Origin of the sequence: Mycobacterium sp. 141 (assembly GCF_000382405.1) — a bacterium.
In the GTDB taxonomy this organism is placed as follows: Bacteria; Actinomycetota; Actinomycetes; order Mycobacteriales; family Mycobacteriaceae; genus Mycobacterium.
This window is the reverse complement of the sequence record NZ_KB908259.1, coordinates 111,395-167,270: the sequence shown is the minus strand read 5'-3', so window position 1 is coordinate 167,270 and position 55,876 is coordinate 111,395. Positions and strand designations below refer to the sequence as shown.

Here is a 55,876-nt window from a genome sequence, read left to right as displayed (position 1 = left end):
TCTCGGTCGGTTCGTCGAGCAGTACCACCGGGAAACTGGAGATCAGCGCGCGGGCCAGTAACAACCGCCTGCGCTGGCCGGCCGACACCGCAGCGGCTCCGCCCGCGAGGACGCTGGACAGCCCGTCGGGAAGCGCCGCGAACCATGTTCCGAGACCCACGCGGTACAGAGCTGCCAGCAGTTCGTCGTCAGTGGCGTCGCCCCTGGCCACCAGCAGGTTATCGCGCACCGTGGTGTCGAACAGGTGCGCGTCCTCCGCGAAAAATGCTGCGCGTTGCGGCTTCTCGGAGTAGCGGTCGGCGATCGCCATCAACAGCGTCGTCTTGCCCGAACCGCTAGGACCGATGACCGCCAGCCGCGCTCCCGGTTCCAGATCCACCGATCGGGCGGGGGGACGTCGACGGGTGTCCTCCCCGGGCTCGGTCAGTTCCTGCAGCCGGCGCGCAGCGATCCGCGACCGACTCAACTGCAAGGCGGCTTCCGGAAGTGCGGTGGTCGCCTCGAATGCCGAGAGCGGCAGCAGCATCAGGATCGCCAAGGTGGTCGGCGCGACTGTCGGTGCCAGCGCGATTGCCGCGATCACAGCGCCCAGCACGCTCACACCGATCGCGGCACCGGGCATGGCGGCGGCCACGGCGGCAGGGGCCGCGGCCCGGTCGACGGCGCGGCCCAACGAGCGGTGCTGCCGTTCGGACTCGTCGATCACTGCGTCCAGGCGTCCACTGACCCGCAGCTCGGGGGCATATTCGAGGGCCAACATCGTTGCCGTGTCGCGCTGTGAGCGATGTTGTGCGGCAACAGCTTCGGCGGTGGCTGCGGAGCGGGCCGCCACAGCCGGAGCCACCGCACCCGCGATCAGCAGGCAGACGGCGAGCACTGTTGCAGCGGAAGGGGAAATCACGGCGATGACGCCGACCGCGGCACCCGACAGCACCACGGCCACCACGATCGGCAGCAGTGCGCGCACGAGTACCTCGGCCAGGTCGTCGACCGATCCACCGATTCGGGCCACCAGTTCACCACTGGGCATGCGCATCACGTCATCTGCGGCGGCGTCTGCGAGTTGGCGATACAGCCCGGTGCGGGCGCTGGCCGCGGCCCGCAGTGCAGTGTCGTGTGACGCCAGCCGCTGGCAGTAGCCGAGTACCCCCCGAGAAATACCCAAAGCGCGGACTGCGACGACGGCCACCGACAGGTCGAGCACGGGGGGCATCTGCCAGGCCCGCGTGATGAGCCAGGCCGAGATCCCGGCCAACGCCAGCGCACTGCCGAGGGAAAAGACACCGAGCATGCTCGCCAGCGCCAGCCGACCGAACCGGGGACGGAGCAGTCGTGCGGAATACCGCAGCAGCGGGTCAGGACCGAACACGTGAATCACTCACCGTGAGAACGGTATCGCCGATGGCCAGAACCGGATCTCGGTGTCCGACCACGACCACCGTCGCGCCGGTCCGGGCCCTGGCCGCGATCGTTGCCAGGACCCGGGCCTCGAGCTCGGCGTCGAGATGCGCGGTGGGCTCGTCCAGTAGCAGTACCGGCGCCGGGGATCCGAGCACGCGGGCCAGCCCGAGCCGTTGCCGCTGTCCCAGGGACAGGCCGACCCCGTCGCGGCCGATGACTGTGTCCAACCCGTCTGGCAGGCTCTCGTAGACCTCGTCGAATCCTGCTGCACGGCAGGCACCCTCAAGGTCCGGGAGCGGGCCAAGCAACTCCAGGTTGGCGCGAACCGTGCCGGGGATCAGCACCGGGCGGTGCGGCAGCCACGCGATCTGCCGCCACCAGGCGCTCAGATCGAGTTCGGTGGCCGCGATGCCGTCCACCAGCACTCTCGGCGTGTCGGTGAGGCCGAGAATCGCCTGCAGTGCCGTGGTTTTCCCGGCGCCGTTGGGTCCGGTCAGGACGGTGACGCGCCCCGGTTCGATCGTGCGGTCGAGTCCGTCGACCTCGATCGTGGGTGTTGCCGTCGCCGGGACCCGGCTACCGTTCGGCTGGGCGGCCGGTGTACACAGCTCGAAGGCCGCCTCTGCGGCAGTCTTACCGTCTTGCGCGGCATGGAATGCGGCACCCACCCGCCGCAGCGGCCAGAACACCTCGGGGGCGAGCAGTAACGCGGTCAGGGCGGCTGCGAGTGTCACATCGCCGAATACCAGCCGTAGACCGACGCTGACCGCCACCAGAGCCACCCCGAGAGTGGCCAGAAGTTCCAAGACCAATGCCGACAGGAAGGAGATCCGCAGTGTCGCCATCGTCGAACGCCGATGTGCGGCAGACAGTTCGGCGATGCGTTGGACCGATCCTCCGGCCCTGCCGAGGGCACGCAGAGTGGGGATTCCGGCCACCAGATCCAGCAGCCGGCTCTGCAAGGTGGTCAACGCACTCAGCGCAGCCGCCGACCTTTCCGCCGTGAGCAGCCCGATCAAAACCATGAACACGGGGATGAGCGGGAGCGCGATCATCACGATCGCCGCGGCCTGGAGGTCGTAGCATGCCATCACCACCAGAGCCGCCGGAGTAAGGATAGCGGCGAGCACCACGGCCGGCAGATAGCCACTGAAATACGGTCGCAGGCCGTCGAGGCCGCGCGTCACCACCGCGGCGGCCGCATCCCGCTCGGCCGTCAGTCGCCGTGGTGACTGCGCCGTCACCGAACGTAGGACCTGGCTGGACAATTCGCCGATGACCGCGGTGGCACCGCGCTGCGACAGCCTGCCCTGCAACCATTGCGCCACGGTCCGGACGGTCCAGACCACCCCCAGTGCCACCAGCGACGAGCCCCACCGCGCACCGGAGTTCGGGGCGACGACAATTCCGGCGACCAGGTGCGCCAGCACCACCGCCGACGCGATGGTGCTGCCGGCGATCACCGCACCACACGCCACCGCGGCCACGAGGTAGCGGCGCAGCGCTGTGACGGATCCCGTACCGCCGCGGATGCCGAGGGCGCGCCAGAGATTCAGTCCGGCCTCCGGGAGAGTCCGATTGGCTCGGGAATCCGATCAGCCGAGATCCGCTTGCGGAACACCCAATACGTCCACGCCTGGTACAGCATTACAAGCGGTGTGAACGCGAGCGCCGCCCATGTCATGATTTTCAGCGTGTACGGCGACGACGAGGCGTTGTAGATGGTCAGGCTCCACTGCGGGTTGAGCGTGGACGGGACCAGGTTCGGGTATAGCGCACCGAACAGCAGAACCACTACGGCGGCAACGACAATCGTGGTGTAGAGGAACGCCCAACCCTCGCCGCTGCGGCTGAACACCCGGATGACGGCGGCGAGCTGTGCAACGACCGCGACGGCCAGCACGAGCCAGGTCCAGTTCTTTCCGTGGCTGAGCTGGGTCCACAGTCCGAAGCCGGCGACCAGTACCGTCGCCGGAATCGCCAGTTTGGCGGCGAAACCGAAAGCGTCGGTGCGAACGGCTCCACTCGACTTCAGCGCTACGAACACTGCACCGTGCAGGGCGAACAGTGCGCCGGTGGCCAGCCCGCCCAACAGGGTGTACGGGTTGACGACGTCAGTGATTCCGGCGTGCATCTGTCCGTGGGCGTCGACGGGCAGGCCGTGCACGAGCCCGGCGAACGCGACACCCCACAAAATCGCGGGCACCCACGACCCGATGGCGATCGCTATGTCCGCCCATCGGCGCCAGCCGGGATCATCGATCTTGCCGCGCCATTCGATGGCCACGACGCGCACGATCATCGAGCACAGGATCGCCAACAGCGGCAGATACAGACCGGAGAACACGGTGGCGTACATCTCGGGGAACGCCGCGAACATGGCACCGCCCGCGGTGATGAGCCACACCTCGTTGCCGTCCCACACCGGGCCGATCGTGTTGAGCACCGCACGGCGGTGCTGTTCGGCGTCGGTTCCGGTGCGGCCGTCCGCGGGGTCTGATGTGCTCCTCGCGTGCGCGGGGTCTGATGTGCTCCTCGCGTGCGCCAGGCCCGATGTGCTCCTCACGTCCGCGGCACGCCCGAAGAAGCTCATCAGCATGCCGACGCCGAAGTCGAATCCCTCGAGTACAAAGAACCCGAGGAACAGTGCGGCCAGCAGAATGAACCAGAGTTCCTGTAATCCCATCGAATCGCTCCTCGACTCGTGCGTTGGGCTCAGTAGGCGAACGACAATGGTGCGACGTCGTCGGCGCCCGGTGGTACCGGCGGCGCCGGTTCGGAGTCGTGTTCCAGCGGCCCGGCAACGATGTAGCGGCGCAGCAGGAAGAACCAGATGACCGCAAGCACCGCATAGAGCAACGTGAAGGTCACCAGGGACAGCACGACGATGGTCATCGAGTTGTGCGACACGCCTTGGGCCACGGTCAGCCGGATGTCCTGATCACCGGTCGGGTTGGGCGCCACGACCCATGGCTGGCGGCCCATCTCGGTGAACACCCAGCCCGCGCTGTTGGCCAAAAACGGTGTGGGGATGGTCAGCAGCGCGAACCAGGAGAACCAGCGCTGATTCGGAATCCGGCCGCCGCGGGTCAGCCACAGTGCGACAAGCGCGAAAAGACCGGGTGCTGCGAGGAATCCGATCATCGCCCTAAACGACCAATAGGTGACGAACAGGTTGGGCCGGTAGTCACCGGGCCCGAACTTCTGTTCATACTGCTGCTGCAGATCCTGCACGCCGTCCAGGTGCACCCCGCTGAACTTGCCCTCGGCCAAAAACGGCAGGACGAAGGGTACCTCGATGGCGTGCACGACACTGTCGCAGTTGTTGTGGGTCCCGACGGTGAGTACCGAGAAATCCGGGTCGGTTTGGCTGTGACACAACGATTCTGCAGAGGCCATCTTCATCGGCTGTTGGGCGAACATCAGTTTGCCCTGGGCATCGCCGGTGAAGAAGAGCCCGATGGCGGCGACGAGTGTGACCAGGCAGCCGAGGATGGTGGCGGGCCGGTACATGCTGACCGCGTCTTCGGCGGGGGTGCTGCGGCTGTGGTGACCGGCAGTGTCGCCAGCGTGCTCAGCGGCGCCCGCCCGGTGTGATCGCACCATCCACCAGGCCGACACGCACGCTACGAACACCCCGGCGGTCAGGAATGCTCCGGCGACAGCATGTGAAAACGCGGCGATCGCAGTGTTGTTCGTGAACAGTGCGACGATGCTGGTCAGCTCGGCGCGGCCCTTTTCGGCGTTGAACACGGCCCCGACCGGATGCTGCATGAACGAATTGGCCGAGATAATGAAGAACGCTGACATGTTCACCGCGATGGCGACGATCCAGATGCAGGCGAGGTGCACCAGGCGGGGCAGTCGCGCCCAGCCGAAGATCCACAGGCCGATGAACGTGGATTCGAAGAAGAACGCGGCCAACCCCTCCATGGCTAGTGGAGCGCCGAAGATATCGCCCACGAATCGTGAGTACTCGCTCCAGTTCATGCCGAACTGGAATTCCTGCACGATTCCGGTGGCCACCCCGATCGCGAAGTTGATCAGGAAGAGCTTGCCGAAGAATCGGGTGAGTCGGTACCAGCTGTCATTGCCCGTGATCACCCATACGGTCTGCATGATCGCGATCAGCGGTGCCAACCCGATGGTCAGCGGAACAAAAATGAAGTGGTAGACGGTGGTGATTCCGAACTGCCACCGAGACACATCCAAGGCATCCATCTGACCCTACTTCCGAGGTCGCTCGGGCGAGCTACTACGAATTGTAGTAGAGATTGTTCTCGGCGACCGCGTCCTGGCATGGCCAGGACAGTGTGTTACGTCACCGGGGAGGTTCTGGGGTGAAGGCGGCCCTCAGTCTATTGGCCTCGCTGCGGATGCCGAAGGCGGAAACGACGTCGAGCACGCCGAGCACGATCAGGATGATGCCGGTGACCTGGGTGAGGGCGACGAGGCCATTGAGCGGCGTGACGAACATGATGATGCCGGCGATGACGCTGAGGATGCCGACGATGATCTCCCAAATACGGCCGGGCAGAGACTGATCACCGATCGCCGACATCGCCGTCGCCACACCGCGGAAGATGAAGCCGACGCCGATCCAGATGGCCAGCAGCTGAATCGAGTTGTCCAGGTTTACGAAACACAGCACGGCCAAAACGAGCGATGCGGCACCACTGATGAACAGCAGCACCCGGCTACCGGCCGTGGAACGCAGGCTGAAGGCGAGTACGACCTGCCAGATACCGGTAACCAGGAGGTACGCGCCGAAGAAGATCGCGGTCACGATGATCGCCGCGCCGGGGCGGACAAACACGAGAACACCCAAGATGACCGCGAGGACACCGGTCGCCAGAGTCGCCTTCCACAGATGAGGCAAGAGGCTTGGGGCAGTAGTGGTTTCCATGCCGGCAGTTTGACACAACAAATAGCGCCTGAGCCGGATTTTACAGTACGGCTGTGGTGTCGTACTGCGGTCGTTAATGTTCCGTTACCGGCACCGCATGCTGGGTTCACGGCCCGTTGATGTCGCCGGTTTGGAACAACAGACACAAAACGGCCCTAGGCAGAGAGAAGAGGCAACTGTGAAAGCTGGATGTCACGTCCGTCGGGGGAAAATGTGGCGTGTCGCAGGTGTGATCGCGGCAAGTGGCGCCCTGATGCTCTCGGGGTGCGCGAACAACAGTGACAGCGGTACGTCGGGCACCGCGACGACTGCGGCAACGGCTGAGAAGGTCGACTCCATCGCCGATACGGTGCCGGACCCGATCAAGTCGAGCGGCAAGCTCATCGTCGGCACCGACCCGACCTACGCGCCGAACGAGTTCAAGGATCCCAACGGCAAGATCATCGGGTTCGATGTCGACCTGATGAACGCCGTCGCCGCCACCCTGGGACTGACCCCGGAGTACCGACCGTCGGCGTTCGACAAGATCATTCCGTCGGTTCAGGGCGGCAGTTACAACGTCGGCATGTCGTCGTTCACCGACTCGAAAGAACGTGAACAGCAGGTCGACTTCGTCACCTACTTCCAGGCGGGCTCGGCTTGGGCGCAGAAGGTCGGCGCGGGCATCAACCCCGACGATGCGTGCGGCAAGCGGGTCGCGGTGCAGACGGCGACGGTGCAGGACACCAACGAGATGCCTGCCCGCAATGCGAAGTGCGCCAAGGAGGGCAAGCCCGCCATCGCCGTGCTCAAGTTCGACGACCAGTCGGCAGCCACCAATGCGGTCATGCTCGGCCAGGCCGATGCCATGTCGGCGGATTCTCCGGTGACGGCCTACGCGATCAAACAGAGCGACGGCAAACTCGAACAGGTCGGCGAGATCTTCGATTCCGCACCCTACGGTTGGGTCGTCCCCAAGGGCTCACCACTGGCCCAGTCGCTGCAGCAGGCCCTCGAGCACCTCATCCAGACCGGTGCCTACAAGCAGGTGGCCGCCAACTGGGGCGCCGAAAAGGGACTGATCGACAAGCCGGTCATCAACGGCGCGACCAGCTGAGCCGGCGATGGCCGACGCGTCGCCGCCACCCGCCATCGATGCTGTCCCGCTGAGACATCCGTGGCGGTGGATCACGGCCGTCCTCATCATCGGCGGTCTCGCGCTGTTCGTCTACGGCGCGGCCACGAACGACGCCTACCGATGGGATACGTACGGGAAATACCTGTTCGATCAACGGATTTCGCAGGCCGCCTGGAACACCCTGCAGCTGACGATCTTCTCCATGGTGCTCGCGCTGGTCCTCGGGGTCGCCTTGGCGGTGATGCGGTTGTCGCCGAACCCGGTGCTCAAGTCGGTGTCGTGGCTCTATCTATGGATATTCCGCGGCACACCGGTGTACGTGCAGTTGGTGCTCTGGGGCCTGGTCCCGGTGATCTACAAGAACGTCCAGCTCGGTGTGCCGTTCGGCCCGACCCTCTTCAAATTCAGTCTCAGCGAACCGAATTTCTTCATGCTGGCGATCCTGGGACTGGGTCTCAACGAGGCGGCTTACATGGCCGAGATCATCCGGGCCGGCATCAGTTCGGTGCCGGAGGGGCAGTCCGAGGCATCGACTGCGCTCGGCATGTCGTGGTGGATGACGATGCACCGAATTGTTCTGCCACAGGCGATGCGGGTCATCATCCCGCCGACCGGTAACGAGTTCATCAGCATGCTCAAGACCACCTCGCTGGTCACCGCAGTCCCGTACAGCTTCGAGTTGTACGGTCGGTCGAAAGACATCGGCGTCGCGCTGTTCCAGCCGATTCCGTTGCTGCTGGTGGCGTCCACCTGGTATCTGGCGGTCACGAGTGTGCTGATGGTCGGCCAGTTCTATCTCGAGCGTCACTACGCCAGGGGCGCATCCCGGAAGTTGACGACGAAACAGCTCGAGACGCTGGCCAAGGCGCAGATGGGAGAGCCACATCCATGACCGAACCCATGGTCCGCGCCCAGAGTGTGTGCAAGAGCTTCGGCGCGCTGGACGTTCTCAAGGGCGTGACACTCGATATCGGCCACGGCGAGGTGCTCTGCATGGTCGGGCCTTCGGGTTCGGGAAAGTCGACGTTCTTGCGGTGTATCAACCATTTGGAGCAGGTGAATGCGGGCCGGCTGTACGTCGACGGTGAGCTGGTGGGTTACCGGGAGCGCGGTGGAAAGCTGCACGAACTGCGTCCCAAAGAAGCCGCCAAACAGCGCCGCGAGGTCGGCATGGTGTTCCAGCACTTCAATCTGTTTCCGCATCGGACGGTGCTGGAGAACATCATCGAGGCGCCCATCCACGTCAAGAAGGTCAAGAAAAATCAGGCGGTGGCGCGGGCCAGAGATCTGCTGGGTCAGGTCGGGTTGTCCGCGAAAGCCGACGCGTACCCCGCGCAGTTGTCCGGCGGTCAGCAGCAGCGCGTGGCCATCGCGCGCGCCTTGGCGATGAGTCCCAAACTGATGCTTTTCGACGAGCCGACCTCGGCGTTGGATCCCGAGCTGGTCGGAGAGGTGCTGGCGGTGATGAAGAACCTCGCGAGCGAGGGAATGACCATGGTGGTCGTGACCCATGAGATGGGCTTCGCCCGTGAGGTCGCTGACAAGCTCGTGTTCATGGACGGCGGCGTCATCGTGGAGAGCGGTAATCCACGCGAGGTGATGGCCAACCCGAAACATGAACGCACGAAAGCGTTTTTATCGAAGGTGATGTAGCTTCGATGCGTGAGTGCAGTACGAACAGACGTTTTTGTCCCCGCTGCCGAACTGCGACGACTCATCGAGTCCGGAGATCCCGTCACGGTCTTGGACGTGCGGTGGACACTGCCTGAGCCCGACGGCACTGCCGCGTATTTGGCCGGCCACGTGCCAGGCGCGGTGTACGTGTCCCTCGACGACGAGCTGACCGATCACAGTGTCGTCGGAAAGGGGCGCCATCCATTGCCTTCCGGGCGCAACCTCGAGGCTTCAGCGCGCCGCTGGGGCTTGCGCACCGGGGTGCCCGTCGTGGTTTACGACGACTGGAACCGGGCTGGGTCCGGGCGGGCCTGGTGGGTGCTGACCGCGGCCGGCATCGCCGATGTCCGCATCCTCGACGGCGGACTTGCAGCGTGGACCGCCGCAGGTGGCGCCTTGCAGACCGGATCGGTCGAGCCTGCGCCGGGCGATGTCGTCGTCACTCACGATGATCTGTACCACGGAGCCCGTCGCACGATCACCGCCGACGAGGCGGGAGACCATGCCGGTGTGTTGCTCGATGCCCGCGCGCCGGAGCGATTCCGCGGTGACGTCGAACCAATGGATGCGGCCGCCGGCCACATCCCGGGTGCGTTGAATCTGCCCAGCACCCGGGTCCTCGCCGCCGACGGCACGCTGCTGCCGCGTTCCGAGCTCCGCGAGTTGTTCACTGCACAAGGGCTGACCGACGTCACCGAGGTCGGCGCCTACTGCGGCTCAGGTGTCACCGCAGCTGTCACAGTCGCAGCGCTGGCCGCTGCCGGCGTGGATGCAGCTTTGTTCCCCGGATCATGGTCAGAGTGGGTCAGCGATCCCAATCGTCCGGTCGCGGTCGGACCATAGCCGCGCTGAGCTGGTGCCGCTCGGTCGCACCGCCGACCTTATGCTGAGCAGGTGCAGCGCGGTTCGGATCCGGTCACCCCGCTGTGGCGGGCGGCGCAGGGCTTCCGGCTGCTGAGCTGCATTTACGCGTCCGGCTTCCAGATCGCGATCAACGATGATCTGACGCGCCCGATCCTGGCCTGGTCATTGTTTGCTGTGCTGATGCTCTGGAGCATCGCGTGCGCAGTCGCCTACCTGAAAGGGTTCGGTCGCCGGCCAGCTTGGGTGATCACCGAAATCGTGATCGTGCTGGCACTGATGTTGTCGACGGAGGTCGTCGCGTCCGATCACTGGGTGGCCGACAACCAATCGTGGCCGACCACACTGTGGGCGACGAACGCCACCATCTCGGCGGCTCTTCAGTTCGGCCCGGTCGGCGGCATGGCGACCGGGCTGGCGGTGGTGGCGGTTGCAGCGACGTTGAAGGGGTATGTGAGCCCCAACCTCGGTCGCAACGCCACGATCGTCATCGAGGTTGCGGTTGGGCTCGCGGTCGGCATGGCCGCACAAACTGCCCGGCGTGCCCATGCCGAACTCGAGCGGGCGGTCCGAATGGCCGCTGCCGTGGAGGAGAGGGAACGGCTGTCACGCCGAGTGCACGACGGGGCCATCCAGGTCTTGGCGTTGGTGTCCCGGCGGGGCCGTGAAATCGGCGGTGAAACCGCGGCACTCGCAGAGCTTGCCGGGGAGCAGGAGCGGGCGCTGCGCCGGCTGGTCAGTGCGCCCGATACCGAAGTGGCCGCGGGAACACTGACCGACATCGGCGCATTGCTGCGCAGCCGGGCCAGTGATCGGGTCTCGGTCAGCCTGCCTGCGCAGCCCGTGCTGCTCGAAGATGCGGTGGCCCGGGAACTGTTCGCGGCGGCCGGCAATGCGCTCGACAACGTGGTCGCCCATGCCGGGCCGGACGCCCGGGCATTCGTCCTCGTCGAGGATCTGGGGGAGACCGTGATGGTCAGTATCCGCGATGACGGCGTGGGCATCGCCGATGGCCGGCTGGCCGAGGCGGTCCGGCAGGGTCGCCTGGGTATATCGAAATCGATTGTGGGGCGAATGGATTGGCTGGGTGGCGCGGCCCAGTTGACCACTGCACCGGGCGCCGGTACGGAATGGGAACTGACGGTGCTGCGCAAGGAGGGGGACGGGTGATGGCTGAGTCCGTACCGAAGGTGATGGTGGTGGATGACCACCCGATCTGGCGGGATGCGGTGGCCCGAGATCTTGCCGACGACGGCTTCGAGGTGGTCGCGACGGCGGACGGGGTCGCCGCGGCTCGGCGCCGCGCCGCGGTCGTCCGCCCCGATGTGGTGGTGATGGACATGCGGTTGACCGACGGCACCGGCGCGCAGGCCACCGCGGAAGTGTTGGCGGTGTCCCCGGATACCAAGGTCCTGGTGTTGTCGGCGTCCGACGAACGCGAAGACGTACTGGAGGCCGTGAAGGCAGGCGCCACCGGTTACCTGGTCAAGAGCGCATCGAAAGTCGAACTGGGCGAGGCTGTTCGGGCCACCGCGCAGGGACGGGCCGTGTTCACACCGGGTCTGGCCGGTCTGGTGCTGGGGGAGTACCGACGCATGGCAGCGCGTCCGGACCGGGACCCCGCCACACCGAGCCTCACCGAACGCGAGACCGAGGTGCTGCGCTTCGTGGCAAAAGGGTTGACCGCCAAGCAGATTGCCACGCGGCTGTCGCTGAGCCACCGGACCGTGGAGAACCACGTCCAGGCGACGTTCCGTAAATTACAGGTGGCCAACCGGGTCGAGCTGGCTCGGTACGCGATCGAGCACGGGCTCGACGAGTAGTCCTACTCATCCGGACGGTCTGGGTTTGCTGCGACGATCACAGGCATGACCGAACCGCATCGTGCCCTCATCTCCCGGTTGGCCGCGGACATCTCTGCGATCAACGCCTACACGGGCCGGGTGTCGGCGGACCTGGCGGAGCTGGACCGTCTGCTGGCCTACCGACCTCTCGCGCAGCCGGTTGCCCCATATTGGGCGGCCGGCCCCTATCCGGCACCGCCGCAGGCCGCAGCGCCCGTGGCTGTCGCGCCACCGGTGGCCACACAGGCTCCGCCTCCGGTTGCCGCACCGGCTCCGCCTCCGCGTCGCGAACGTTCCGAAGGCTGGATCGGCAAGGTTCTGGCTGTCGCCGGTGTGGCCGTCACCCTCGTCGGTGTCGTGTTGCTGGTGGTACTCGCCGCGCAGGCGGGCATTCTGCGGCCCGGGTTCCGCGTCGCAGCGGGTGCCGTGCTGGCGGTGGCGCTGATCGCGGTGGCCTGGTGGCAGCAGTTGAGGCCCGGTGGACGCATCGGCGCGATCGCACTGGCCGCGACCGGGATCGCCGCAGCCTACATAGATGTGATCGCCGTGACGGCGGTCTACCACTGGGTCTCGGCTCCCGTAGGGCTGACCATCGCCGCAGTCATCGGCGGTGCCGGGCTGACATTGGCCCGCACGTGGGACTCCGAGCATCTGGGCCTTCTGGTTCTGGTGCCGTTGATCGTGCTGGCACCGGTCGTCACCGACGGTGTCACGCTGCTTCTGATCGGATTCATGCTGGCGTTGTCGGCGGCCACACTGCCCGTGCAGTGGGGGCGCGACTGGATGACATTGCACGTCGCGCGGACTACTGCGGGCACCGTGCCGCTGCTGTTCGCATTGGTGGGGGCGACGTTCGGCGGCCGCAACGATCTGCGGTTGGCGCTGGCCTGCGCGATAGGTGCGGTGCTGGCCGTCGCCGGCGGGGTGCTGTTGCTGCGCTGGACTGCCAACAAGGCTGGGATGGCGCTCACGACGGCCGCGGGAACCATCCCGCTGCTGTGTGTTTCGGCCGCGGCGGATCGGGCGGTGGCCGCCCTGATGATCGGAGTGCTGGCCGCAGCCCTGGTCGGAATCGCCGCGATCGGTGATCGGGTGCCCGGTGTCACGGCTGTGGTGCGGCAGGTATGGTCGGCGCTCTCGGCAGTCGCGGCTCTGATCGCGGTCACCGTGGCCTTCGAGGGCACGGTAGCCGGTCCGGTACTGCTCGCGATGGCGATCGTGGTTGCGATCGCCGCCCGGCGCAGTGACGTCGGAAGGTGGGCGGCGATCGGGTTCGCGGTGTTCGGTGGCTTGTATTTCCTCAGCTACGCGCCACCGGAAACTCTCACGCACGCAACCGAACTCGGTGGAAGCGTCGCGGCGTCGGTGCTGATGTCGAGCATCCTGGCGATAGCCGCCGCAGTGACGATCGCGTGGTCGTGGAGCGTTGGTAGACCGGTACGCGACGACTCGATTCGGCTGCTGTGGGTGGTCGCGGCGGCGGTGATCGGCTATGCGGTGACGACTTTCACCGTGACGGCCGGGGTGCTCGTCGGCGGGACCGGTGCCGGGTTCTTCGGCGGGCAGATGGCGGCGACCATCTGCTGGGTCGTGTTGGCAGCCGGCTTGTTTTACTACGCCGCGAGCCGACCGAGGCTGCAGCGATCACTGCCCATCGGCGGGGGACTGACGCTGGTGGCCGCGGCGATGGCCAAGCTTTTCCTATTCGACCTGGGCACCCTCGACGGTATCTTCCGGGTTGCGGTGTTCATCGTGGTGGGACTGGCGCTGCTGGGAATGGGCGCCGGATACGCCCGGCTGCTGAGCCAGCAGGACAAGAACGATGAGCAGCTCACCGAACCGCAGGTGTGATCCCCGCCGTAGTGAACACCCTGCGTCGGGTGCGCGACGGCAAGGTCTAGCTGGTCTCGACCGCCGCACGCACGTCGTCGTCGCGGCGGCCGACCAGGTACCAGGTCCGCATTGCGCCCTTGCCCTTGATGTCGACCTCTCCGCGTTCCTCGAGCACGAAGCTGTCGCTGATGCGCTCATAGACGTTCTGCGGCACCTGAATTCGACCTTCGACATCGGTGGTCTCCATCCGGGATGCGATGTTCACGGCATCGCCCCATACGTCGTAGAAGAACTTGCGGGCGCCGACCACACCAGCCACGACGGGACCGGCTGCCAATCCGATGCGCAGTGGTACGGCCCGGCCCTGCGGATCCTTGAGATCGGCGACGGCATCGGCCATGTCGAGCGCAAAGCACGCCAACGCCTCGACGTGGTCGGTCCTTGGGTTGGGCACACCGGAGACCACCATGTATGAGTCGCCGCTGGTCTTGACCTTCTCCAGATCGTGCTTGTCCACCAGCGCATCGAGGTCGGTGTAGAGCCGGTCGAGAAAGCGCACCAGGTCAGCAGGCGAAGTGTCGCTTGCGCGGCTGGTGTAGCCGGCGATGTCGGCGAACAGGATGGACGCATCATCGTATTTGTCGGCGATGATCGTGCGGGCCGGATCCTTGAGGCGGGCGGCGACGGTGGCCGGCAGGATGTTGGCCAACAGTTGCTCGGAGCGCTGGTATTCGGCTTCCATAGCCGCCTCGGCGCGGGCGTTCTCGCGTAACACCAACCACACCGTGGCGAAGACCATGACGGTCGACGAAACCGCCGTGACGACGAAACCGAACCGCAACGTCCACGACGGGCCGAGGCCGCGGTCGACCGGCGCCACGAATGCCAGCGCAATCGATGCGACGACACCCAACCCGACGAGCACGGCGGCCAGGCCGATGCGCTCGATACCCAGCACCAGCACCACCAACGAGGCCGACACCAGGAAGTAGAGCTGTAGGCCGGACCCCGTGCCCACCTGGTAACACATCAGCGACACCGAGATGTAGGCGATGACGAAGAAGGTCAACGGTGCGATGAGCTCACCAAATCGGTACAACAGCGGTACCACTACGAACAGGGCCGCGAACCCGAGGTTGAGAAACCCGACTCGCCAGATGGCCCCACCGACAATCAGCTGAAACAGGCCGAAAAAGCCGGATACCGAAGCAGCGATCCACGTTGCGATCGTCAGCACTCGCAACCGACTGGACAGGCTCTCCGCGTAGTGCGCGGTCCGCGCGGGCAGCTGACCGTTCAACGCCAGCTCGGGCATGCATGTCGAGCGTCGAAACTCGCTGACTGCCACGTTGGAGAGCGTATCGTCGCCGACCGATCAGTCGGTCGACATTCGCGCAGCGTCTCACGCCGGCGATGTCGTCGTGAGCCCGGTTGATCTCAAAAGAAGCCATTTGATGATCGCCGATCGAGTACGCCGCCGACGAACTGGCGCCGACGGGGCCGAACTCATCACCCTGGCGGTGAACACATCATCGGAGTGACGTTGCTGCGGTTGTTCCGGCGCAACCACGGCCCGATCCAACGTCAGCAAACTTTTCGTGATGTTCGTGTGTCAGAATGGAGCATCGTCCAGCGCACGCGACGCCAGTGTCGCGGACCTCTGAGGGAATGTGAACGTGGACCGGGTACGGGTACGGAACACCGCGATCGGTGCGGCAATCGCCTGCGGCGCCATGGTCGGTGGGCCCGGTGTCTCCGGCACTCCGGTCGCGAACGCTGATCTGTTCGGTGTCGGCGCCGACGTGCTCGGCATCTCCGGTCACCACAGGGACAACAAGAAGGGTTCACACCACCGTGCCGGCGCGAACGGTAGGCCGAACGGTGGCGCCGGGACAATTGGCCGGCCCGGCCAAGGCGACCACCAGAAGACCGGAAGATCTGGCCTGACCGGCAAGCAGAAGACGAGTGTGAGCGGTAAATCCACTAGTCAGAAGTCTGTCGGCCTCGACGAAGCGGGCGCGCGTCGGTCGGTACAGTCAGCGAACACAACCTCGACCTTGAGCAGGGGAGAGGGCGCCTCGGATACGTCGGCCGCCGTTCCTGAGGCTCAGGTGAGCGGTCCGCAGATCCGGCCAAGCGTCTCTTCGATCGGCGGCGGAGCCACCATGGGCGGGCGCATCGGCCGGTCGCCGAGCCTGGCGTCCGTGCCAACCGCCCCGAGCAGCCGCCAGATCGTGGTCCGCGCCCCGCTGCCCGGGACACTGTTTGCACCTGCCGAAGCAGGACCCGAGGCGGGGTCTCCGGTGCTGGCCACTCCGTCGAGCCCGGTGGTCGCTTCACCGGTCCCAGTTGCGCTTCCACGCCTGTCGGTCGTCGTTTCGCCGGTCCCAGTCGTGCTTCCGCCTCTGTCGGTTGCCGTTCCGCCGGGCACGGCGGGTGGTGGTGTGCCCGCTGCGGCACCGCCCACACCGAGCGCACCGCAGGTCACCGCGCCCACTGTGCAGGCTGCGCAGCCGACCACGCCAGTGATCAGCGCAGCTCCTGAAACGTTCCGTGCCGGCTACCCCGACTACCTGCGCGTGGCCGACACACCGGGCCTGTTGTTCGCGGTACTGCCTGGACTTGCCGGGATTGTTCTGCTCACCGCGACCGGCGGCGCCCTAGGCATCCGACAGGCGCGCGCTATACGCGGGCTACAGCCGCCGCAGATCGCCCGCTTCCTGCCTTAGCGCGACATCGGTGAATCTCTGTCACCGACGGCTGAAGTCCAACGCGGGTCTACCAATTCGGCGCGACCCGACTCCGACACTCCGACCAGTTGGAGGCTGCGCGAAAATTCGGCCAATCTTGTCGCCGAACACAGGAATTGCAAATTTTACAGTCCCGAAAATTATGGTCGGTTTTCACGAAGGAATTAAGCGAGCAACGACGGCAGTAGACCCAAAGTTTTCTGTAGGTGCCCGCCGGGAATCGCGTGGTCTCATGAATTGATGACCAAAATGCGGATTACAACAATTGCCGCGGTATTAGCTGCGGGTATCGGACTCGTCGGTTTCGGTGGATCTGTGGCACAGGCTGCGCCGGCGTCTGGGGTTCTCAAGGGCGGCATACTGCGCGTGCTCTGTGCTTGCTGCCGTAGCGGCAGGAAAGCCTACTCTGACCTGGTGTTTTGGTGCCCTCGGTGAGATTCGAACTCACACTGGACGGGTTTTGAATCCGTTTCCTCTGCCAGTTGGGATACGAGGGCGTCGCTCCGTTGGATGCTGCGGCCTACCACCATAGAGGATGGCCCCGCGGTCACTCGCCAGCGGCTGCCGCGACACAATATCTCCATGACCGGGTCACCGACTCACACTGGCAAGCCCCACCGCGTCCTCATCGCCGAGGACGAGGCACTCATCCGCCTCGATCTCGCCGAGATGCTGCGCGAGGAGGGCTATGACGTGGTCGGTGAGGCCGGTGACGGGCAGGAAGCCGTCGACCTCGCCGAGAATCTGCGGCCGGACCTGGTGATCATGGACGTCAAGATGCCGCGTCGCGACGGGATCGATGCCGCCGCCGAGATCGCCAGCAAGCGCATCGCCCCAATCGTCGTGCTCACCGCGTTCAGCCAACGCGAGTTGGTCGAGCGGGCCCGCGACGCCGGAGCCATGGCCTACCTCGTGAAACCGTTCAATGTCACCGACCTCATCCCGGCCATCGAAGTTGCGGTCAGCCGTTTCGGTGAGATCACGGCACTGGAATCTGAAGTTGCCAACCTGTCGGACCGGTTGGAGACTCGCAAGCTGGTCGAGCGCGCCAAAGGCCTGCTGCAGAGCAAGCACCAGATGACCGAGCCCGAGGCGTTCAAGTGGATCCAGCGGGCTGCGATGGATCGCCGGACCACCATGAAACGGGTCGCCGAGGTGGTCCTGGAATCCCTCGACGAACCGAAACACACCGCCGACGACGACAGCTAGCGGTGTCAATTCCGGGTTTCTGATGTTGCGAAGAATCGCATTCGGCTGGTGCCGACGCGACCGGCATCAGTCAACATCCCGCACTGTGGCGATGCTTTGGCTATGTTCTACCCCTAAGCACCGGCACCTGCCTGGTCGGGCATGGTCGTCGGCGCCGCTGACAACACTGACCCGGAGGTGAACGTGCGCGGTGGCATGGCACGAAAAGCGTTGGTTCTCGGTAGTGCGGGGCTGATAGTGCTCGGCATGGCAGGCTGCCAGAAGCAGTCGGCGCCCGAGCAGCAGGCATCGCAGAGCAGTTTGAAGATCGTCGAGCAGTTTCCGATCGACGAAAACGGCGCCCAGATCAAGCCACCAGACACGGCGGCAGCGGCGGATCCGGCCGGCGACGGCAAGGCCACCTGCGGGCCGGTGAAGCTCGCGATGATGGGTGCCCTGACGGGCCCGGATGCCGCGCTGGGCATCAACATCCTCGACGGCGCGCAGTTGGCAGTCGACAAGCACAATGCGGCCAACCCGGGCTGCCAGGTGACGCTGGAGAAGTTCGACACCGAGGGCGATCCCAACAAGGCCAACGGCGTCGCACCGCGCATCGTGGACACCCAGGAGATCATCGGGCTGATCGGCCCCGCGTTCTCCGGTGAGACCGACGCCACCGGCGGTCTGTTCAACCAGGCCGGCCTGGTTGCCACCACCGCGTCGGCGACCCGCGTCGACCTCAGTAAGAACGGGTGGCGCACGTTCTTCCGCGGCCTCGGCAATGACGGCAGCCAGGGCGCCGCGATCGCCAACTACCTGAAGAACACCCTGGGCAACAAGAAGGTCTGCGTCGTCGACGACCAGTCCGCCTACGGCATCGGTCTGGCCACCGTGGTGCGCGAAACGCTTGGCCCGGTGGCCGATTCGGGTTGCAATATCTCGGTGAAGAAAGAGGACAAGGACCTCTCGGCCGCGGTAACCCAGATCAAGGGCGTCACCCCGGATTCCATCTTCTACAGCGGCTACTACTCGCAGGCGGCGCCGTTCGTGCAGCAGTTGCGTGACGGCGGCGTCACCGCGTCCTTCGTCAGCGCCGACGGCACCAAGGACCCGGAGTTCGTCAAGCAGGCCGGCGAGGCCTCCAAGGACGCCATCCTGAGCTGCCCGTGCAGCCCCGCGCCTGAGGCGTTCGCCAAGGAGTACACCGACAAGTTCCATCAGGAGCCGGGTACCTACAGCACCGAGGGCTATGACCTGGCCACCATTCTGCTCAAGGGCATCGATTCCGGCATCAAGGACCGGCCCGCAATGTTGGAGTACGTGCGGACCTACAACGCGCCGGGCGTGGCCCGTCAATACCAGTGGACCGACACCGGTGAACTCACCAACACGCTGATTTGGGTGTACAAGGTTCAGTGACGATCTGACAGCGGAAGCGCGTCCGGGACAGCCAGTTCCGGACGCGTTCTTCGTCGGTAACGCCAAGCGAAGAGGAGCCGCACCCGGATGACGCCGGATTGCGTCGAGGGCTACGTATGCACGGCCGCCGACATCAACTTCAATGTCGAGAACCTGCTGCACGGGTTCTGGCAGCTGACCATCGACGGTCTGGCGTGGGGTTCGATCTACGCATTGGTCGCAGTGGGGTACACCCTCGTTTTCGGCGTACTGCGCCTGATCAACTTCGCACACTCCGAGATATTCATGCTCGGCATGTTCGGTGCCTACTTCTGCCTCGACGTGATACTGGGCTTCAGCGCCAACGGCAATGCCTATAACGTGGGGATCGGGTTGACGGTGATGTACCTGGGCATCGCGATGATCTTCGCGATGCTGGTCTCGGGATCAGCGGCGGTGGGGCTGGAGCTGATCGCCTACCGGCCGCTGCGAAGACGCAACGCGCGGCCGTTGACCTTCCTCATCACTGCCATCGGTATGTCCTTTGTGCTGCAGGAAGCGGTGCATTTCGTGTTGCCGCAGCTGTTGAGGGGCTACGGCGGCAGCAATGCCCAGCCACCGATCATCCTGGTGCAGCCCAAGACTCAGTTTCACGTGTTCAACTCGAGTGTCTCGAACGTCACGGTGGTGGTCATCGTCGCCGCGGTCATCCTCGCGGTGCTCACCGACATCGCGATCAACCGGACGAAGTTCGGTCGCGGTATCCGGGCGGTGGCCCAGGATCCGACCACCGCAACATTGATGGGCGTGTCACGGGAACGGATCATCACGGCAACGTTCCTCATTGGTGGTCTGCTGGCCGGGGCCGCGGCGCTGCTCTACACCCTGAAAGTGCCGCAGGGCATCGTCTACTGGGGCGGGTTCATTCTAGGTATCAAGGCATTCTCGGCGGCCGTGCTCGGCGGTATCGGCAATCTGCGCGGTGCGCTGCTGGGCGGTTTGCTGCTCGGCATCATCGAGAACTACGGGCAGGCGGTGCTGGGCACCCAGTGGCGTGATGTCGTCGCGTTCGCATTGCTGGTGCTGGTGCTGCTGTTCCGGCCCACCGGCATCCTGGGGGAGAGCCTCGGAAAGGCGCGGGCATGACCAATCGGCAAGAACCCTCGCATCGATCGATCAGGCAGGCGCTCTTGGCGCCGGGTGATGCCATCCGCGACGGTTGGTCGGCGCTGCCGCGCCAGGCGAAGTGGATCGCCGGCGTACCGGTCTTCGTCCTGCTGGCACTGCTGCCGCTGAGCCCGCCGGAGTTCCTCGATACCCCCGGTGTGAGTTTCGGCGGCACCATGGCGCAGTTCGCAATGGTCGCCGTTATCGCCATCGGCCTCAATGTCGTTGTCGGCCAAGCCGGTCTGCTCGATCTGGGCTACGTCGGCTTCTATGCAGTCGGTGCCTATACGGTGGCGCTGCTGACCAGCCCCAGCAGTCCGTGGAATCAGGCCGGGCCCAACGGATTTCTCGGCAGCCACTGGGCTTGGCTGGCCTGCGTGCCGCTGGCGATGGCCGTCACCGCCATGGCCGGTCTGGTGCTGGGAATTCCCACTCTGCGGCTGCGCGGTGACTATCTTGCTATCGTCACTCTCGGTTTCGGCGAGATCATCCGACTGCTCGCCGACAACCTCGCCGGAGTCACCAACGGCCCGCGGGGCCTCAACGAACTCGCCTACCCACGGTTCCGGGAAGCTCAGGAACCGCCGACCGGTGTGTTCTCCCATGGCAACTCGATGGGCAAGGACAACTACGGCACCTGGTGGTTCTGGCTGAGCCTACTGTTGATCGTGGTGATCCTGTTGATCGTCGGCAATCTCGAGCGCAGTCGAGTGGGCCGGGCCTGGGTCGCGATCCGCGAGGACGAGGATGCCGCGGAGGTGATGGGCGTCAACACTTTCCGGTTCAAGCTGTGGGCGTTCGTCATCGGAGCAGCCATCGGCGGGCTGTCCGGTGCGTTGTACGCCGGGCAGGTCCAGTTCGTCGCGCCCCCGACGTTCAACATCATCAACTCGATGCTGTTCCTGTGCGCGGTGGTGCTCGGTGGACAAGGCAACAAGCTCGGCGTGATATTCGGTGCGTTCATCATCGTGTATCTGCCCAACCGGCTGTTGGGCGTCGAGGTGTTCGGCATCAACCTGGGGGATCTGAAGTATCTGTTCTTCGGGCTGGCACTGGTGATGCTGATGATCTTCCGGCCGCAGGGCCTGTTCCCGGCACGTCAATTCTTGCTCACCTACGGCGGCGCGGCACGGCGATTGTTGCGCTCCGGCCCGGTGGAAAGGTCGGCGCCATGACCGAGGACATGACCGGGACGACGGAGACCATCGAGGAGCTGGCCGGAGTCCATCGCGAAATCAATGCCGCCGAGGGCGAAGTGCTGTTGCGGACCGTGGATCTGACGGTCAAGTTCGGCGGCCTGGTCGCGCTGGACAAGGTCACCTTCGATATCCGCCGCGGCGAGATCCTCGGCCTGATCGGACCCAACGGCGCGGGCAAGACCACCTGCTTCAACGCCATCTCAGGTGTGTACCGGCCCAGTTCGGGATCGGTGCTGTTTGACGGCGCTCCGTTGGGCCGGATCAAACGCCACCAGATCACGCGGCGTGGAATTGCCCGCACGTTTCAGAACATCCGTCTGTTCGGCGAGATGACAGCCCTGGAGAACGTCGTGGTCGGCACGGACGCGCGGCACCGGACCTCGGTGCCCGGCGCGCTGATTCGGACACCGAGGCACCGCCGCGAAGAGCGTTCTGCGATCGAACGCGCTGCTGCACTCTTACATTTTGTGGGGATCGCGCATCGCGGTGAGGAGAAGGCCAAGAACCTGCCGTACGGCGATCAGCGCCGGCTCGAGATCGCTCGAGCACTGGCGACCGAGCCGAAGCTGCTGTGCCTCGACGAACCCGCTGCGGGGTTCAACCCGAGTGAGAAGGCCGCTCTGATCGAGTTGATTCGCAAGATCCGCGACGACGGATACACCGTGCTGCTCATCGAGCACGATATGCGGCTGGTGATGGGAGTCACCGACCGTATTGTGGTGCTGGAATTCGGCCGCAAGATCGCCGACGGCCTACCCTCGGAAATCCGGGAGGACCCGAAGGTAATCGCCGCCTACCTGGGGGTGCCTGATGACGAGCTCGGCTGACACCGGCAACCGCCGGGTCCTGCTCGAGGTCCGGGATGTCGTCGTGCACTATGGCAGGATTGAGGCGCTGCACGGTGTTTCGCTGGTGGTGCACGAGGGTGAACTGGTGACGCTGCTGGGTTCCAACGGCGCCGGTAAGACCACAATGATGCGCGCGATCTCGGGTTTGCGCGCCCTGACCTCGGGTTCGGTGTGGTTCGAGGGCAAGGACATCTCTCGCGTCAAGGCGCATCTGCGAGTCGCCGATGGCCTGATCCAGGCACCGGAGGGCCGCGGGGTATTTCCGGGCATGTCGGTCCTGGAGAACCTGGAAATGGGTTGCTATGGAAGGAAGTTCGCCTCCAAATCCGAGCATGACGAGCGGCTGGACTGGGTGCTGGAGACCTTCCCGAGGCTGGCCGAGCGGCGCAGCCAGGTGGGTGGCACATTGTCGGGCGGAGAGCAGCAGATGCTCGCGATCGGTCGGGCGTTGATGGCCCGACCCCGCGTGCTGTTGCTCGATGAGCCGTCGATGGGCCTGGCACCCATGGTGATCTCGCAGATCTTCCGGATCATCTCTGAGATCAACAACCAGGGCACTACGGTATTGCTGGTGGAACAGAACGCCCAACAAGCACTGAGCCGGTCGGACCGGGCCTACATTCTCGAAACCGGCAACGTCACCCGCACCGGCCCTGCCCGAGAACTGTTGGCCGACGACGCTGTTCGAGCGGCTTACCTCGGTGTGGCCTGATGGTTCTCAAGTCCATTGCCCTGTTCGTGTTGGCCGCACTGCTCGAGATCGGCGGTGCCTGGCTGGTGTGGCAAGGCTTGCGTGAGCATCGGGGATGGTTGTGGATCGGCGCGGGTGCGGTGTCATTGGGCGCCTACGGATTCGTGGCGGCGTTCCAGCCTGACTCCCACTTCGGCCGGGTTCTTGCCGCCTACGGCGGCGTGTTCATCGCCGGGTCGTTGATCTGGGGCGTCGTTGCCGACGGCTTCCGCCCGGACCGCTGGGACGTCATAGGGGCGCTGATATGCCTGGGTGGCGTCGGCCTCATCATGTACGGACCGCGCTGACCCTTACCCCAGATGCACGCTACCGTCGCCAAGATCGCGCCGGCGACGGTGAACAAAGTTAATCGGCGGGCTTGTCCTGGGGATCAACCGCGGTAACCGCTTCGTCGATGATTGCGCGCATCGCCCGTTCGGCGCCATCCTCGTCGCGCAGCCGGATCGCGCGGGCGACCTCGTCGTGCAGTTCGATCGCGGCCGGATTGGGTTGCACCGGCATCAGCCCATGGTGCGTGCGTCCGGTCAGCACCTCGGCCACCACGTCGTTGAGTGCCCGGAACATCTCGTTGCCGCTGGCTTCCAGCAGGGTCTGATGAAACATCTTGTCCGCCAGCAGGTATGCCGCGAGATCACCGGAGCGTCCGTGCACCACCATGTCGGATACCGCTGCGGCCATGATGCGGCACTGGTCTGGATTGGCCCGGCGGGCGGCCAACGCCGCAGCGGCCGGCTCGATTCCTCGACGCAGTTCCGAGAGGGACACCAGTTGGGCGGCCCGGTCGCCGGCCTCCAGGCGCCAGCGAATCAGCCTGGGGTCGAATACATTCCATTTACTCGGCGATTGGATGGTAATGCCGACCCGGCGTCGTGATGCGATCATGCCCATCGACTCCAGCACCCGCATGGCTTCGCGCGCGACGCCGCGCGAGACGCGGTGCTCGGCGCTGACCGCGTCAAGGGTGAGGACCTGGCCCGGGGCGAGTTCGCCGGAGACAATCTCGGTACCGAGCGCGGCCAGCAGATTGCCATGCAACGCTCCGACGTTTGATGGCGAGGACACGGTTACATCGTGTCATAAATAGATCACTACGGAGTAAAAACTGATTACTTAGCGAAAATCTTGCAAAAGTATGATTTTTAAGGCAAGCTACGTGATGACAAACACAATCGTGAGGTGGAGTGGATGGGATCACCAATCGTCGTCATGGGCGTTTCAGGTTCAGGGAAATCGACTGTGGGTGCTGCGCTGGCGCAGCGGCTGCGGGTGTCGTTCGGCGATGCCGACGACTTCCACCCGCCCGCCAACATCGCAAAGATGTCGGCCGGCCACCCACTCGATGACGATGACCGCTACCCGTGGCTGGAAACTATCGGCCAATGGTTGGCCGACCACCACGACGGCGGCGTCATGAGCTGCTCGGCACTCAAGCGCAAGTACCGCGACCAGTTACGTCGGCACTGCCCGGACGTACGCTTCCTGCACCTCACCGGTACTCCGGAAGTGATCGCTCGGCGGCAGGCCAGCCGTCCCGGGCATTTCATGCCGGCGACCTTGCTGACCTCCCAATTCGACACCCTGGAGCCGCTGGGCGCCGACGAGGCAGGGATCGTCATCGATGTCGACCAGAACATCGATGCCATCGTCGACGCTTACATCGCCACCACCTCTGCACCGGCTGGAAACGACCGATGAGCCCCGCACGGACGCTCCTCGCCGAGGACGCGAAGCTACCCGAGCCGGTCGCACCGGGCTGGGAATTGGTCGTGGCGTTCCTGGTCGGTATCGCCGTGATCGTCGTGCTGATCTCGTGGGTGAAACTGCATCCGTTCCTTGCGCTTATCTTCGGCGCCTTGACCGTGGGTGTCGTGCCACTGGTGCTCGGCCTGTTCACCGGCGACAAGGTCAACCAGAGCCTGACCGCTGTACTCAAGTCGTTCAGCGATGGATTCGGATCCACTGCAGCCGGTGTCGGTATCCTCATCGCGCTCGGCGCCATGTTCGCCAAGCTGCTCGCCGACTCCGGGGGCGCCGACGAGATCGTCGACACCATCATCGGGCACGCCTCACCGAGGATGTTGCCGTGGGCGATGGCCTTGGTGGGCGCCATCATCGGGCTGCCGATGTTCTTTGAGATCGGTCTGGTGTTGCTCATGCCGGTGATCTATCTGGTGGCACGGCGCTCGCAACTGTCGCTCATCACCGTCGGCATCCCGGCGCTGGCCGGCTTGTCGGCAATGCACGGGTTCGTGCCCCCGCACCCCGGCCCTCTCACCGCGATCGATCTGCTGCATGCCGATCTCGGCGTGACACTGGCGCTTGGTGTGCTGGTAGCGGTGCCAACCGTGGTGGTGGCCGGTCCGCTGTTCGGCAAGCTGGCCGGGCGCTGGGTCGTCGTCGAGGCCCCCGACACCTTCGAAGGTGACCGGCCCGACGCGGAAACCGGTCAACGCCCGTCGTTCGGTATCACGATGTTCAGCGTTCTGCTCCCCGTCGTGCTGATGATGGGGAAAGCGTTGTGCGACATCTTCATCGACAACAAGAATCAGTGGCTGCGGGCCACCTTCGATCTGCTGGGCACGCCACTGGTAGCGCTGCTCATCGCCGTGATTGTCGGCATGGTCACGCTCGGCAGAGGTGCGGGGATGTCGCGGGGAGCGATCACCAAGTGCGTCGAGTCGGGCTTGCCTCCGGTCGCTGGAATCATCCTGATCGTCGCGGCCGGTGGGGGATTCAAGCAGGTGCTCGTCGACAGTGGCATCGGGACGATGCTGGCGCGTTGGGCCGAGAATGTCAGTATCTCGGTGATCCTGTTGGCGTGGGTCCTTGCCGTCCTCATCCGGCTCGCCACTGGCTCGGCAACGGTGGCGACCATCACCGCCTCAGCGCTGGTGCTGGGTCTGGTCGAGGGGATGAGCACGGGTCAGACCGCGCTGGTCGTCCTTGCGGTCGGCGCAGGCTCATTGTTCTTCTCGCACGTCAACGACGCCGGATTCTGGTTGGTGAACCAGTACTTCCGGCTCAGCGTCGGCCAGACCATCAAGACCTGGTCGCTGATGGAGACCGTGCTGTCGGTCGCCGGACTGCTGTTCGTGCTCCTGCTCAGCCTGGTGGTCTGACGGGTTTCAGCCCTTGACAACTTGTGTGCCACCGGCAAGTTGGTCATGTTTACCTTGCTTGGTCGGGCTGCTGCTGATGGTCACCGCGATCACGATGATGGCCACCACGCCGAGGAATCCACCGACCAGCGGGATGATCGGCAACAGGGTGAACGCATTTCGGATTGCCGACTGTGCGGCGGTGGGCTTGGGAGCACCGCCGGGCCCGCGGACTGCCAGCCGCAGCAGCCGCTTGCCCGGCGTCCAGCCGGTGGTGGTCTCGAACAAGAAGAAATAGACGAAACTGAGTAGACCCGTGAACAACCCGGTCACCCAGTAGCTCGACAGCGAGTCGGTGACAAACGACAGGAAGATCGAAACGATGCCCACCAGGACGCCGTCGATGACGCGAGCGAAGAACCGCGCGGCTAGCCCGCCCGGCTGCTGTGCACCGTACGCTGGGGGAAACCCTGGCTGGCCGTACTGTCTCGGTTGGAAATCACCCGTTGTCATGCCATTCAAGTTACCGTCCGCGGCGCTCGTTCAGCTGGGTCCGGACCTTCTCGCCCAGCTCCGCACCACGTTCACGGGCGAGGTCGGCTACCGTGGCTGCCCGCTCGCCGGCCGCCTGAGCAAGCTCGGGACCGTGCTCGCGGGCCACCTGGGCCAGATCGACCGCACGCTCACGGGCCGCTTCGGCAACTTCTCGACCACGTTCGGCGCCGGCTTGTAGGCCGTGACCGATCTTCTCGGCGATGGCGCTGTCGGCCAATGATTCTCCGGCCGATTCTCCGAGCGGCAATGCTGCGGCAACCGTGGCGGAGGCGGCACGGGCAGCCCTTCGGCCGCGCCATGCTAGCGAAGGTTTGCCAGCGGTGTCCGCTGCGGCGATAATCAGCCCACCGATGAGGCCGATGTCGGCAAGAAACGCGCGCCGCTGCTCAGCCTGCCTTTGAGGATCGGACTCGGACCAGAACGCGTGCGCGCCGAGACCGCCCGGGACCACACTGAGCGCGAGTAATCCCGAGGCGAGCCGGGGCATTCTGCCGGTCGCGAGCAACAGACCTCCGCCGATCTGCACCGCGGCATTGACTTGGGCCACGGTCTCGGCGTTGGGCATCGAATTCGGTATGACAGGAGCCGGCAGTTTGCGCACGGCTCCTACCACGGGCCGGGCGGCGTCCGCGGCAGGTTTGGGGCTCCGCAGCGCATCGACGCCGCGGGCGATGAAGGTGGTCGCCAGCATGGGCCGGGCAATTCGTCTGATCAGCATGCCCTAGGTGTTTCCGCAGCGGCGGTGACGCAAACCTACCGCGCAAAAGCGGTCGGTCGGCGGGTCTGGAAACAGTGCCGAAGCGCGGACCAGAAACCGCCTCATCGGTGTAGCTTCGCGGGCGTGGCTGTTGTTGCCGGCATCGATTCATCCACCCAATCGTGCAAGATCGTGGTCTGCGACGCGGAGAGCGGCGCGGTGTTGCGATCGGCATCCACCCCGCACCCCGGCGGAACCGAGATAGACCCCCAGCGCTGGTGGGCAGCTCTGCAGACGACGATCGCCGCGGCGGGCGGACTCGACGATGTCGAGGCAGTAGCCGTGGGCTCGCAGCAGCACGGCATGGTGTGCCTGGACCAGTCCGGTGCAGTGGTGCGAGATGCCTTGCTGTGGAATGACACCCGTTCATCCACCAGTGCAGCCCAACTTGTCGACGAGCTGGGTGGATCTGCGGAATGGGCGAACCGCGTGGGTGTGGTGCCTGTCGCGGCGATCACTGTGAGCAAATTGCGGTGGTTGGTCGACAATGAGCCGATGCACGCCGACGCCACGGCCGCTGTGTGCCTGCCGCACGATTGGCTCACCTGGCGCTTGAGTGGCTCGACCAACATCGCCGACTTGCGCACCGACCGCAGCGACGCCAGCGGCACCGGCTACTTCTCGGCAGAGACCGACAGCTACCGCGTGGATCTGCTGGAGTTGGCGATGCGCGGGCGACGGCCCGAACTACCTGTTGTGCTCGCCCCGGCCGAGACTGCCGGGATGCTGCCCAGTGGGGTGTTACTGGCTCCCGGCGCCGGCGACAATGCCGCCGCCGCGCTGGGGCTGGGCGCAGGACCGGGGGATTGTGTTGTCTCGCTCGGCACATCGGGTGTGGTCAGCGCCGTCGGCGATGCTGCACCACATGATCCCGACGGTATCGTGGCCGGCTTCGCCGACGCCACGGGCAGGCAATTGCCGCTGGTCTGCACGCTCAACGGAGCACCTGTACTGGCCGCCACCGCCGCCATGCTGCGGGTGAGCTACGACGACTTCGACCAGTTGGCCCTGTCGGCACCGCCCGGATCAGACGGCCTGACCCTGGTGCCCTACCTCGAAGGGGAACGGTCGCCCAACCTTCCGCAGGCCCGCGGTGCGCTCCACGGCGTGACAGCGCGAAACTTCAACTCCGCCAACGTCGCCCGCGCAGGCGTGGAGGGATTGTTGGCGTCGATGGCATATTGCATCGACAAGATCGTCAGTTACGGCGTCGACGTCGACCGGATCATCCTCGTCGGTGGCGGCGCCCGTTCGGAAGCGGTGCGGCGGATCGCCCCGGCCATCTGGGGTCGACCCGTGCACGTCCCACCGCCTGCCGAGTATGTTGCGCTCGGTGCCGCCCGGCAGGCGGCGTGGGCGTTGAACAAGCAGGATGCGCCGCCGGCGTGGAGCCTGGGCCCCATTACTCCGTACACGGCGCCGCCGACTCCGCAGGTGTTCGAGCAGTATTGCGCCGCCCAGCCGCTGACGCTCGGTCAATGAACTTCGACTGGGAGCTGTTGGCGGAGGGCGTGTGGCGGGTCCGGCTCCCGTTCCTGGATGTGACTGTCGGCCTCGTATCGGGGGACCGCGGCGCACTGCTGGTCGACTCTGGAACGACTCTGGCCGAGGCGCAGGCGGTCGACGCGGACGTTCACGTCCTGACCGGTCAGCCGGTTGGCGATATCGTGCTGACCCACAATCATTTCGACCATGTACTGGGTGTCGCCGGGTTTCCCGCGGCACGGATTCATTGCGCGCCGGAGGTCACCGAAACCCTTGCGGTCGGGCGAGACGACCTGCGCGCCGACGCGATCAGCCATGGCGCTGATCCGGCCGAGGTGGATCGGGCGATCCGTGCCTTGCGTGTATCGCCGCACCGGACCCGCGATGCGACACTGGATCTTGGCCGTTCGGTCACGGTGACGCACCCCGGGTGCGGGCACACCGACCACGATCTCATCGTCGTCGTTCCGGGTGAACGCACCGTGGTGTTCTGCGGGGATCTCGTCGAGGAACCCGGTGATCCGGTGATCGATGAGCACTCGGACGTCACGGCATGGCCGTCGACGTTGGATGTGATGCTGTCCGCTGCGGGCCCCGACGCACTGTTGGTGCCGGGCCACGGCGCCGTCGTCGACGCGCATTTCGTTCGGCAACAACAGCAGTGGCTGCGGGCAAGAGCGCCCACGCCCCGGCGTTAGGTGCCCTTCGGGATCATCGCGAGCTGTCGGCTCTGGACGATGACCTGCCCGGTCGCATCGAGGATGAGATGGTCCTCCTCGAACAGGGTCGCGCCGATGACGGTCGCGCTCGCCATGACACGCATCCAGCCTGGCACCGGTCGGCGGCGCAGGTAGGTGGTGAGCTGAACGGTCGGTGTCCAGCCGGTCATGCCCCGGTTCATCGTCACCGGCGCGCTGATGTCACCGGCCATCAGCGCGAACAGCAGCGCTGCGTCAGGGTCGGCCTCGTCGTGTGCGAACGGCCGCAGCCACATCCGGTTGACCGGTTCGCCCTGCTGTCCGGTCAGGAACAGCGCCGCCGACGGGTCGATCCGCAGATCGCAACCCCGTGCGACATGCACGATCTGCCCTATGGGGTGGGCCGGGGTGACGTGCACAGCGTCGGCGGACGGTTCGGCAGGCATGTCGGACAAAGCCAGCGGCTCCTGGTGGCGCGGCTCGGCGATATCCAGATGACCAAGGGTGACCGCCGTGGAGACCGCCACCAGATCGCCTTGGGACAGCTCGACATCGACGACGCTGACCTGCCGTCCCCTCTTGCGCACCGCAGTGGTGAGGGTGACGCTGCCCGGCTCGGGTGCGTGAAGGTAGTTGGCGCTTACGGCAATCGGCTGCAGGTCGGTCTCCGCGCCGAGTGCTCTGCGCGCTGCAGCCGCGCACAGTGCCATCATGCAGCCGCCGTGCACCTTGGGTCCGATGGTCCAGGTCGGATCGACGGAAGCCGCGTACGTGCTGTGGCCGACGGACTCCAGCGTCGTCAGATCGGTGAACGGGCGGGTACTGGTCACGACGAGCAACCGGCGTCGCGAAACTCGAGCGAGCACATGGGATGAAAAGCCATGACCTGTGACCTTACAGGTATGAGCCGGCGACGCTGTGATCGGTCAGATATCAAGCCGCTCAACAAGTTCGATTGCACCAGCCGTCGAGATTGACGCCAAGGCTGTGAATTTCCACATTTGACAGCCCTGACGTCAATCTCGACGTTCACAAGCGATCCCGCAACGATTAGAAACTTTTACAATGGGATCCATCGTCTGAAGACAGTTATCTCACTGATCCGCTAGTGCAAGGCGCATGTGGCCACGGCAGGCCCCCATTCATCATTCGTCGCGCGCCACTCCGTCTCGACGAGCCCGGCACCCCCGCCGAAACCGAGCGTCCTTGAAAGGGCCGAGATCGCGCCCACGGCCACTCCGACCGCTGGTCGGTCTTTTCAGGTGATTCCGAATTGGCGGCGGTCAGCATGATCAAATAGGCCATGCCTTCTCGACCCAACGTGCTCAATTCCTCGGCCTTCACCGGTCGCCGCCCTACGGGTGCCGGCGATCTTGCGGTCGAAACGCACGGCATCGCACCGATTGCTCAAGACCAGCGTTACGGCCGTCCGGCCCGGTTGTTCACCGTGTGGTTCGCGCCCCAGGTGAACATGACGGGCGTCTTCACCGGGACACTTGCCATCGCGCTGGGTCTCGGATTCTGGCTGGGAATGCTGGCCATGGTGATCGGAACAGTGTTGGGGTCACTGGTGGTGGCTTATTTGTCGACGTGGGGGCCACGCACCGGCGCCGGCCAGTTGCCCAACGCCAGAATGGCGTTCGGCGGCTTCGTGGTCGTGCCCGGGGTGCTGCAGTGGGGATCGTCGATCGCTTGGGACGCCCTGGTCGGTTTGTTCGGCGGCGAGGCACTTGCTGTTTTGACAGGCATCCCGTTCTGGCTCGCGGTACTCATAGTGCTCGGCGTCCAAGGCGTGGTTGGATTCTTCGGTTACGAGCTCATCCACCGATTGCAGGCAGTACTCACGATCGTCCTGCTCGTCACGTTCGTGGTATTCGCCATCAAGTTGGTCCGTGGTCAGGACGTCATCACCCCTGCCGGTGTACACGGTCCGGCACTCGTCGGTGCCTTCGTCTTCGAGGTGACGATTGCGTTGAGCTTGGCGATCTCGTGGGCCAGCTATGCCGCCGACTTCAGCCGGTACCTACCCGCGACTGCACCCCGGACGCAGGTCTTCGGGTATACATTCGCCGGAATCGCGTCGGCCTACATCTTTGTTCAGGGTATCGGCATCGCGGGCGCCGCGGCGATCGGTGAACAGACCGCCGAGGGCGTGCGGACCGTGATGGGTGGCGGGTGGCTCGGCGGCCTGGCGCTGTTGATCATCGCGCTCGCCGCCGTCGGCTCAGGAGTGATGAACGACTACAGCGGGTCTCTGGCCTTGCAGACCATCGGAGTGCGGGTGCGGCGCCCCGTATCCGCTGTCATCGTCACGACTCTGGCCTTCTTCTTGATCCTTTGGCTGCACGCCGCCGACACCGCCAGCCGGTTCACCGATGTACTGCTGTTGGTCAGCTACTGGATTCCGGCATTCGTGGCCGTGGTCGCGGTGGACTGGGTAGTGCGGATACAGGGACGCAACACGCTTGATCCATCGGTCGAGGAGACCGACCGTTCCGATGCGGTGGCCGCGTTGGTCACCTTCGTCATTGCGTATGTGGTGGCGATGCCGTTCATGAACACGACGCTGATCCATGGTGCGGTGGCGACGGCATGGCATGGCGCAGACATCGCGTACTTCGTGAATTTCGGTGTGGCGCTGCTGCTTTACGGCGGCTATCGGTTGATACGGGTCAAGCGTCGGCAGCTGTAGTCGCGACAGATGATCGGTGCGCACTTCAGACCGGGTGCGCGGCAAACCATTCCAGAAGCAGGTCCGCCACGGTGTCGGGCTTTTCGTCGGGGAGCCAGTGCGAGGCTCCCCGAATGGTCTCGAATCGGTACGGCCCTTTCACATATTTCGCCGTGTCGTGGGCCGGTTTGGCGGTGATCGCGGTATCCCCGTCACTCCAGATGTACATCGTCGGCACCTGCACCCGGTGCTTGACCTCGCGCGAATCGGACAGCAGCATCGCGCGGTACCAGTTGAGTGCCGCGGTCAGCACGCCGGGTTCGAGCATCGTTTCGGTGTCGCGTTCCGCGTAGCCGGCGGACTGCCCACTGCGGAGCAGAGCATCGGTGATCCTGATACCGGAACCATCCCGACCGAGCAGCAGCCGCTCAGGCAGCCAAGGAAGTTGGGCGACGTACATGTACCAGGACGCCAGGCCCTGGCGGCTGGTCGGTATCGCTCTCAGGAATGCCACCGGATGCGGCACCGAAAGCGCCGAAAATGACGCCAATCGCGCCGGTTCCCGCGTCGCAACACCCCAGCCAACGGCCGCACCCCAGTCATGTCCGACGAGATGGATGCGATCGGCTCCGCTGGCATCGATGAGGGCCAGCGCGTCGTCGACCAATTCGGCCATTCGGTAGTCGCGGCGGCGCGGGGGGCGTGCGCCGGGGGAGTAGCCCCGTTGATTCGGCGCCAGGCAGCGGTATCCGCGTGCGGTCAACCGCGCCATCACGGCTGTCCAACTGGTATTAGATTGCGGGAATCCGTGCAGGAGAACAACGACGGCGCCGTCGGCGGGACCGTCGTCGATGACGTCAAAAACCAGGCCGTTGCGGCGGAACTGCTCCATATCGCACCCTCATTCCGGAAGTGGCACTGCGCAGCTCGGATTGACCTCTCAGGCAGCATCTTTGGCCGCTGGCTCAGACTCAAGAGATCTGTGGCTGCCGATAGCCTAACCCGTGCGGGCACCATCGGATCTGGCGCGACCAGGTCACTCCGGACCGAACCTGCTGACATCGAGGTCGCGGTGCGGCACAGTTACCGACATGACCAGTCCGAAGCTCCCCAAACCGGGTGACCTCAAATCAGCCGCACAGGCTGCGGTGGAGACCGCTCAGTCGGCGGTCGAGACCGCGCAGGCCGTCGCAAGCAGCGCCATGCGCATTCCACCGGCCTCGGCCCAACTCGCCGCGCAGTTACCCGATCTGATCGAGAACCTGGCGGTTGCGACTGAACGGCTGAATACGACGATCGATCGCACCGAGCGTTATCTGGCGATGGCCGACCCGATGTTCCGCACGATGGATCGGCTTCTGCCGCAGTTGGAGGCGCTTGTGGCCACGGGAAACGATGTCTTCCGGATGCTGTCGAACATCCCGGGTCTATCGAAGTTCAATCCGTTCGCGCCGCGCCCGACCGACGAGCGCGGCAACGCCAGGTAGCTCCAACTTTCCGGACCGGTCACGGCCCTGGGACGCCAGGCGGGCCGCCCCAAAAGGGGCGGCCCGCAATCGATTTCAGCGGACTTTACATCGGAATCCAGTTGTTCAGGAACCAGAAACCCCACCCGTGGCCGTCTCCTGCCTGCATCGGCGTCACCTGCTGTCCGTTCCAGTTGAACGGTTGGTGATCGTAGCGGCCCTGGTCGATGCCACGGTTGTGCCAGTCGACAGGACCGGCAGGTCCGCGGCCGGGTCCACGGTCGTCGCGGTGGTTGTCACACGGCGGGGCTCCGGGACGATCGCAGCCCCAGCCCGGGTCTGCGCTTGCCGTACCCAGGCCGACTCCGAGCAGCCCAGCCACTCCGATGCCGGCGGCCAGCGCCGAAACACCCAGGGTTCGCTTGAAACTCATAGCTTTGCTCCGTTTCTTCGTGTTACGGCTTCTTCGCCGGATGCCAAGTAAAGCTATGGCCCGGATTTTTGCCGCCACTGTGCCGACGGTGTGGTTGAGCTGTGTAAGCGATAACGGTTCGGAAACCGGATAACGATTCGAAAACTGTTTGCCATCAATGCTATTGATGTCATTGACGGCGCGTGTCCGGCAAGACCTTCCGGCGGTGGTCGCGTGACCAGGCGAACCGCTGAGTCAATGACGTTGAGCCAGAATGGGAATGCCGGTGTAGCGGCCGTGCTTCTCCATGACAGTGGTGGGATCGAACGCGGCCCACGCGTTTGGCGTCACCGCCGAACAGCGTGGCGATGCTGCGCTCCCGGTTGCCGGCGTTGGGGCCGATGTCACCGGCGATGTCGACGAACGCGCTGAACAGGTCGGAATGCATCACGGCCACGTCGACCGCACGTGCCGCCCATCGACCATCCGGCGACGCCCCAATGGGTGCGCTCGGCACTCACGCCGAAATTCGCCGCCATGAAAGGAACGACGTCCTTGGTGAGGTGATCGGCAGCGTTCCCGCGGGGTCCGTTGACGCATTCGGTGTCGTTGTCGAACGCGCCGGTCGCGTCCACGAAGACCACCGCCGGTCGGTCTGATCGGGTAGCGGCCCAGTGGTGAGTTGGTTCCACGCCGGTCTACCCCGGCTCGGCGCATCGCGAGCGTCGCGACACGTGGTAGCGCGATGTTCCCATCGGACTACCAGGCGCCGATCCCGCACTGCAACGATGTCAGCAGTTGAGTGAGGGGTCGTGATTCCGCTCGGACACACGTCCCGCCGCAACCAACGTCCGCACGGAGTCCGGCAATTCGGCCGATGACCACGAAGCTCGGTGCGGAGCTCCGTAATTGACGATGAACGGAACGGTCCCTGCCCACACATCGGTATCCTCGTCGGGCTCTTTGACCGGACTGTCGTTGACCTTGTACACCCAGTCGCCATCGGTGATGGGCATCGCGACAACGTTGGTGGCGGCGATCTCTTTGGGTGTCATCCCACGGACTTCGGCCGTGCGCCCGGGCAGCAGCAGATCGCTGAAGCGGTCCAAGAGCATGGCTCGTTCCTCGCGATGGGCGACCTGCAGGTCACCGTAGAGCACCGCCGAGCGGTAATGCACCGTCGAGTCGAACGTGCTGTGTGCGACCACGAGCGCATCCATCGCCGTCACGCAGAAGGCTGCAGACGTCACCGTCCCGGCAGCTCCCATCGCACCGGCGCCAGTCGAACCGTGCATGAGAATCCGGTCCTCATGTCGGACGAACAGCGTCGGCACCGCCAGGGGCCGCGTTCTGCCGTCACGTCGTTCGACGCTGCCTATGGTCAGCACTCCCCACCACTGCCCATCGAGGAATTCCTCCAATGCGGCACGCTCGGTGGGCTGTCGACCTTGTTTGCGGGTGAGCTTCTCCATGCTCAAACAACACCATGATTGCGGCATTATCGAAACGGCCAGAAAAGGTAGATATCAGATGCCAGTATTGTGTGGAGATGCCGCGGCACACCCGACTGGTTCATCTCCCGTTGGACACCAGCGATCTGAGCGCCAAGACGATCGCCACCCAGATGGTGACCTTGATCGCCGACGGGCAACTCGCGGACGGTGACTGGCTGCCCTCCACTCGCACGCTGGCCGACGAACTCGGATGTTCACGCACCATGGTGGCGGCTGCCTACGATGAGCTGGTCGCCGCCGGTTTTCTCGAAGGGGTGCCCGGCTCGGGTACCCGGACGACGTCCGGCGCGGCGGCCGCGGCCGCCGCCGGCCTCTCCAGTCGTCCGTCCGACCACCCCGGAACTGACCGCAAGCGGCGTGCGTCGCCGACCAATAGTGCTGCGCCCCAACGTGGCTCAACGATGGATCTCCGCCCGGGCTATCCTGACACCGGGTTGATCGATATGCGCGCCTGGACTCGCGCCTGGCGCATGGCGGCAGCTCGGACCCCGACGACCTCCTCACCGTGGCAGGACACGAGCGAGCTGTTCGTCACGGCATTGACCGATCACCTGCGCACGAACCGCGGGATCGATGCCGACACGGTGATCGACGTGCCCGGCTCCGGGGCAGCCTTTCAGGCGGTCGCGGCCGTGAGCGGTCTCACGCGGTGTTATCTCGAGTCCCCTTGCTATCCAGCCGCATACGAGGAATTCGTAGGTGCTGGGCTGCGCCCCGTCTTTGTGCCGGTCGACGACGACGGCCTTTGCGTCGATCAGCTGGGCGACAACGCCGGCCTGGTGTACTGCACGCCGGCGCACCAGTACCCGCTCGGACACCGATTGTCGGTCAACCGGCGCGCCGAATTGGTCGCCTGGGCCAAGCGGACCGGCTCGATCATCGTCGAGGACGACTATGACGGCGAGTTCCGCTACGGGGTTGCACCACTCCCGGCGGTCCGGTCCGTCCCGGGAGCGGGGGAGCGCGTCGCCTACATCGGGACAGCGTCGAAGATCCTCACGCCCGGGCTCGGCGCCGCCTGGCTGGTACCGCCGCGGCCGCTTCGCGATGCGGTGCTGGCCTACCTGCGCGAGCGTCGCCTCGCGCTGTCCGTGATCACCCGGGATGCACTCGCGGAACTGATGGTTGCCGGTGATCTGCAGCGGCACCTGGTCCGAGCCGCACGCGAATACCGGCATCGCCGTGACATGCTCATTGCGGCACTCGGCACGCATTGCCCCGAGCTCTCCGTACTTGGCGTCGAGGCCGGTCTCCACGTCGCCATCCTGCTGCCACGAGAACACGATGACCGCCGCGTCAGCGAGCTCCTCGCCGCACAGGGATTCGTCATCGAAGCCCTGTCGCTCTATCCGGGCGCGGCAGACCGCGAAATCAACGGACTGGCGGTCGGTTTCGCTCTCATCGATCGAGTGTCCGCAAACGGCTTGGCGATTCACCTCGCCGGGGCTCTCGGGTAATCGGTCGACCTCAGTCGCCTGTCGTCAAACCCCGAGAACCACGTGCTCGGCAGGGTATGCGTGGATGAGCGCGGTGCTCAGCTTGGGCACCGCATGGATGAGGTCATGTTCGGCGTTGTGGGCGAGCCGGTGGGCGTCGGCGAGGCTGAGGTCGGGATCGACATCGAGTTCTGCGTCGGCGTGCAGACGGTGCCCGATCCAGCGCATACGGACGCTGCGCACCGCTTGCACTCCGGGATGTGCAGCCAGGACGGTCTCGGCGGTGTCGATGAATACCGGTTCCACACCGTCCATGAGGCGACGGAACACATCGCGAACGGCCGTGCGCAGTACCACCAGAATCGCCACCGTGATCAACAGTCCGACGATCGGATCGGCGAGCGGGAACCCGAGCGCCACACCGCCGGCACCGATCAGCACCGCCAGGGAGGTGAATCCGTCCGTGCGGGCGTGCAGACCGTCGGCGATCAGCGCCGCCGAACCGATCCGGCGCCCAATTCGAATGCGCAACAAGGCGACCCATTCATTGCCGATGACGCCCACCAACCCCGCGAGAGCCACCCAACCGACGTGCTCGATCTGCTGCGGCTCGATCAACCTACGTATCGCTTCCCAGCCGGCGATCACCGCGGACAAAGCGATCATCGCGACGACGAACAGACCCGCGATGTCCTCGGCGCGGCCGAAGCCATAGGTGTATCGGCGGGTGGCAGCCTTGGTGCTGAGGGCAAAAGCGATCCACAGCGGCACGCTGGTCAACGCGTCGGAAAAATTGTGGATGGTGTCGGCCGCCAGGGCGATCGACCCGGAGAGAGCGACGATGACGATCTGGGCGATTGCCGTGAGTCCGAGAACAAGCAGACTGATCTTTACCGCCCGGATTCCCGCCGCGCTCGACTCCAGCGCGCCGTCGACGCTGTCCGCAGCATCGTGGGAATGTGGCGCGAAGATCTCCCGGAGCAACCCGCGCATGCCTCTCGGGTGCTCGTGGTCATGCTCGTGCTCGTGGTGGTGATGCGGGTGATGGCCACTCATCGCCGGGCAGCTTTCCGCGGGTTGGGATCGGTGGCCAGTTCACGCACCCGCGGATCGTTGCGGTGGTGCGGCGGAATGCCGGGGCCCGCATGCTCGGCATTGAACACCGCGTCGACGACCAGTTGGCGGATGTGCTCATTCTCCAGGCTGTAGAAGATCGTGGTGCCCGAACGGCGGGTGCGCACCAAGCGTGCCAACCGGAGCTTGGCGAGATGCTGCGATACCGAAGGAGCCGGTTTGCCCACGCGTGACGCGAGGTCGTTGACTGACAGCTCGCCCCCCGTGAGCGCCCACAAGACCTGAATCCTCGTGGCATCGGCGAGCATTCGGAACACCTCGACGATCAGACCGGCCTGCTCCTCATCAAGGAGGCCCACTGAGGCATTACCTGCATTCATATGCAGATAGTAACCTTCGCAGGAAGGTGCCGCCGAGCAACACCCAGACAAAATCATCCCGGGCCTCGGACGCGACCGTGGTTACGGTCCCAGGTGACTACGATTTCCGGGTCATGGAAGAAGAACTCGCCGTCGGCGCGCAGGTCGAACTGCCCTACATTCATATCGTGGCGAACAAGTCCCACCGCGGCCTGATCCGTCGGGCGCAACGCGCGCTCGGCGTGGACTGCTGCGTCCCGCTCGGCTAGGTCATCGTGACACGCGTACTCGTCGCACCCGACAAGTTCAAGGGCTCATTGACTGCAGCGGAGGTAGCCGACGCACTCGCCGACGGACTCACGGCGGGCAACCCTTCCTGGTCGGTCACCACGGCCCCGGTGGCCGACGGGGGAGACGGCACGGTCGCGGCCGTCGTGGCCGCCGGTTGGACTCCGGTTGCGGTGGAGACCACCGGTCCGACAGGTCATCCCGGTATTGCCCTGTATGCGCGCCGCGGGCCGATCGCCGTGGTGGAACTGGCCGCGGCAGTCGGCCTCGTGACACTCCCACCCGGCCAGTTGGATCCTTTGGGAGCCAGCACGTTCGGACTAGGCACCGTCATCCGACACGCACTCGACCTGGGTGCACGCGAGATCATCATCGGGCTCGGCGGTAGCGCGTCGACCGATGGTGGTGCGGGGATGTTGCAGGCCCTCGGAGTACGGATTCTCGACGGCGACGGCAACGAGGTCGGACCCGGCGGCGCGGCACTGCGCCAAGCCGCGAAGGTCGATCTCAGCGATCTGCATCCGGCGGCCCGTACGGCGCAATTTCAGCTCGCCTGCGACGTGGACAATCCGTTGGTCGGTCCACGCGGTGCGACAGCGGTGTACGCACCACAAAAAGGCGCGACAGCCGAGCACCTGGTGCTCCTGGAGGACGCGATGACGCGGTGGGCGCATCTGCTCCGCACCACCACCGGTCGCGACGACAGCCGTACGCCGGGAGCGGGAGCGGCCGGTGGGACCGCCTTCGGGGCAATGTCCATCCTGGGCGCCACAACCCGGCCCGGCATCGAAACCGTACTGGACCTAATCGACTTCCGCCGCAAGCTCGCCGAGGCGGATATGGTCATCACAGGCGAGGGGTCACTGGACACCCAGAGCCTGCACGGCAAGGCTCCCATCGGAGTCGCTGCGGTGGCCACGAAAATGGGTATTCCCGTCATCGCGGTTGCCGGCCGCAGTTCTCTGCGCGATATCGAGTTGCGCGACGCCGGAATCTCCCGGGCATATACGCTCGCCGAACTCGAGCCCGACGCACACGCATCCATGGTGAATGCGGCAGACCTGCTGCGCCGGATCGGACGCATCATCGCGGTGTCTGCCGACGTCATCAACACGAGCCGATAGGGAGAATCATGAGTGCCGATTTCACCGCCGAGCCGCCCTCAACGTGATGTCGGAGATGGCCGTGCGACTCTGTCCGCCGACGGTGCCGAGTTTGGAAATCCACACCAGCACATTTGAGGTTTTCTTCTGATTGTCGATGGTGATGGTGTTCTGTCCTGGCTGCAGCGACACATTGGGGGTCAGCTCGGTCGTGTCGGACAGGCTGTTCGGGTCGGCGCTGTCGGCCGCTCGAATCTGCACCTCTGTTCCAGTGCTGGGCACATCGAGGGTCACTTTGCTCAATGCGGTGGGTGCAGGCAGTTGCAGCATCAGACCGACGCCCTGTTTGAAGGTGGGGAACGGGGTGGCGTCTTGGTAGACATCGGTGGGCCACCCGGTATCGGGATTGCCGTCGATGGCGTTGCCCGCCTCGTCCGGGTGATCGGGTGAGCCGCCGGGGGAGAACACCGTCGCCCGTTCCGGCGTCACGACCGGCCCCGGTCCGCTGTGCGATGAAAAACCGAAGCCTCCGGTGACAAAGTAGGCCGCCGTGGCCAGCACCGCCACGAACACGACCACCAGCCCGACGATGCGCAGCGGCCGGGACGTCCACGCAGAATTCTTACCCGGTTTCACCCCGGATGTCGTGCGCCGCCGGCGGCCGCGCGTACCTCCCGAATGGTTGACCACGGAGTCGGCGAACAGCGTCCGGTCGTCCCAGAAACCGCTGACCTCCACTACATCACCGTCGGACAGTTCGCCCGTGATGGAGTTGCCGCGCAGTTCGACCGGCACAACGGTGTGGGCTGCGCCTGTCGAGTCGTATCGCTCCACCCGGAAGGACCAGACTTCGTCGTCACCGTCGGGCCCGGCCGGCAGTTTCTGCACCGCACGGGCGGTGCCGAGCACCGTGAGCACGGTCAGACGTCTGGTGTCCGGGGGACTGCTCCAATCGCTTTCGCCGGAGGCCTCCAGCGGGGCGGTGTGGGCCGCCGGCTCACACGAAGTCCGCTCCGGTGCCGGCTCGGGTGCGGTCGCCATATCCAGGCGTCCGCCCAGGGCCCGGGCGAAGTCGATGCACCGTACGTAGCGCTGATCGGGGTTCTTCGCCAGTGCTTTGGCCATGGCGGCATCGAGGTGCGCGAGGTCGGGACGGCGCTCCGACAGCAGTGGCGGTGGTGCGTTGAGGTGTTTTCCGGCCACGACAATCCGATTGGCGTCGTCGAACAGGGGTGCGCCGGTCAACAGATGAAAGGCCGTCGCGGCCAGGGCGTATTGATCGGCCCGACCGTCGAGCGCCTTGCCCATGAGTTGCTCGGGCGCTATGTAGGCGACGGTACCGATAGCCATGTTGGTCTCGGTGAGCCCATTGGTGTCGTCAGCTTCGCGAGCGATGCCGAAGTCGGTGAGCAGGACGCGGCGCCGAGTGCTTGCCGTCGGAGTGGTCACCAGGATGTTCGCCGGTTTGACATCGCGGTGCAACAGCCGCCGTTCGTGCGCGAAATCGAGAGCTTCGGCCACCGCCGTCACGATCTCCATCACATCCTGATAGGGCAGGCCTGACGGGGACTGCTGCTCAAGCATGTGACGGGCGTCGGTGCCCTCCACATAGTCCATCGAGATCCACAGATGACCTTCGAACTCACCGCGGTCGTGTACACCGACGATGTGTGGATGCCACAACGTCGCGGCCAGCTCAGCCTCTCGGGTGAATCTGGCGCGGAACTCATCGTCGCGGGTGGCGTCCGTCGACAGGATCTTGAGTGCGTCCAGACGGGGCAGCCGGGGATGCTGGGCCAGGTAGACCTCTCCCATGCCGCCTGCACCGAGGAGCCGCTGAATGGAGTAGCCGGCGAAGACGTCACCGGAGTTGAACGGCATACGTTGGAGCCTACAAACGAGGATGGAAATACTGACGTTTTTGCTGGCCAAGGAATGAATCAGCAGAGCGCCGCGCGTCGTAAAGTGGAGGTCGCCCTCGTCGGCGGCACTGCGTTGGGTGACCTGACCACCGAGGAAGGCGCCGTGTTCAACGCCGAGATCTCCGCGGCCATCGAGGAGAGCCTGGCGCACAGCGACTAGGGTGCGACACTGGCCGCCCGCGGGGCTACCACGTCGCGCGGTGAAATGGATCGCCGAGCACCGCTCTCGTCGTTCGTGCCGCGGCGTGCGCTATCCGAGAACGTATGGCAGACGGTCGCTGAGAGAACCGAGCGCGTCCCGCTCGGATGCTGTTGCGGCTCGCCGACCCGTTCCGACCGTCAGGACGGCCCCGTTCGACATCGATGCCGGAAACGCTGCTCCGGTGATCCTCTCGAAGAGTTTCCGTGATGCAGCCAATGTCTGTGCTGCAGGCCCGGATACGCCAGGGAGGTGTGCGATCAGGTCGAGGTGGTGCAGGGTGGCCTCAAAACCTCCTGACCCTTCACCCTCCTACAGATCTATGTCAGTTGACATATATTTGTTGTAACACTGCAGCAAATATGAGGCAAGCAAAAATTCTCTCCACTCGGCGGGAAGTAGCGATTGCCGACTCAAGGAAACGAGATCGGGGGGATCGCGGAGGGCAGCGGTACCCGCGGGATCTCCGCGGGTAACTCCACGCGAGGCACGTCTGCCGGGATCTCGACCTTCGGGAGTTCACTTGGCATCTGCACATCGGGGACAGCGCTCGGCAACGGCACCGGCGGAATGTCGCTGGGTAGGGGGACAGCCGGAATATTCGCCGGCACAGGCAACGTCGTCACCGCATCGTCCGATGCGGCAGGCTGACCCGACCCGGCATCGCAGCTGACGATCGCGGCGAGCATCGCAACCGTCGACAGGCATACGGTTGCGCGTCGTGTGACTCGCCACGCCGTGATGGGCATTTTGTCGACTCCTCGCCAGGACAGCCCTGACGCTACCACCGCGCGTAAGCCGCTGTGCAGCCGAAAGCGACTGCAATGCAACAGTATCAACCTACCCGCCACCGGATCCTTCATGACTTGGCCGGTGCCGCACTGGACTGTGGTCATGATCGCTGGCGGATCGCTAGAGCTGATCCTCGACAACGTAAACGGCGTTCGCGAATCCGTCCAGGGCCCTGGCGCATTCTTGCAACGCGGCCTCGGCCGACTCGTGACCCTTTGCTCCGAGACAGTCACGCGACTGGATTTTTACAAACCAGCTGTTGAGCTTGTTGAGGTCTTCTTCGTTTTCTTCGAGTTCCGCGTAGGTGAAGTGCTCGTCCGCGGTTTCGTTGCGAATCTCAGTGAGAAAGTCCTGACACTTGTCGACGATCTCGGCATATTCCTCGTCACGCGCGGTCCGATACAGGGCGACAAGATCGTTGCCGCCGGCCAGTATTTCGGCTCGCATAACCTGCGCCGTTGCACCCATGTCGATGATTTCGCGGCGCAATGATCGCAGCGCGCGTTCGTTCGTCGCGGAATCCGGAAGTGCTGCTACCGAATTTTGCACGTAGACGGCCCCCAGGGCCTTGAGGCGACGCCAGGCTGTAGCGCGCAGTCGGGTTGGCTCGCGGGGTATGCGATACGCCAGCAGCAGCCACACAGTGACACTGTCGGGCTCATCGAGCGCTGCCATGGGACAAGCATGCCATCACCGCGAACATGGCTATCTGTACAGGGGGTCGACGGCGTTCAGTACTGCGTGGGTCGCAATAACCCTGAAGCCAGGGCCGCACCGATCATCCACACCGCCGCGTAGCTGAACGCCCACGCGGGTGACGCCAGGGTGTAGAGCACTCCGGCTACGACGGTGGCCATCAGATCACCGGCAGCCTGGACTGCCCCGAGGACACCGAAGCCGCTGCCGCGCAAGTGGTCTGGCAAGAGTTGGGACACCACCGCCGATTGCGTCGGCTCGACAAGCCCGATCCCCGCACCGGCTGCCGCGAACGCCAATGCGATCATCCACGGTGCATGTCCGCCGATCGCAAACAACCCATAGCCGGCGACGTAGGCTGTGGCACCGGCGGCGAAGACCACACGTGGTCCGGCACGGTCGTACCATCGGCCGGCGACCAGTGAGCCAACCGCCGCAATCACGTTATGGGCTGCGTATATCAGGATCGCCAACGAGGTGGCCGCAGTGAGGCTGCGATAGGGCGACTGCAGCAGTTGAGTGGCCCGCAAAATCAACAGAGTTGTTGCAAGATTGCCACATTCGAACAGTGCGACTGGCAGCAGCGCACGTAGCATTCCCGCATCACGCAGTGCCGCGACATCGATCCGACGGCTCGGGCGAGCGCCTTGCGCTGTGGTGACTCGACGACGAGCTTCCCTGGCCGCCAAGAGAATTGCCGCAGCGGCGAACAGGCTGGGTATGGCGGCGAGGTACAGGGCTGGGCGAACGCCGACGCACGCCACCAAACCTGCGGCCAGCAATGGCCCGGCTACTGCCCCCAGATTGTCACCGGCGCGCTCGAGCCCGAAAGCCCTGCCGTGCATGGACGCCGGAGCCAGCGATGCCAAAAGCGCGTCGCGCGCGGGGGATCGTAGCCCGCGCGACATCCACGCAATCGCGCGGAACACCCCGGCCTGCCACACCGTGACAGTTGCCCCGATCGCCCCGGTGGCGAGCGCGGTTCCGATATAGCCGCCCGATGCTGCCCGCCCCCGCCACTCAAGGTCATTGGCCAGCGGTCCGCCAACGAGCTTCATCACACCGATGAGGGCGTCACTGATGCCGTCAATGACGCCCAACGCGCTCGCGGGTGCACCGAGCGTGCTCGTCAAGAAGGTCGGCAACACCGACGTCGTCACCTCGTGGCCGGTATCCGAGAAGAAGCTGGCCGCGCCGACCGCGCCAACGCCGGGCGTCAACCACCTCTCGATTGCTTCGGTACCGACCGGATGGTCTCTGCCATCTGACACATCAAAAACATAACCGTGGTTAGTTAATATGCGCAACCAGTCGGGTGATTGCGGGCTCGTGGTCCCGCACGCAGGCTTCGATGCTGCCTGGTACGGGGATGGGCGCTGGCCTCGACGCGGCATGGCAGCGACGGGGGAGTGCCGTCAGCTGGCGCGGTCTGCAGCTGACGGTGATGCGGTTTCGTCCCCGGCAAAGCTGAACCGATGGTGCCCGAGTTCATCGAGGTTGACCGCGACCATGTTGTTGTCTATCGGATTGCCGTTTTTCCCCAAGCCGTCGATGACGGTCTGATAGTCAGGTCCAGTGAGCAGGGCACGGTAGCGGTGATGAAAATGACCGTGCCACAACCGGGCTGGTTGCACAGCGTCAACAATGGAGCGTAGGAGGGCGCGGTGCACCTCTGAGGTGGCCAGTTCCTCTGGCGGGCATCCGTACCGGTCGGCGGCCGCGCCGGGCACCACGATGCCGGTCGGGCAGTCGTGGCAGAACATCACGTCTGCTCGCCCGGCGGCGACGATGTCGCGGGCTTGTTCCGGTGTGATCATCTCTTGCGGCCACCACGTCTTGCCCGGGATCCTCAGAAACTTGTCGATCGAGTAGGCACCGCCGACCGCAAGGCACCGAGTATTTCCCCATTGCCAGCGCAATCCGCGCGGCAGGTGAATGACTCGATCACGCAGGTAACGGAGGCCGTCCGGTGACACCGGCCAGGCGAGCAGTCGGTCGAAGTTCTCGTGATTGCCGTCGACGAAACCGAGCACCATGTCGTGGCGGCGCAACGCGCGATCGAGCGCGTCAAGGTATTCGTCGGTGAAGTTGAATCCGAAGTCACCGAGATGCACAAGAACCGAGACATCGCGCCGGGCCGCGTGGCGGATGGCCGCGACCCCGTACTCGGTGTCGGCGTGCCAGTCCCCGGCGATGGCGATGCGCGCCGGGGTGGCGAAAAACTCCGGGCGAGTCGAGCGCTCTGACGATCGCCGCGGGTGGGACGTAGTGACCATGGGTGGCTCCTGGGTGCATGGGCCGGTCCATCCGCAAAGACGCCATGGCGACGGCCGTAATTCAGTTCCCAGGGACCGTTGGCGATCGACGACACAGTCCTGCGACCGCAGATGCGAGCCCCACCGCAGTGAGGATTACAGGTTATCCGCGCCGGGACCAACGAGCAATGACGCACGCGCCTTCATCGCATATTCTTAGAGGCGAGGGCGATGGATCCCCGCCGGGATGGGTGTGTGTCCCATCCGAACCGCCGCTACGGCTGATGGTTCCTACGGACACCGTGGGGAGGCCGCATGAGTGTGATTGTCGGATTCGATCATCATCCAGCCAGCATGGTGGCGCTTCAGTGTGCCGGGGACTTGGCCGCCGCCTTGGGTACTCATGTCCACGTCGTGCACGTCACCAGCGTCTCTGACGGCACTCTGGCCACGCACGGCGGTGGCGAACCCACAACGGCCGTCACCAGCGATCAGGTTCGTGTCGCGGGCGCGCTGGACGGCCTCGACGTGCAATGGACGTTTCATCGGCGCGACGACGGTGATCCCGCGCATGCGCTGTTGGAGGTGGCCTCGCAGTATGACGCATCGATAATCGTGGTCGGGCGCCCCGAGGACGGTATCGGCGCCGCGCTCGGTCATATGGTCACCGGGGCCGTGGCCCGCACCCTAATCCGGCGCAGCCCGCTGCCGGTTCTCGTCGTTCCCAACAGCGAACGACGAGAACGGAGTCCATGGTGAGGTGAGCCGGCATCGGATCTTCGCCGGCGTCCTATCAGTGGTGCTGAGATCGGTTGTGTAAGTAGGCCATCAGGACATCCTCGGCGCGGTGGTAGCGCAACGAGTCCACCCAGAGCCGGTGAACAACGGGATGCCGATACCGCGACCGAGTACCCCCCGGTGTTGCCACATAACCGGCGACGTCGGCGTCGGCCAATTCCGCGAGCACGGGTGCAACGTCAGCTTCGTCGAGATCGGCCAGCTCGGCCCACGCCGATGCCCATACGCCGTTGTCCATGCCGCCCGGCGGCAGCCAGAACGCAATGTCCCGTTGTGCGGGGTTCCCAATGGGATTGAAGGGTGAACTCACGACAGCCTTCCCTCACCAGATCGAACTGGGTAGGAGCCATCAGCATCCCGCGCGGCTTCGGCGAGCTCCATCGCCTTCGCCCATTTTGCCCCAGCTCCCGGGCGTCTGGCGAGCGGTCAGCGGTCTTGCCGCACATCGGTCAGTCTTTGGCCACGCGATGAAGCTCGCTTTCGGAATGCCGCACCAGTGCTGTCGCTCCTGGGCTATTTGCCGCCACGACGTCGCGGCAAATAGCCAGTTGTTGGCATCGGTGACCCGACACGCGCTACCATGCGACTAGGCGATGAAGCTCGCCTTCGAATGCCGCACCGGCTGATGGCTTCTACCGAGTGGATGAACGCACGGTAGAAAGCAGGTGAGTGGGTATGGCCCGCGTTCCGAGCATTTTGTTCCGTCGCGGCCCAGTCCGTGACCTCGACAAGCTCACCGCGCCCGACGGTAGCGGCGATCTGCATTTGGACCTCATTGTCGGGACGATCGTGCGCAACTACCCCGACGATCGCCTCGAGCCGTACTTCTACGCCACGCTGCGCGATGTGGCAGACGTGCACTATCGCCAAGATGTGTTCCGCGATCTGGGAATTGACCAAAACCGCAGTGCTATAGATGCTTTCGTAAGAACCATGGACACCGTGCGCAACCATCTGGCCTTTGCCGCCAAGGTCTGGCACCCCCTCCAGAAACAAGGCTGGTTGGTTCACGCTGTCGACGCGTACTGCACGGCCTTGCTGTCACTCAGTGATGCCATGGCAGACATGGAGATTCGTTCGGACGGCCTGCGCCAAATCTGTGACCACATCGCTACCTACGTCGATGACTCCACATTTCGCTCTCTGGTGGACCACACCCGCACCGTACGTGCCAGGCTCAACAACGTCCGTTACACAGTGCATATCGAAGGTCCCCGCGTTGATGTCGACACATACGACCATCAAAGCGACTACAGCGCCGACGTCGCCGCGGTGTTCGAACGGTTCCGCACCGACACCGGCCGCGACTATCACGTGCAGCGAAAGGATTTCCCCGACATGAATCATGTCGAAGAGCAGATCCTGGACTGCGTCGCCAAGCTGCATCCCGACGAGTTCTCCGAGCTTCGAGACTTCTGCTCAGACAACAGTGATTTCATCGACGGAACGATTGCCCGGTTCGACCGTGAGGTCAAGTTCTACTTGACCTACCTGGACTACATCAAGCGCTTCGCTGCACAACACCTCCGGTTCAGCTATCCGGTCGTCACCGCAGGCCCCGGCAGCATCTACATCGAGGACGCCTTCGACGTGGCCTTGGCCGACAAGCAAAGGATCTCCGGTGACCCAGTGGTCAGCAACGACTTTCGGCTCGGTGACGGCGAGCGTGTACTCGTGGTGACCGGCCCCAACCAAGGCGGAAAGACCACCTTCGCCCGCACAGTTGGCCAGGTCTTCCACCTGGCCGCGTTGGGCTGCCCGATCCCGGCGACCCGGGCCACGCTGATGCTTCCCGATGCCGTCTTCACGCATTTTGAACGGCAAGAACGCCTCTCGACGTTGCGGGGGAAGCTCGACAACGAACTCGTACGAATCCACGATATTTTGTCGCAGGCCACTACACACAGCGTGATAGTGATGAACGAGAGTTTCTCGTCCACCACCGTCAACGACGCCTCATGTATCGGTACCGCCGTGCTGAGCAGGATCATCAAGCTGGGGTGCGTCGCGGTCTATGTGACGTTCATCGACGAGCTCGCCAGCCTCGATGCGGCGTGCGTGAGCATGGTTGGTGACGTTGCTGCCAACGACCCGACCCAGCGCACTTTCCACTTCACCCGTCGCCCCGCCGACGGCCTGGCCTACGCCGCGGCGTTAGCCGACAAGTACGGGTTGTCCCGTGACGTGCTGGAAAGGAGGATCACGCGATGAAGGTTCGACTCCTCGATCCCGACCGCGACAACAAGCTGGAACCGACACTGCCTCCACCGATCATCGCGCTGGTAGAAGACGACCTCGAACTTCGAACCCTCTACCGCGCGATGTCCGTTGGCGACGACTTCCTCTACGAGGTCGCTGCAAAGATCATTCCGCTGAGCCTGATCGACCCTGTTGTGATCGAGTACCGGCAGAACGTCCTGGCCGACTGCATGGCACATCGCGAGGTGGTCGACAAGATGTACGCCATCGCATCCGACGCGGTGCAGGTGCACCGCAAAGTCCTGTTCGGTGGTCTGCTGTTCCGGGATCCCGAAGCGATTCTGCGCAGTGCGGTCCGGATACTCGAATACCTTGTCGAAAACCTCAGACAGCTTCGTGCTGTGTGTGACAACGACTGCAACGGCTTCGAATCGGATGGTTTCGGGCAGTTCGTATCCATGATCAGCGAGGAGTTGTGCGACGACTATCTGAACCTTCTCGGCCGCGAGCTCGCTGAGCTCTTGTTGCCGCGCGGTGTTCTGTTGAGCGCTCATCTTGCCCTCGGCAACAAGGGCGTAGATCATGTCTTGCACCGCACTCCGCAACGTAGCTGGTGGGACAAGATCACCGGAAACTACCACGGTCTCTATGGATTTGAGATCGACCCCCGTGACCAGGCCGGGGGAGAGGCGCTCAACGATCTCGCCGGCAGGGCAATCAACGACGCAGCGAACACCGTTGCACAGTCGGCCGACCACGTCAAAGGGTTTTTCGAACGGCTGCGCATCGAACTGGGCTTCTATCGGGGATGCGTCAATTTGTCGGAAAAGCTCGCGAAATCGGGTATCCCCACGTGCTTTCCAACCCCGACACCGCTGGCCACCTGCCGACTGCGCGCACTCGGTCTGCGCGACGTCGGCTTATGTCTGACGACCGACAAGCCTGTTGTCGGAAACGACATCAACGGTCATGGCAGAACACTGATCATGGCCACCGGTGCCAACGAGGGCGGCAAATCAACCTTTCTCCGTAGCGTCGGGAACGCGCAAATGCTGATGCAGGCCGGCATGTTCGTCACCGCAGAATCCTTCGAAGCCAATGTCGTACGCGCGACGTTCACGCATTTCAAACGCGAGGAAGACGACACGATGACCAGCGGCAAACTCGATGAGGAGCTGGCGCGGATGAGCGCGATCGCGGACGTCATGACACCACAGTCACTGCTGCTCTGTAACGAATCGTTCGCCTCGACCAACGAACGGGAAGGCTCGCAAATCGCCCGCGGGGTGATCGACGCGTGTGCCGCCGCGAACGTCAAAGTGGTTTTCGTGACCCATTTGTACGATCTCGCGCACAGCTTGTACGACCGCGGTGATCCGACCGCCCTGTTCTTGCGCGCCGAACGCTGCGATGACGGCGCACGCACCTTCCGACTCATCGCCGCCGAGCCCGAGCCGACCAGTTACGGAGTGGATTCGTTCCTGCGGGTATTCGGTAGCACGGCGGGACTCATAGAGAATTCGCGATGAGGACCCTTCGTCGGCCCGCGGCGGCAGAGCCGCAATCAGCGGTCAGCGTCCGTGTGCGGGACGCATCGGTGGAGTTTCCGGTGTTCGACGCCAAGACTCGTTCATTGAAGGCCGCCTTCATCGGCTCCGCGGGCGGCGCCATCGGGCGTACGTCGTCGCGAGTCGTCATGATCGAAGCACTCCGGGGAATCACCTTGTCCCTTGCCCCCGGAGATCGCGTCGCACTGGTCGGGCGCAATGGTGCAGGCAAGTCCACACTGCTGCGGCTTCTGTCCGGGGTGTATGAACCGACGGCCGGTGTTGCCATGGTGAACGGGCGTGTTGCGCCAGTTTTCGATCTCGGCGTCGGCCTGGACCCCGAGATATCCGGCTATGAGAACATCGTCATCTGCGGCCTGTTTCTCGGTGAAACGCGAAAGTCGATGCGCGCCAAAGTCGACGAGATCGCCGAATTCACCGAGCTGGGACCGTACTTGTCTATGCCGTTGCGCACCTATTCCACCGGCATGCGCATTCGGCACGCACTGCGAGTGCTCACCAGCATTGATCCGCAGATCCTGCTGCTCGACGAAGGCGTCGGATCGATCGCGGCACCATCGTGATGGCTGGTGACGTGGACGACGTGATACGCGCCTACGAAGACGACAACGTCGCCCTTCAAGCCAACACGACCCGATACGGAGACACGCGATGAGCCAGCGCCCCCGAAGTCACTCCGGTCAATTACCCAGTGTCCATGAGACTTCGGCAGGTGGTTTGGTGATTGCCGGGCTCGATGGGCCGGTCGGCTCCGAAGCCGCGGCCATCATCGGACGCTCCGATCGACGCGGCCGCACATTGTGGTCGCTGCCGAAAGGCCATGTGGAACAGGGGGAGCGGATCGAGGACGCCGCAGCACGCGAGATCGCCGAAGAGACCGGTATACACGGTGTACCGCTCACATTGCTGGGTCGCACCGAGTATTGGTTCACCGCGGATCAACACCGCGTCCACAAAAAGGTGCACCACTATTTGTTGCGGTATGTCCACGGCGAGTTGTCCACTCGTGATCACGAGGTGTGCGACGTGGCATGGGTGACGCTCGGCGAGCTGACATCCACGCTCAAATATCCCGACGAGCAACGACTCGCTCTCGTCGCGGCCGAGTTGGTCGCCATCATCCGCCAGCACGGGGTGATGGCCTTGCCGCCGCTGCCCCGTACCCAGCCGCGCCGTACGCCACAAACGCATTCCCACGCACGGTGGACAACGCGGCACAACGATCCGACAACCTCAGACCGGGCGACCGAGGAGTGTGGATAGGGCGATTCGACGTTGACAAAGGCCGGCGCACCAGGGCCGGCGGTAGCCGTGCGGGTCAGACCAGATCGACCTGGATACCGATGACGGTCACCACCACACCAGCCGCAACGAGCCCGGTCGCCCATACCTTCTGGCGTCCACCGACGTTGTGTGCCAATAGGATCCCCAGCACCGCCAGGGCCAGCGCGGACACGATCAACGCGACCCACCTCGTTCTTGGTAACAGCGCGCCGATAACCAGCGGCAAGGCCGCACCGGCGAAGCTGGACGCGCCCGCCAGCACCGCCACCAGAGCGGAATCACGGATGACAGCGCGCCCCAGACTGGTTGCCGCCAACCGTCCGGATTTCGTGAACATCAACTGCCGCTCTGCGAGCACCAGCTCCATACGGAGTTGTGCGTATTCAGCGACAAACAAGGTCAGCACCGCCGAGGCCAGCGCGACTATTCCGACGCGCACGCCCAAACTAATGGTCAGACCAGACCCGTGCACCACGGTTGCCGAGGCCAGCGTGAGCGCGTTGAGGATTCCGTCGGATACGCCCAGCGCCATCGCGAACATGAGCCTGCCGCGCGGTCGCAGGCTTGGTCGGCGGCGCAGCCCCCTCATCGGGTTCGCGGCACGCGCTCAACGATGCGGGTGCCGATCACCAGCTCGTCGATGCTGTGCACGGCTGCGCCCGCCTTCTCGATCTCGCGGATCAGGCGCGTGACATCGATGTGATCCCCTTCGACCGTGACTTCAAGACCCACTGTCTCCAAATCGATCTCCGCAACGGTGATGTTGGCTGCTTCGACGCCGGGAACGGTATCGATGGCCTCGGCAAGCTCCAACAAATCCGGGCGGGCGATGGCCTTGTCGACGTCGAGCTGGAGTCGCCGGATGTTCATGGCGCTACCATGATTCGCTCGGTTACGGTTGGCGAGTCTCCTGGTTGAGGCAGTTTGAATCGGGGACCGCCTTCGGTGGTCACCACGGAACGGCCGCACGTGCCAGCGCCGAGATGGCGTCGCGGAAGCTCGAACTCTCGGCCACACGTCCCCGGTCACCGACCGTCAGCGCAATCCACCGGCCGGCACCGAATCGGAGCTGACCCACCACCACCCCGTCAATCGCAACAACCTGGATGACATCGGACTCCGGGAAGAGCGGTGTCCATTTCAACGACCGTGTCTGTGCGAGGCGCTGGGCGGCCCACTCCTCGCACAGCCGCCATTTCTCGCGGTAAACGATCCGCTCGGCGGCCCGAACCACTTGTGCTTCCGGGGAATCAATGACGTCCATACCAGCTCCTCCCGTCGACGGTGACGGCGAACAGCTGGGTCACCGTAGGGGTAGAAGTCATCAGCGCCAGATAGCGCGAACGTGGCGGAGCCTCATCGCCAGCTGCGAACCGATGCGCCGCAGCACACTTCACGGTAACACCACCACAACGAACTCGTCGTGAAACGCCCGCATCATGATCGCCGTCGTCGCAACGGTTTCGATGTGCGTTCACCGGGCAGCCCGGTGGTCTACTCTGCCGGCTTCTGGTCGTAGACATCGACGTGCCAACTACCATCGACCAGGCTCAGCTGGTTCCAACACGCAGTCCGCTGGGAGGCGTTGACGAGCTCGGGATCGATAGTGCCCAACAGTGCCCGATTGAACGCGTCGTGTGACACCAGTACCAGTGGGCCGGTGTCGTATTCGGCCGTGACTGCCGCGAAAGCAGTCCGTGCGCGCCGCGTCAATGCGCTCAACGGTTCCACTCCGGGTGCGGCATCGACACTGCCGTAGCGTTCGATGACCTCACTGCGCAGGTGCCCGGTCATCGGCCCGTAGTCTCGGTCGTTGAGTCGATTGTCGATGGAAACCGCGGCATGTGTTGCGGCACCGATGATCTGCGCGGTGACCACGGCACGCTGCAAGGGGCTGCTGAGCACCGCTACCGGCCGGGTACCGGCAAGGGCAGCGGCGAGCCGCGACGCCTCAGCGCGGCCGACCTCGTCCAGTGGCGGGTCACTGAGTCCGCGAAGACGGTCCTCGGCGTTGAGTCGCGTACGTCCATGCCGGGCCAGATATACCCGGGTCACAGGGACCACCATCAACTCCCGAAGCCGGTGGTGTGCGGCAGATTGCCGATGTCGATCGTCATGGTCACTCCCGTCGTCGAAGCGGGGTAGGAGCCATCAGCCGGTCGGCGGTTCGGGCGGCGCGGCGGCCGCCTCCGGCGGTGATCCATCGCCGTGTGGACCACAGTAGCCGGGAATTGTCGATGGTGTGGCGCGGCTGGCTTGACCAACCTGAAGCAGCATTGATTAACTTGTGGCGGCGATGGAGTCCGCCGGGAGCCGTTGTATGGTTCCGAACCGCCCACCGGCTAATGACCCCTGCGAACATGAGGAGTCGCAGGTGGAGTGTGCCGCTAATCTTCCGCGCGGGCTGTGCGGGTGGACCATATGAGCACGCCAGAGGCAGATTCGCCGGTCGATTTGCGTTGCGCGGTGGTGGTTGTCCGCGATGACACGGTGCTGCTCATCGAACGACCAGACCGTGGGGATTGGGTATTGCCCGGCGGGCGGCCCCGTGGCCACGAGAACATGGGCAGCTGCGCACGTCGCGAAGTCCGTGAAGAAACCGGCTTGGATGTACAGCCCAATCGCTGCGGACTGGTGTTGGAGGTCAATGATCCGATCCGCCGGCGCCGCATCGTCGAACTGGTATTTCTGGCCGAACTCTTCAACCGCACAACGCCGTTGGTGGGCGAACCGGGCCGGCATCCCGACTGGGTGTCGCTGGCCGAGGTCAAGCAGCTACGTCTGAGTCCGCCGATCGGCGGATTCCTGCCGGACTTGGCGTACCGTCGCGGCGAGATTGGTCGCTATGTCGGCAATATGTGGCGCCCAGACGGCGGTTCTTCGTGACTGCCCTTCCGTTGCCGGTGATTCAGGGCCTGCAGGTTCTCACGGTGGCCGGGGCGTCCCCTGGCGTCACCGGGTTCATCGCGTGGGCCGAAGCCCGGCTGCAGGGGCGACGTGGGCCCCGGGTACTGCAGCCCTACTACGACCTGATGAAATTCTTCGGCAAGGAAACCATCGTGCCGACCCGGGCCAGCATGCTGTTTCGGCTGGCACCGATCGTGTCGCTGGCCTCGTATCTGACTGTCCCGATGCTGATTCCAGTCCTCACCAGCTACCCGTTGCCGTTGGGATATATGGGTGACATTCTCGGCGGCGGCTTGATACTGGCGTTCGCGAGTTTCTTGGTGGCTGCGGCCGCCGCCGAAACCGGCGACGCCTACGCACAGCTGTCGTCGAGTCGGGCCAAGACCTTCGCGGCGATCACCGAGCCGGTCATGTTGCTGGTGGTCTTCACGGTTGCGCTGATCACCACCACTGACCTGCCCTACGTGTTGGGTGCCACGGTCAGAAGCGGTCCCGAACAGATCGTGCGCCCGGCGCACCTGTTGGCCTCGGCCGCGTTGTTCATGGTGATCCTGTTCGAAACAGGTCGGATCCCTGTGGAAACCCACACCGGCACTACCGAATTCGGCATGATCGAGGCGGGGCGTTCGTTCGAGCACTCCGGCCCGGATCTGGCGATGCTGCAATGGGGGTCGGCGACCAAACAGTTCGTCTTGTTCGTCATCTTCCTGAACGTGTTCATCGCTCCGTGGGGACTGGCCTCCACAACGGACGCCGTCGCAGTCGCGTTGGCCATCCCGGCCATCGTCGGCAAGGCACTGCTGCTGGGGTGTGTGATCGCGGTGCTGGACAACACTTACGCGAAACTTCGCTTGTTCAAGATAACTGAATTCGTCTCGGCAGCACTGCTCTTGGCGGTTCTTGCAGTGTTCACTCTGTACCTGGGTGGTGGATGATGGTGATCGATTTTGCCGCCGGGCATCCCGTACCCACCGTGTTCGACGGCATCGCCAACACCGTGGCATTGGTGGTGCTGTTGCTCGAATTCGGAATGCTGCGTGCGGGGTTGTTGCGAACACAGGTGCGGCTCTATGCAGGCCAATCGTTGGCGGTGAGCGTGTTGGCCGCGGTTGTCGCGTTCGGTCGCGGCGTGCCCGAACTCTACGCGCTGGCCGGATTGTCGCTGTTGCTCAAAGTGGTGGTGGTACCGCTACTGGTGCTGTCGTTGTTACGCGACGCGGACGAGGAAATCGCCGGTAGCGGAGCGCTGGGGGTGGCCAACGAGGTGCTGATCTCCATCGTGGTGGCCGCATTCGGATTCTTCGCCGTCGGTGTTCTCGACATCCACTCCAATGTTCTACCGGCGACGGCACTGAGCCTGTCCATTGCGGTGGTGTTGGTGGCGTTCATTCTCATGGTGTTGC

At 64.6% G+C, this 55,876-nt stretch carries 55 protein-coding genes, 1 tRNA gene, 4 pseudogenes and 6 riboswitches (2 of these 66 cut by a window edge); of the genes and pseudogenes, 33 read left to right on the top strand and 27 right to left on the bottom strand.

Annotated elements, in window-relative coordinates; genetic code table 11:
• From H276_RS0110050 to H276_RS0110030, 5 genes are all read right to left on the bottom strand, one after another.
• Positions 1–1,369 carry the 5' portion of an ATP-binding cassette domain-containing protein gene (locus H276_RS0110050; RefSeq protein WP_019971180.1) on the bottom strand. The gene continues 164 nt to the left of window position 1, outside the view, so 1,369 of the gene's 1,533 nt are visible here — the first part of the coding sequence; its start codon is at positions 1,367–1,369; its stop codon lies off the left edge, out of view.
• A complete protein-coding gene (cydD, locus tag H276_RS0110045) occupies positions 1,356–2,903 on the bottom strand; it encodes a thiol reductant ABC exporter subunit CydD (RefSeq protein ID WP_026356790.1) in 1,548 nt (515 codons plus the stop codon). The genes H276_RS0110050 and cydD overlap by 14 nt, the downstream gene beginning before the upstream one ends.
• A 50-nt stretch (positions 2,904–2,953) precedes the next feature.
• On the bottom strand, positions 2,954–4,087 hold the full coding sequence (gene cydB / locus H276_RS0110040; protein ID WP_019971178.1) for a cytochrome d ubiquinol oxidase subunit II: 1,134 nt from the start codon (positions 4,085–4,087) through the stop codon (positions 2,954–2,956).
• A gap of 29 nt (positions 4,088–4,116) precedes the next feature.
• Entirely contained in the window at positions 4,117–5,622 is a 1,506-nt protein-coding gene (locus tag H276_RS0110035) for a cytochrome ubiquinol oxidase subunit I (RefSeq protein ID WP_019971177.1), read from the bottom strand.
• A gap of 100 nt (positions 5,623–5,722) precedes the next feature.
• Positions 5,723–6,307, bottom strand: coding sequence for an HdeD family acid-resistance protein (locus H276_RS0110030; protein ID WP_019971176.1), 585 nt, complete (start codon positions 6,305–6,307; stop codon positions 5,723–5,725).
• Between the two features lie 211 nt (positions 6,308–6,518).
• Here H276_RS0110030 and H276_RS0110025 point away from each other — a divergent pair, with 211 nt between their 5' ends.
• Genes H276_RS0110025 through H276_RS0109995 form a run of 7 tightly spaced genes read left to right on the top strand, consistent with a single transcriptional unit; the run spans position 6,519 to position 13,654 of the window.
• Positions 6,519–7,403: an ABC transporter substrate-binding protein gene (locus H276_RS0110025; RefSeq protein ID WP_019971175.1), complete on the top strand. Its 885-nt coding sequence runs from the start codon at positions 6,519–6,521 to the stop codon at positions 7,401–7,403.
• A 7-nt stretch (positions 7,404–7,410) separates the two neighbouring features.
• The gene (locus H276_RS0110020; protein WP_019971174.1) at positions 7,411–8,316 is read left to right on the top strand and encodes an amino acid ABC transporter permease; all 906 of its coding nucleotides are present in this window, start codon (positions 7,411–7,413) and stop codon (positions 8,314–8,316) included.
• Between the two features lie 8 nt (positions 8,317–8,324).
• Positions 8,325–9,077 (top strand): amino acid ABC transporter ATP-binding protein, encoded by a 753-nt coding sequence (locus H276_RS0110015; RefSeq protein WP_196807885.1) that lies wholly within the window; start codon positions 8,325–8,327, stop codon positions 9,075–9,077.
• A gap of 9 nt (positions 9,078–9,086) precedes the next feature.
• Complete coding sequence (locus H276_RS0110010) at positions 9,087–9,941, top strand: sulfurtransferase (RefSeq protein ID WP_019971172.1); 855 nt, start codon at positions 9,087–9,089, stop codon at positions 9,939–9,941.
• A gap of 51 nt (positions 9,942–9,992) precedes the next feature.
• Entirely contained in the window at positions 9,993–11,129 is a 1,137-nt protein-coding gene (macS, locus tag H276_RS0110005; RefSeq protein ID WP_019971171.1) for a MacS family sensor histidine kinase, read from the top strand.
• On the top strand, positions 11,129–11,782 hold the full coding sequence (locus H276_RS0110000; protein WP_019971170.1) for a response regulator transcription factor: 654 nt from the start codon (positions 11,129–11,131) through the stop codon (positions 11,780–11,782). The genes macS and H276_RS0110000 overlap by 1 nt, the downstream gene beginning before the upstream one ends.
• 45 nt (positions 11,783–11,827) lie before the next feature.
• Complete coding sequence (locus tag H276_RS0109995; protein ID WP_019971169.1) at positions 11,828–13,654, top strand: DUF2339 domain-containing protein; 1,827 nt, start codon at positions 11,828–11,830, stop codon at positions 13,652–13,654.
• A 46-nt stretch (positions 13,655–13,700) separates the two neighbouring features.
• Here H276_RS0109995 and H276_RS0109990 read toward each other — a convergent pair whose 3' ends face one another.
• Positions 13,701–14,951 carry an adenylate/guanylate cyclase domain-containing protein gene (locus H276_RS0109990; protein WP_019971168.1) on the bottom strand — a complete coding sequence of 417 codons (1,251 nt, stop codon included), beginning with the start codon at positions 14,949–14,951 and terminating at the stop codon, positions 13,701–13,703.
• A 361-nt stretch (positions 14,952–15,312) separates the two neighbouring features.
• On the opposite strand from H276_RS0109990, the gene H276_RS0109975 reads away from it, so the two are divergent.
• Complete coding sequence (locus tag H276_RS0109975; protein ID WP_231376646.1) at positions 15,313–16,365, top strand: hypothetical protein; 1,053 nt, start codon at positions 15,313–15,315, stop codon at positions 16,363–16,365.
• A 441-nt stretch (positions 16,366–16,806) separates the two neighbouring features.
• Here the strand turns inward: H276_RS0109975 and H276_RS0109970 are convergent.
• Positions 16,807–16,883: transfer RNA gene (locus tag H276_RS0109970), tRNA-Leu, on the bottom strand.
• Positions 16,884–16,968: 85 nt separating this feature from the next.
• On the opposite strand from H276_RS0109970, the gene H276_RS0109965 reads away from it, so the two are divergent.
• From H276_RS0109965 to H276_RS0109935, 7 genes are all read left to right on the top strand, one after another.
• Entirely contained in the window at positions 16,969–17,595 is a 627-nt protein-coding gene (locus tag H276_RS0109965) for an ANTAR domain-containing response regulator (protein WP_019971164.1), read from the top strand.
• Between the two features lie 183 nt (positions 17,596–17,778).
• Positions 17,779–18,993 carry a branched-chain amino acid ABC transporter substrate-binding protein gene (locus H276_RS0109960; protein ID WP_026356788.1) on the top strand — a complete coding sequence of 405 codons (1,215 nt, stop codon included), beginning with the start codon at positions 17,779–17,781 and terminating at the stop codon, positions 18,991–18,993.
• An 87-nt stretch (positions 18,994–19,080) separates the two neighbouring features.
• The gene (locus H276_RS0109955; RefSeq protein WP_019971162.1) at positions 19,081–20,118 is read left to right on the top strand and encodes a branched-chain amino acid ABC transporter permease; all 1,038 of its coding nucleotides are present in this window, start codon (positions 19,081–19,083) and stop codon (positions 20,116–20,118) included.
• Positions 20,115–21,314 (top strand): branched-chain amino acid ABC transporter permease, encoded by a 1,200-nt coding sequence (locus tag H276_RS0109950; protein WP_019971161.1) that lies wholly within the window; start codon positions 20,115–20,117, stop codon positions 21,312–21,314. The genes H276_RS0109955 and H276_RS0109950 overlap by 4 nt, the downstream gene beginning before the upstream one ends.
• The gene (locus H276_RS0109945; protein ID WP_019971160.1) at positions 21,311–22,165 is read left to right on the top strand and encodes an ABC transporter ATP-binding protein; all 855 of its coding nucleotides are present in this window, start codon (positions 21,311–21,313) and stop codon (positions 22,163–22,165) included. Before H276_RS0109950 ends, H276_RS0109945 begins: the two co-directional genes overlap by 4 nt.
• Positions 22,149–22,898 (top strand): ABC transporter ATP-binding protein, encoded by a 750-nt coding sequence (locus tag H276_RS0109940; RefSeq protein ID WP_019971159.1) that lies wholly within the window; start codon positions 22,149–22,151, stop codon positions 22,896–22,898. The genes H276_RS0109945 and H276_RS0109940 overlap by 17 nt, the downstream gene beginning before the upstream one ends.
• The gene (locus H276_RS0109935) at positions 22,898–23,224 is read left to right on the top strand and encodes a YnfA family protein (RefSeq protein WP_019971158.1); all 327 of its coding nucleotides are present in this window, start codon (positions 22,898–22,900) and stop codon (positions 23,222–23,224) included. The genes H276_RS0109940 and H276_RS0109935 overlap by 1 nt, the downstream gene beginning before the upstream one ends.
• Positions 23,225–23,282: 58 nt before the next feature.
• On the opposite strand, the gene H276_RS0109930 is transcribed toward H276_RS0109935, so the two are convergent.
• On the bottom strand, positions 23,283–23,999 hold the full coding sequence (locus tag H276_RS0109930) for a FadR/GntR family transcriptional regulator (protein ID WP_036460832.1): 717 nt from the start codon (positions 23,997–23,999) through the stop codon (positions 23,283–23,285).
• A gap of 123 nt (positions 24,000–24,122) precedes the next feature.
• Here H276_RS0109930 and H276_RS0109925 point away from each other — a divergent pair, with 123 nt between their 5' ends.
• Together H276_RS0109925 and H276_RS0109920 are read left to right on the top strand one after the other, a co-directional pair.
• Entirely contained in the window at positions 24,123–24,632 is a 510-nt protein-coding gene (locus tag H276_RS0109925) for a gluconokinase (RefSeq protein ID WP_026356787.1), read from the top strand.
• Positions 24,629–26,056: a GntP family permease gene (locus tag H276_RS0109920; protein ID WP_019971155.1), complete on the top strand. Its 1,428-nt coding sequence runs from the start codon at positions 24,629–24,631 to the stop codon at positions 26,054–26,056. The genes H276_RS0109925 and H276_RS0109920 overlap by 4 nt, the downstream gene beginning before the upstream one ends.
• Before the next feature lie 6 nt (positions 26,057–26,062).
• Here H276_RS0109920 and H276_RS0109915 read toward each other — a convergent pair whose 3' ends face one another.
• Positions 26,063–26,548: an RDD family protein gene (locus H276_RS0109915; protein ID WP_026356786.1), complete on the bottom strand. Its 486-nt coding sequence runs from the start codon at positions 26,546–26,548 to the stop codon at positions 26,063–26,065.
• 10 nt (positions 26,549–26,558) lie between these two features.
• Positions 26,559–27,281 (bottom strand): DoxX family membrane protein, encoded by a 723-nt coding sequence (locus H276_RS0109910; protein WP_019971153.1) that lies wholly within the window; start codon positions 27,279–27,281, stop codon positions 26,559–26,561.
• A 150-nt stretch (positions 27,282–27,431) separates the two neighbouring features.
• Between H276_RS0109910 and xylB the strand changes: the two genes are divergently transcribed.
• Together xylB and H276_RS0109900 are read left to right on the top strand one after the other, a co-directional pair.
• Entirely contained in the window at positions 27,432–28,829 is a 1,398-nt protein-coding gene (xylB, locus tag H276_RS0109905) for a xylulokinase (RefSeq protein ID WP_019971152.1), read from the top strand.
• The gene (locus tag H276_RS0109900) at positions 28,826–29,530 is read left to right on the top strand and encodes an MBL fold metallo-hydrolase (RefSeq protein WP_019971151.1); all 705 of its coding nucleotides are present in this window, start codon (positions 28,826–28,828) and stop codon (positions 29,528–29,530) included. The genes xylB and H276_RS0109900 overlap by 4 nt, the downstream gene beginning before the upstream one ends.
• Here H276_RS0109900 and H276_RS0109895 read toward each other — a convergent pair.
• Positions 29,527–30,360: a thioesterase family protein gene (locus tag H276_RS0109895; RefSeq protein ID WP_019971150.1), complete on the bottom strand. Its 834-nt coding sequence runs from the start codon at positions 30,358–30,360 to the stop codon at positions 29,527–29,529. The genes H276_RS0109900 and H276_RS0109895 overlap by 4 nt on opposite strands.
• A gap of 473 nt (positions 30,361–30,833) precedes the next feature.
• Between H276_RS0109895 and H276_RS0109890 the strand changes: the two genes are divergently transcribed.
• Positions 30,834–32,222, top strand: a complete 1,389-nt coding sequence (locus H276_RS0109890) for a cytosine permease (RefSeq protein WP_196807883.1) — start codon at positions 30,834–30,836, stop codon at positions 32,220–32,222.
• 25 nt (positions 32,223–32,247) lie between these two features.
• On the opposite strand, the gene H276_RS0109885 is transcribed toward H276_RS0109890, so the two are convergent.
• Positions 32,248–33,093, bottom strand: a complete 846-nt coding sequence (locus H276_RS0109885) for an alpha/beta fold hydrolase (protein WP_019971148.1) — start codon at positions 33,091–33,093, stop codon at positions 32,248–32,250.
• 199 nt (positions 33,094–33,292) lie between these two features.
• Between H276_RS0109885 and H276_RS0109880 the strand changes: the two genes are divergently transcribed.
• Positions 33,293–33,688, top strand: a complete 396-nt coding sequence (locus tag H276_RS0109880) for a hypothetical protein (protein WP_019971147.1) — start codon at positions 33,293–33,295, stop codon at positions 33,686–33,688.
• Positions 33,689–33,773: 85 nt separating this feature from the next.
• Here H276_RS0109880 and H276_RS0109875 read toward each other — a convergent pair whose 3' ends face one another.
• The 3 genes and pseudogenes from H276_RS0109875 to H276_RS0109860 all read right to left on the bottom strand — a co-directional run bounded on the left by H276_RS0109875 (position 33,774) and on the right by H276_RS0109860 (position 35,551).
• A complete protein-coding gene (locus H276_RS0109875) occupies positions 33,774–34,100 on the bottom strand; it encodes a hypothetical protein (RefSeq protein ID WP_018600069.1) in 327 nt (108 codons plus the stop codon).
• A 258-nt stretch (positions 34,101–34,358) separates the two neighbouring features.
• A pseudogene (locus H276_RS24035) lies at positions 34,359–34,729 on the bottom strand (alpha/beta hydrolase-fold protein); the annotation flags it as partial.
• 141 nt (positions 34,730–34,870) lie between these two features.
• The gene (locus H276_RS0109860) at positions 34,871–35,551 is read right to left on the bottom strand and encodes a pyridoxamine 5'-phosphate oxidase family protein (RefSeq protein ID WP_019971145.1); all 681 of its coding nucleotides are present in this window, start codon (positions 35,549–35,551) and stop codon (positions 34,871–34,873) included.
• 77 nt (positions 35,552–35,628) lie between these two features.
• Between H276_RS0109860 and H276_RS0109855 the strand changes: the two genes are divergently transcribed.
• Positions 35,629–37,050 (top strand): PLP-dependent aminotransferase family protein, encoded by a 1,422-nt coding sequence (locus tag H276_RS0109855; protein WP_036460875.1) that lies wholly within the window; start codon positions 35,629–35,631, stop codon positions 37,048–37,050.
• 24 nt (positions 37,051–37,074) lie between these two features.
• Here H276_RS0109855 and H276_RS0109850 read toward each other — a convergent pair whose 3' ends face one another.
• Together H276_RS0109850 and H276_RS0109845 are read right to left on the bottom strand one after the other, a co-directional pair.
• Positions 37,075–38,085, bottom strand: coding sequence for a cation diffusion facilitator family transporter (locus tag H276_RS0109850; RefSeq protein ID WP_019971143.1), 1,011 nt, complete (start codon positions 38,083–38,085; stop codon positions 37,075–37,077).
• On the bottom strand, positions 38,082–38,483 hold the full coding sequence (locus H276_RS0109845; RefSeq protein ID WP_019971142.1) for a metalloregulator ArsR/SmtB family transcription factor: 402 nt from the start codon (positions 38,481–38,483) through the stop codon (positions 38,082–38,084). Before H276_RS0109845 ends, H276_RS0109850 begins: the two co-directional genes overlap by 4 nt.
• Before the next feature lie 77 nt (positions 38,484–38,560).
• On the opposite strand from H276_RS0109845, the pseudogene H276_RS25285 reads away from it, so the two are divergent.
• Together H276_RS25285 and H276_RS0109835 are read left to right on the top strand one after the other, a co-directional pair.
• Positions 38,561–38,725, top strand: a pseudogene (locus tag H276_RS25285) (glyoxylate carboligase); the annotation flags it as partial.
• Between the two features lie 12 nt (positions 38,726–38,737).
• The gene (locus H276_RS0109835) at positions 38,738–39,874 is read left to right on the top strand and encodes a glycerate kinase (protein ID WP_019971140.1); all 1,137 of its coding nucleotides are present in this window, start codon (positions 38,738–38,740) and stop codon (positions 39,872–39,874) included.
• 21 nt (positions 39,875–39,895) lie between these two features.
• On the opposite strand, the gene H276_RS0109830 is transcribed toward H276_RS0109835, so the two are convergent.
• On the bottom strand, positions 39,896–41,734 hold the full coding sequence (locus H276_RS0109830; RefSeq protein ID WP_019971139.1) for a serine/threonine-protein kinase: 1,839 nt from the start codon (positions 41,732–41,734) through the stop codon (positions 39,896–39,898).
• 57 nt (positions 41,735–41,791) lie between these two features.
• On the opposite strand from H276_RS0109830, the pseudogene H276_RS24620 reads away from it, so the two are divergent.
• Positions 41,792–41,932 (top strand): annotated as a pseudogene (locus tag H276_RS24620) (hypothetical protein); the annotation flags it as partial.
• Positions 41,933–42,387: 455 nt separating this feature from the next.
• Here H276_RS24620 and H276_RS0109820 read toward each other — a convergent pair.
• From H276_RS0109820 to H276_RS0109805, 4 genes are all read right to left on the bottom strand, one after another.
• A complete protein-coding gene (locus tag H276_RS0109820) occupies positions 42,388–42,723 on the bottom strand; it encodes a hypothetical protein (protein WP_231376644.1) in 336 nt (111 codons plus the stop codon).
• Positions 42,724–42,886: 163 nt separating this feature from the next.
• Positions 42,887–43,441, bottom strand: coding sequence for a Chromate resistance protein ChrB (locus tag H276_RS0109815; RefSeq protein ID WP_019971136.1), 555 nt, complete (start codon positions 43,439–43,441; stop codon positions 42,887–42,889).
• Between the two features lie 56 nt (positions 43,442–43,497).
• Complete coding sequence (locus H276_RS0109810) at positions 43,498–44,733, bottom strand: MFS transporter (protein ID WP_019971135.1); 1,236 nt, start codon at positions 44,731–44,733, stop codon at positions 43,498–43,500.
• A 144-nt stretch (positions 44,734–44,877) separates the two neighbouring features.
• On the bottom strand, positions 44,878–45,738 hold the full coding sequence (locus H276_RS0109805; protein ID WP_019971134.1) for a metallophosphoesterase: 861 nt from the start codon (positions 45,736–45,738) through the stop codon (positions 44,878–44,880).
• A gap of 197 nt (positions 45,739–45,935) precedes the next feature.
• Positions 45,936–46,018, top strand: a riboswitch (Fluoride riboswitch).
• A 14-nt stretch (positions 46,019–46,032) separates the two neighbouring features.
• Here H276_RS0109805 and H276_RS0109800 point away from each other — a divergent pair.
• On the top strand, positions 46,033–46,476 hold the full coding sequence (locus tag H276_RS0109800; RefSeq protein ID WP_019971133.1) for a universal stress protein: 444 nt from the start codon (positions 46,033–46,035) through the stop codon (positions 46,474–46,476).
• Positions 46,477–46,510: 34 nt separating this feature from the next.
• Here H276_RS0109800 and H276_RS0109795 read toward each other — a convergent pair whose 3' ends face one another.
• The gene (locus tag H276_RS0109795; protein WP_019971132.1) at positions 46,511–46,825 is read right to left on the bottom strand and encodes a hypothetical protein; all 315 of its coding nucleotides are present in this window, start codon (positions 46,823–46,825) and stop codon (positions 46,511–46,513) included.
• 23 nt (positions 46,826–46,848) lie between these two features.
• A riboswitch (Fluoride riboswitch) is annotated at positions 46,849–46,909 on the bottom strand.
• Between the two features lie 186 nt (positions 46,910–47,095).
• Positions 47,096–47,157: riboswitch (Fluoride riboswitch) on the top strand.
• A gap of 33 nt (positions 47,158–47,190) precedes the next feature.
• Here H276_RS0109795 and H276_RS0109790 point away from each other — a divergent pair.
• The 4 genes and pseudogenes from H276_RS0109790 (at position 47,191) to H276_RS0109775 (ending at position 51,545) form a co-directional block, all read left to right on the top strand.
• Positions 47,191–48,726 (top strand): MutS-related protein, encoded by a 1,536-nt coding sequence (locus tag H276_RS0109790; protein ID WP_019971131.1) that lies wholly within the window; start codon positions 47,191–47,193, stop codon positions 48,724–48,726.
• On the top strand, positions 48,723–50,243 hold the full coding sequence (locus tag H276_RS0109785) for a MutS-related protein (RefSeq protein WP_019971130.1): 1,521 nt from the start codon (positions 48,723–48,725) through the stop codon (positions 50,241–50,243). The genes H276_RS0109790 and H276_RS0109785 overlap by 4 nt, the downstream gene beginning before the upstream one ends.
• Positions 50,240–50,836 (top strand): annotated as a pseudogene (locus H276_RS22805) (ABC transporter ATP-binding protein); the annotation flags it as partial. The gene H276_RS0109785 and the pseudogene H276_RS22805, both read left to right, overlap by 4 nt.
• Positions 50,837–51,002: 166 nt before the next feature.
• Positions 51,003–51,545, top strand: coding sequence for an NUDIX hydrolase (locus tag H276_RS0109775; protein WP_019971127.1), 543 nt, complete (start codon positions 51,003–51,005; stop codon positions 51,543–51,545).
• A 55-nt stretch (positions 51,546–51,600) separates the two neighbouring features.
• Here H276_RS0109775 and H276_RS0109770 read toward each other — a convergent pair whose 3' ends face one another.
• The 4 genes from H276_RS0109770 to H276_RS0109755 all read right to left on the bottom strand — a co-directional run bounded on the left by H276_RS0109770 (position 51,601) and on the right by H276_RS0109755 (position 53,621).
• Positions 51,601–52,098 carry a hypothetical protein gene (locus H276_RS0109770; RefSeq protein WP_231376643.1) on the bottom strand — a complete coding sequence of 166 codons (498 nt, stop codon included), beginning with the start codon at positions 52,096–52,098 and terminating at the stop codon, positions 51,601–51,603.
• A 53-nt stretch (positions 52,099–52,151) separates the two neighbouring features.
• Positions 52,152–52,436 (bottom strand): DUF211 domain-containing protein, encoded by a 285-nt coding sequence (locus H276_RS0109765; RefSeq protein WP_019971125.1) that lies wholly within the window; start codon positions 52,434–52,436, stop codon positions 52,152–52,154.
• A gap of 79 nt (positions 52,437–52,515) precedes the next feature.
• A complete protein-coding gene (locus H276_RS0109760; RefSeq protein WP_019971124.1) occupies positions 52,516–52,830 on the bottom strand; it encodes a hypothetical protein in 315 nt (104 codons plus the stop codon).
• Between the two features lie 44 nt (positions 52,831–52,874).
• A riboswitch (Fluoride riboswitch) is annotated at positions 52,875–52,939 on the bottom strand.
• Between the two features lie 121 nt (positions 52,940–53,060).
• The gene (locus H276_RS0109755) at positions 53,061–53,621 is read right to left on the bottom strand and encodes a histidine phosphatase family protein (RefSeq protein ID WP_155943031.1); all 561 of its coding nucleotides are present in this window, start codon (positions 53,619–53,621) and stop codon (positions 53,061–53,063) included.
• 80 nt (positions 53,622–53,701) lie between these two features.
• Positions 53,702–53,783: riboswitch (Fluoride riboswitch) on the bottom strand.
• A 66-nt stretch (positions 53,784–53,849) separates the two neighbouring features.
• A riboswitch (Fluoride riboswitch) is annotated at positions 53,850–53,928 on the top strand.
• Between the two features lie 59 nt (positions 53,929–53,987).
• Here H276_RS0109755 and H276_RS0109745 point away from each other — a divergent pair.
• The 3 genes in view from H276_RS0109745 to H276_RS0109735 are tightly spaced (each overlapping or abutting the next) and all read left to right on the top strand, a layout consistent with a single transcriptional unit that may run on beyond the window.
• On the top strand, positions 53,988–54,452 hold the full coding sequence (locus H276_RS0109745) for an NUDIX hydrolase (protein ID WP_026356783.1): 465 nt from the start codon (positions 53,988–53,990) through the stop codon (positions 54,450–54,452).
• Positions 54,449–55,408 (top strand): respiratory chain complex I subunit 1 family protein, encoded by a 960-nt coding sequence (locus tag H276_RS0109740; protein WP_026356782.1) that lies wholly within the window; start codon positions 54,449–54,451, stop codon positions 55,406–55,408. The genes H276_RS0109745 and H276_RS0109740 overlap by 4 nt, the downstream gene beginning before the upstream one ends.
• A protein-coding gene (locus H276_RS0109735) for a hydrogenase (protein ID WP_231376642.1) crosses the window boundary here: on the top strand, positions 55,408–55,876 show its 5' portion. Its footprint extends 218 nt past the window's final position; 469 of the gene's 687 nt are visible here — the first part of the coding sequence; the start codon lies at positions 55,408–55,410; the stop codon falls past the right edge of the window. The genes H276_RS0109740 and H276_RS0109735 overlap by 1 nt, the downstream gene beginning before the upstream one ends.

Coding starts and splice junctions, on each gene's coding strand:
- cydB (WP_019971178.1), bottom strand. CDS start 4,087: ATGGGATTACAGGAACTCTGGTTCATTCTGCTGGCCGCACTGTTCCTC.
- H276_RS0110035 (WP_019971177.1), bottom strand. CDS start 5,622: ATGGATGCCTTGGATGTGTCTCGGTGGCAGTTCGGAATCACCACCGTC.
- H276_RS0110030 (WP_019971176.1), bottom strand. CDS start 6,307: ATGGAAACCACTACTGCCCCAAGCCTCTTGCCTCATCTGTGGAAGGCG.
- H276_RS0110025 (WP_019971175.1), top strand. CDS start 6,519: ATGTGGCGTGTCGCAGGTGTGATCGCGGCAAGTGGCGCCCTGATGCTC.
- H276_RS0110020 (WP_019971174.1), top strand. CDS start 7,411: ATGGCCGACGCGTCGCCGCCACCCGCCATCGATGCTGTCCCGCTGAGA.
- H276_RS0110015 (WP_196807885.1), top strand. CDS start 8,325: ATGGTCCGCGCCCAGAGTGTGTGCAAGAGCTTCGGCGCGCTGGACGTT.
- H276_RS0110000 (WP_019971170.1), top strand. CDS start 11,129: ATGGCTGAGTCCGTACCGAAGGTGATGGTGGTGGATGACCACCCGATC.
- H276_RS0109995 (WP_019971169.1), top strand. CDS start 11,828: ATGACCGAACCGCATCGTGCCCTCATCTCCCGGTTGGCCGCGGACATC.
- H276_RS0109990 (WP_019971168.1), bottom strand. CDS start 14,951: ATGCCCGAGCTGGCGTTGAACGGTCAGCTGCCCGCGCGGACCGCGCAC.
- H276_RS0109965 (WP_019971164.1), top strand. CDS start 16,969: ATGACCGGGTCACCGACTCACACTGGCAAGCCCCACCGCGTCCTCATC.
- H276_RS0109955 (WP_019971162.1), top strand. CDS start 19,081: ATGACGCCGGATTGCGTCGAGGGCTACGTATGCACGGCCGCCGACATC.
- H276_RS0109950 (WP_019971161.1), top strand. CDS start 20,115: ATGACCAATCGGCAAGAACCCTCGCATCGATCGATCAGGCAGGCGCTC.
- H276_RS0109945 (WP_019971160.1), top strand. CDS start 21,311: ATGACCGAGGACATGACCGGGACGACGGAGACCATCGAGGAGCTGGCC.
- H276_RS0109940 (WP_019971159.1), top strand. CDS start 22,149: ATGACGAGCTCGGCTGACACCGGCAACCGCCGGGTCCTGCTCGAGGTC.
- H276_RS0109935 (WP_019971158.1), top strand. CDS start 22,898: ATGGTTCTCAAGTCCATTGCCCTGTTCGTGTTGGCCGCACTGCTCGAG.
- H276_RS0109925 (WP_026356787.1), top strand. CDS start 24,123: ATGGGATCACCAATCGTCGTCATGGGCGTTTCAGGTTCAGGGAAATCG.
- H276_RS0109920 (WP_019971155.1), top strand. CDS start 24,629: ATGAGCCCCGCACGGACGCTCCTCGCCGAGGACGCGAAGCTACCCGAG.
- H276_RS0109915 (WP_026356786.1), bottom strand. CDS start 26,548: ATGACAACGGGTGATTTCCAACCGAGACAGTACGGCCAGCCAGGGTTT.
- H276_RS0109910 (WP_019971153.1), bottom strand. CDS start 27,281: ATGCTGGCGACCACCTTCATCGCCCGCGGCGTCGATGCGCTGCGGAGC.
- H276_RS0109900 (WP_019971151.1), top strand. CDS start 28,826: ATGAACTTCGACTGGGAGCTGTTGGCGGAGGGCGTGTGGCGGGTCCGG.
- H276_RS0109890 (WP_196807883.1), top strand. CDS start 30,834: ATGCCTTCTCGACCCAACGTGCTCAATTCCTCGGCCTTCACCGGTCGC.
- H276_RS0109885 (WP_019971148.1), bottom strand. CDS start 33,093: ATGGAGCAGTTCCGCCGCAACGGCCTGGTTTTTGACGTCATCGACGAC.
- H276_RS0109880 (WP_019971147.1), top strand. CDS start 33,293: ATGACCAGTCCGAAGCTCCCCAAACCGGGTGACCTCAAATCAGCCGCA.
- H276_RS0109875 (WP_018600069.1), bottom strand. CDS start 34,100: ATGAGTTTCAAGCGAACCCTGGGTGTTTCGGCGCTGGCCGCCGGCATC.
- H276_RS0109860 (WP_019971145.1), bottom strand. CDS start 35,551: ATGGAGAAGCTCACCCGCAAACAAGGTCGACAGCCCACCGAGCGTGCC.
- H276_RS0109855 (WP_036460875.1), top strand. CDS start 35,629: ATGCCGCGGCACACCCGACTGGTTCATCTCCCGTTGGACACCAGCGAT.
- H276_RS0109850 (WP_019971143.1), bottom strand. CDS start 38,085: ATGAGTGGCCATCACCCGCATCACCACCACGAGCACGAGCATGACCAC.
- H276_RS0109845 (WP_019971142.1), bottom strand. CDS start 38,483: ATGAATGCAGGTAATGCCTCAGTGGGCCTCCTTGATGAGGAGCAGGCC.
- H276_RS0109830 (WP_019971139.1), bottom strand. CDS start 41,734: ATGCCGTTCAACTCCGGTGACGTCTTCGCCGGCTACTCCATTCAGCGG.
- H276_RS0109820 (WP_231376644.1), bottom strand. CDS start 42,723: ATGCCCATCACGGCGTGGCGAGTCACACGACGCGCAACCGTATGCCTG.
- H276_RS0109815 (WP_019971136.1), bottom strand. CDS start 43,441: ATGGCAGCGCTCGATGAGCCCGACAGTGTCACTGTGTGGCTGCTGCTG.
- H276_RS0109805 (WP_019971134.1), bottom strand. CDS start 45,738: ATGGTCACTACGTCCCACCCGCGGCGATCGTCAGAGCGCTCGACTCGC.
- H276_RS0109800 (WP_019971133.1), top strand. CDS start 46,033: ATGAGTGTGATTGTCGGATTCGATCATCATCCAGCCAGCATGGTGGCG.
- H276_RS0109790 (WP_019971131.1), top strand. CDS start 47,191: ATGGCCCGCGTTCCGAGCATTTTGTTCCGTCGCGGCCCAGTCCGTGAC.
- H276_RS0109785 (WP_019971130.1), top strand. CDS start 48,723: ATGAAGGTTCGACTCCTCGATCCCGACCGCGACAACAAGCTGGAACCG.
- H276_RS0109770 (WP_231376643.1), bottom strand. CDS start 52,098: ATGGCGCTGGGCGTATCCGACGGAATCCTCAACGCGCTCACGCTGGCC.
- H276_RS0109765 (WP_019971125.1), bottom strand. CDS start 52,436: ATGAACATCCGGCGACTCCAGCTCGACGTCGACAAGGCCATCGCCCGC.
- H276_RS0109760 (WP_019971124.1), bottom strand. CDS start 52,830: ATGGACGTCATTGATTCCCCGGAAGCACAAGTGGTTCGGGCCGCCGAG.
- H276_RS0109745 (WP_026356783.1), top strand. CDS start 53,988: ATGAGCACGCCAGAGGCAGATTCGCCGGTCGATTTGCGTTGCGCGGTG.